Annotated in this window: 53 protein-coding genes; 22 read left to right on the top strand and 31 right to left on the bottom strand. The window is 70.9% G+C overall.

Features of this window, described 5'->3' with window-relative positions; translation table 11 throughout:
• A partial coding sequence (locus tag CHC05_RS41920) for a hypothetical protein (RefSeq protein WP_179266580.1) occupies window positions 1-330 on the top strand: 330 nt, incomplete at its 5' end.
• Here CHC05_RS41920 and fxlM read toward each other — a convergent pair.
• The 4 genes from fxlM to CHC05_RS38865 all read right to left on the bottom strand — a co-directional run bounded on the left by fxlM (window position 314) and on the right by CHC05_RS38865 (window position 6,965).
• On the bottom strand, window positions 314-2,428 hold the full coding sequence (fxlM, locus tag CHC05_RS38880) for a methyltransferase, FxLD system (protein ID WP_089255672.1): 2,115 nt from the start codon (window positions 2,426-2,428) through the stop codon (window positions 314-316). The genes CHC05_RS41920 and fxlM overlap by 17 nt on opposite strands.
• 9 nt (window positions 2,429-2,437) lie before the next feature.
• Window positions 2,438-3,706, bottom strand: coding sequence for a lanthionine synthetase C family protein (locus CHC05_RS38875; RefSeq protein WP_089255671.1), 1,269 nt, complete (start codon window positions 3,704-3,706; stop codon window positions 2,438-2,440).
• Window positions 3,703-6,741: a lantibiotic dehydratase gene (locus CHC05_RS38870; RefSeq protein ID WP_089255670.1), complete on the bottom strand. Its 3,039-nt coding sequence runs from the start codon at window positions 6,739-6,741 to the stop codon at window positions 3,703-3,705. The genes CHC05_RS38875 and CHC05_RS38870 overlap by 4 nt, the downstream gene beginning before the upstream one ends.
• Before the next feature lie 89 nt (window positions 6,742-6,830).
• On the bottom strand, window positions 6,831-6,965 hold the full coding sequence (locus tag CHC05_RS38865; RefSeq protein ID WP_089255669.1) for an FxLD family lanthipeptide: 135 nt from the start codon (window positions 6,963-6,965) through the stop codon (window positions 6,831-6,833).
• Between the two features lie 587 nt (window positions 6,966-7,552).
• Here CHC05_RS38865 and CHC05_RS38860 point away from each other — a divergent pair.
• Together CHC05_RS38860 and CHC05_RS38855 are read left to right on the top strand one after the other, a co-directional pair.
• Complete coding sequence (locus CHC05_RS38860; protein WP_089255668.1) at window positions 7,553-8,599, top strand: helix-turn-helix domain-containing protein; 1,047 nt, start codon at window positions 7,553-7,555, stop codon at window positions 8,597-8,599.
• A complete protein-coding gene (locus CHC05_RS38855) occupies window positions 8,596-8,928 on the top strand; it encodes a PPC domain-containing DNA-binding protein (RefSeq protein ID WP_089255667.1) in 333 nt (110 codons plus the stop codon). Before CHC05_RS38860 ends, CHC05_RS38855 begins: the two co-directional genes overlap by 4 nt.
• Window positions 8,929-9,142: 214 nt before the next feature.
• Here CHC05_RS38855 and CHC05_RS38850 read toward each other — a convergent pair whose 3' ends face one another.
• Window positions 9,143-9,682: a hypothetical protein gene (locus CHC05_RS38850; RefSeq protein WP_089255666.1), complete on the bottom strand. Its 540-nt coding sequence runs from the start codon at window positions 9,680-9,682 to the stop codon at window positions 9,143-9,145.
• A gap of 136 nt (window positions 9,683-9,818) precedes the next feature.
• Here CHC05_RS38850 and CHC05_RS38845 point away from each other — a divergent pair, with 136 nt between their 5' ends.
• Window positions 9,819-10,358, top strand: a complete 540-nt coding sequence (locus tag CHC05_RS38845) for a TetR/AcrR family transcriptional regulator (RefSeq protein ID WP_176984862.1) — start codon at window positions 9,819-9,821, stop codon at window positions 10,356-10,358.
• 2 nt (window positions 10,359-10,360) lie between these two features.
• Entirely contained in the window at window positions 10,361-12,538 is a 2,178-nt protein-coding gene (locus CHC05_RS38840; protein ID WP_089255664.1) for an MMPL family transporter, read from the top strand.
• 13 nt (window positions 12,539-12,551) lie between these two features.
• Here the strand turns inward: CHC05_RS38840 and CHC05_RS38835 are convergent, their stop codons facing one another.
• Window positions 12,552-12,821, bottom strand: coding sequence for a DUF1905 domain-containing protein (locus CHC05_RS38835; RefSeq protein WP_089255663.1), 270 nt, complete (start codon window positions 12,819-12,821; stop codon window positions 12,552-12,554).
• Entirely contained in the window at window positions 12,818-13,426 is a 609-nt protein-coding gene (locus CHC05_RS38830; protein ID WP_218824818.1) for a TetR/AcrR family transcriptional regulator, read from the bottom strand. The genes CHC05_RS38835 and CHC05_RS38830 overlap by 4 nt, the downstream gene beginning before the upstream one ends.
• 317 nt (window positions 13,427-13,743) lie before the next feature.
• Here CHC05_RS38830 and CHC05_RS38825 point away from each other — a divergent pair, with 317 nt between their 5' ends.
• Window positions 13,744-18,051: a discoidin domain-containing protein gene (locus CHC05_RS38825; RefSeq protein WP_089255661.1), complete on the top strand. Its 4,308-nt coding sequence runs from the start codon at window positions 13,744-13,746 to the stop codon at window positions 18,049-18,051.
• Between the two features lie 102 nt (window positions 18,052-18,153).
• On the opposite strand, the gene CHC05_RS38820 is transcribed toward CHC05_RS38825, so the two are convergent.
• From CHC05_RS38820 to CHC05_RS38810, 3 genes are all read right to left on the bottom strand, one after another.
• Entirely contained in the window at window positions 18,154-18,888 is a 735-nt protein-coding gene (locus CHC05_RS38820) for a nuclease-related domain-containing protein (protein ID WP_089255660.1), read from the bottom strand.
• 102 nt (window positions 18,889-18,990) lie between these two features.
• Window positions 18,991-19,677 carry a DUF305 domain-containing protein gene (locus CHC05_RS38815; protein WP_089255659.1) on the bottom strand — a complete coding sequence of 229 codons (687 nt, stop codon included), beginning with the start codon at window positions 19,675-19,677 and terminating at the stop codon, window positions 18,991-18,993.
• A gap of 199 nt (window positions 19,678-19,876) precedes the next feature.
• Window positions 19,877-21,862: an LVIVD repeat-containing protein gene (locus tag CHC05_RS38810; RefSeq protein WP_089255658.1), complete on the bottom strand. Its 1,986-nt coding sequence runs from the start codon at window positions 21,860-21,862 to the stop codon at window positions 19,877-19,879.
• Between the two features lie 261 nt (window positions 21,863-22,123).
• Between CHC05_RS38810 and CHC05_RS38805 the strand changes: the two genes are divergently transcribed.
• Complete coding sequence (locus tag CHC05_RS38805; protein WP_089255657.1) at window positions 22,124-22,678, top strand: Lrp/AsnC family transcriptional regulator; 555 nt, start codon at window positions 22,124-22,126, stop codon at window positions 22,676-22,678.
• On the opposite strand, the gene CHC05_RS38800 is transcribed toward CHC05_RS38805, so the two are convergent.
• From CHC05_RS38800 to CHC05_RS38780, 5 genes are all read right to left on the bottom strand, one after another.
• Window positions 22,675-23,460: an SDR family oxidoreductase gene (locus CHC05_RS38800; protein ID WP_089255656.1), complete on the bottom strand. Its 786-nt coding sequence runs from the start codon at window positions 23,458-23,460 to the stop codon at window positions 22,675-22,677. The two genes, CHC05_RS38805 and CHC05_RS38800, sit on opposite strands and share 4 nt — an antisense overlap.
• A complete protein-coding gene (locus CHC05_RS38795) occupies window positions 23,457-23,870 on the bottom strand; it encodes a cupin domain-containing protein (protein WP_089255655.1) in 414 nt (137 codons plus the stop codon). The genes CHC05_RS38800 and CHC05_RS38795 overlap by 4 nt, the downstream gene beginning before the upstream one ends.
• Window positions 23,867-25,048, bottom strand: coding sequence for an aminotransferase-like domain-containing protein (locus CHC05_RS38790; RefSeq protein ID WP_089255654.1), 1,182 nt, complete (start codon window positions 25,046-25,048; stop codon window positions 23,867-23,869). Before CHC05_RS38790 ends, CHC05_RS38795 begins: the two co-directional genes overlap by 4 nt.
• Window positions 25,049-25,151: 103 nt before the next feature.
• A complete protein-coding gene (locus tag CHC05_RS38785; protein WP_089255653.1) occupies window positions 25,152-25,988 on the bottom strand; it encodes an alpha/beta hydrolase in 837 nt (278 codons plus the stop codon).
• A gap of 39 nt (window positions 25,989-26,027) precedes the next feature.
• Window positions 26,028-26,357 carry a YciI family protein gene (locus CHC05_RS38780; protein WP_245871449.1) on the bottom strand — a complete coding sequence of 110 codons (330 nt, stop codon included), beginning with the start codon at window positions 26,355-26,357 and terminating at the stop codon, window positions 26,028-26,030.
• 98 nt (window positions 26,358-26,455) lie between these two features.
• Here CHC05_RS38780 and CHC05_RS38775 point away from each other — a divergent pair, with 98 nt between their 5' ends.
• Window positions 26,456-27,328, top strand: a complete 873-nt coding sequence (locus CHC05_RS38775; protein WP_089255651.1) for an LLM class F420-dependent oxidoreductase — start codon at window positions 26,456-26,458, stop codon at window positions 27,326-27,328.
• Here CHC05_RS38775 and CHC05_RS38770 read toward each other — a convergent pair.
• Window positions 27,325-28,362, bottom strand: coding sequence for a TRM11 family SAM-dependent methyltransferase (locus CHC05_RS38770; protein WP_245871447.1), 1,038 nt, complete (start codon window positions 28,360-28,362; stop codon window positions 27,325-27,327). The two genes, CHC05_RS38775 and CHC05_RS38770, sit on opposite strands and share 4 nt — an antisense overlap.
• A gap of 86 nt (window positions 28,363-28,448) precedes the next feature.
• Here CHC05_RS38770 and CHC05_RS38765 point away from each other — a divergent pair, with 86 nt between their 5' ends.
• Genes CHC05_RS38765 through CHC05_RS38755 form a run of 3 tightly spaced genes read left to right on the top strand, consistent with a single transcriptional unit; the run spans window position 28,449 to window position 31,089 of the window.
• Window positions 28,449-29,183, top strand: coding sequence for a class I SAM-dependent methyltransferase (locus tag CHC05_RS38765; RefSeq protein WP_144022977.1), 735 nt, complete (start codon window positions 28,449-28,451; stop codon window positions 29,181-29,183).
• Window positions 29,184-29,208: 25 nt separating this feature from the next.
• Entirely contained in the window at window positions 29,209-29,910 is a 702-nt protein-coding gene (locus CHC05_RS38760) for a permease prefix domain 1-containing protein (RefSeq protein WP_089255649.1), read from the top strand.
• A gap of 12 nt (window positions 29,911-29,922) precedes the next feature.
• Window positions 29,923-31,089, top strand: a complete 1,167-nt coding sequence (locus CHC05_RS38755) for a CaiB/BaiF CoA transferase family protein (protein ID WP_089255648.1) — start codon at window positions 29,923-29,925, stop codon at window positions 31,087-31,089.
• Here the strand turns inward: CHC05_RS38755 and aroQ are convergent.
• The 6 genes from aroQ to CHC05_RS38725 all read right to left on the bottom strand — a co-directional run bounded on the left by aroQ (window position 31,079) and on the right by CHC05_RS38725 (window position 36,137).
• The gene (gene aroQ, locus CHC05_RS38750; protein WP_089255674.1) at window positions 31,079-31,528 is read right to left on the bottom strand and encodes a type II 3-dehydroquinate dehydratase; all 450 of its coding nucleotides are present in this window, start codon (window positions 31,526-31,528) and stop codon (window positions 31,079-31,081) included. The genes CHC05_RS38755 and aroQ overlap by 11 nt on opposite strands.
• Window positions 31,528-33,057 carry a glucose-6-phosphate dehydrogenase gene (zwf, locus tag CHC05_RS38745; RefSeq protein ID WP_089255647.1) on the bottom strand — a complete coding sequence of 510 codons (1,530 nt, stop codon included), beginning with the start codon at window positions 33,055-33,057 and terminating at the stop codon, window positions 31,528-31,530. The genes aroQ and zwf overlap by 1 nt, the downstream gene beginning before the upstream one ends.
• A 172-nt stretch (window positions 33,058-33,229) precedes the next feature.
• A complete protein-coding gene (locus CHC05_RS38740) occupies window positions 33,230-33,691 on the bottom strand; it encodes an aminoacyl-tRNA deacylase (RefSeq protein WP_089255646.1) in 462 nt (153 codons plus the stop codon).
• 10 nt (window positions 33,692-33,701) lie between these two features.
• Window positions 33,702-34,454, bottom strand: a complete 753-nt coding sequence (locus CHC05_RS38735; RefSeq protein ID WP_089255645.1) for a MerR family transcriptional regulator — start codon at window positions 34,452-34,454, stop codon at window positions 33,702-33,704.
• A gap of 6 nt (window positions 34,455-34,460) precedes the next feature.
• Window positions 34,461-35,354, bottom strand: coding sequence for a DMT family transporter (locus CHC05_RS38730; protein WP_089255644.1), 894 nt, complete (start codon window positions 35,352-35,354; stop codon window positions 34,461-34,463).
• Between the two features lie 9 nt (window positions 35,355-35,363).
• Complete coding sequence (locus CHC05_RS38725; protein ID WP_089255643.1) at window positions 35,364-36,137, bottom strand: GNAT family N-acetyltransferase; 774 nt, start codon at window positions 36,135-36,137, stop codon at window positions 35,364-35,366.
• Window positions 36,138-36,196: 59 nt separating this feature from the next.
• Here CHC05_RS38725 and CHC05_RS38720 point away from each other — a divergent pair, with 59 nt between their 5' ends.
• Window positions 36,197-36,691: a septum formation family protein gene (locus tag CHC05_RS38720; RefSeq protein WP_089255642.1), complete on the top strand. Its 495-nt coding sequence runs from the start codon at window positions 36,197-36,199 to the stop codon at window positions 36,689-36,691.
• Here CHC05_RS38720 and CHC05_RS38715 read toward each other — a convergent pair.
• Both CHC05_RS38715 and CHC05_RS38710 read right to left on the bottom strand, forming a co-directional pair.
• The gene (locus CHC05_RS38715; RefSeq protein WP_089255641.1) at window positions 36,681-37,325 is read right to left on the bottom strand and encodes a hypothetical protein; all 645 of its coding nucleotides are present in this window, start codon (window positions 37,323-37,325) and stop codon (window positions 36,681-36,683) included. The genes CHC05_RS38720 and CHC05_RS38715 overlap by 11 nt on opposite strands.
• The gene (locus CHC05_RS38710; protein ID WP_089255640.1) at window positions 37,322-38,728 is read right to left on the bottom strand and encodes a selenium-binding protein SBP56-related protein; all 1,407 of its coding nucleotides are present in this window, start codon (window positions 38,726-38,728) and stop codon (window positions 37,322-37,324) included. The genes CHC05_RS38715 and CHC05_RS38710 overlap by 4 nt, the downstream gene beginning before the upstream one ends.
• Window positions 38,729-38,799: 71 nt before the next feature.
• Here CHC05_RS38710 and CHC05_RS38705 point away from each other — a divergent pair, with 71 nt between their 5' ends.
• From CHC05_RS38705 to CHC05_RS38695, 3 genes are all read left to right on the top strand, one after another.
• The gene (locus tag CHC05_RS38705) at window positions 38,800-40,044 is read left to right on the top strand and encodes an FAD/NAD(P)-binding protein (RefSeq protein ID WP_089255639.1); all 1,245 of its coding nucleotides are present in this window, start codon (window positions 38,800-38,802) and stop codon (window positions 40,042-40,044) included.
• A 34-nt stretch (window positions 40,045-40,078) separates the two neighbouring features.
• Window positions 40,079-40,618 carry a peptidoglycan-binding domain-containing protein gene (locus CHC05_RS38700; protein WP_089255638.1) on the top strand — a complete coding sequence of 180 codons (540 nt, stop codon included), beginning with the start codon at window positions 40,079-40,081 and terminating at the stop codon, window positions 40,616-40,618.
• Between the two features lie 157 nt (window positions 40,619-40,775).
• Window positions 40,776-41,234: a putative sulfate exporter family transporter gene (locus tag CHC05_RS38695; RefSeq protein ID WP_089255637.1), complete on the top strand. Its 459-nt coding sequence runs from the start codon at window positions 40,776-40,778 to the stop codon at window positions 41,232-41,234.
• Window positions 41,235-41,238: 4 nt separating this feature from the next.
• Here CHC05_RS38695 and CHC05_RS38690 read toward each other — a convergent pair whose 3' ends face one another.
• The 6 genes from CHC05_RS38690 to CHC05_RS38665 all read right to left on the bottom strand — a co-directional run bounded on the left by CHC05_RS38690 (window position 41,239) and on the right by CHC05_RS38665 (window position 45,889).
• Window positions 41,239-42,183: a hypothetical protein gene (locus tag CHC05_RS38690; RefSeq protein WP_089255636.1), complete on the bottom strand. Its 945-nt coding sequence runs from the start codon at window positions 42,181-42,183 to the stop codon at window positions 41,239-41,241.
• Window positions 42,176-42,691: a SigE family RNA polymerase sigma factor gene (locus CHC05_RS38685; RefSeq protein ID WP_089255635.1), complete on the bottom strand. Its 516-nt coding sequence runs from the start codon at window positions 42,689-42,691 to the stop codon at window positions 42,176-42,178. Before CHC05_RS38685 ends, CHC05_RS38690 begins: the two co-directional genes overlap by 8 nt.
• 66 nt (window positions 42,692-42,757) lie before the next feature.
• Window positions 42,758-43,171 carry an RrF2 family transcriptional regulator gene (locus CHC05_RS38680; protein WP_089255634.1) on the bottom strand — a complete coding sequence of 138 codons (414 nt, stop codon included), beginning with the start codon at window positions 43,169-43,171 and terminating at the stop codon, window positions 42,758-42,760.
• Between the two features lie 6 nt (window positions 43,172-43,177).
• Entirely contained in the window at window positions 43,178-44,041 is an 864-nt protein-coding gene (locus CHC05_RS38675) for an ABC transporter permease (protein ID WP_089255633.1), read from the bottom strand.
• Window positions 44,031-44,825, bottom strand: coding sequence for an ABC transporter ATP-binding protein (locus tag CHC05_RS38670; RefSeq protein ID WP_089255632.1), 795 nt, complete (start codon window positions 44,823-44,825; stop codon window positions 44,031-44,033). Before CHC05_RS38670 ends, CHC05_RS38675 begins: the two co-directional genes overlap by 11 nt.
• Window positions 44,822-45,889, bottom strand: a complete 1,068-nt coding sequence (locus CHC05_RS38665) for an ABC transporter substrate-binding protein (protein ID WP_089255631.1) — start codon at window positions 45,887-45,889, stop codon at window positions 44,822-44,824. Before CHC05_RS38665 ends, CHC05_RS38670 begins: the two co-directional genes overlap by 4 nt.
• Window positions 45,890-46,308: 419 nt before the next feature.
• On the opposite strand from CHC05_RS38665, the gene CHC05_RS38660 reads away from it, so the two are divergent.
• The 5 genes from CHC05_RS38660 (at window position 46,309) to CHC05_RS38640 (ending at window position 52,393) form a co-directional block, all read left to right on the top strand.
• Entirely contained in the window at window positions 46,309-48,297 is a 1,989-nt protein-coding gene (locus CHC05_RS38660) for a DUF1800 domain-containing protein (RefSeq protein WP_089255630.1), read from the top strand.
• Between the two features lie 17 nt (window positions 48,298-48,314).
• Window positions 48,315-49,682 carry a DUF1501 domain-containing protein gene (locus tag CHC05_RS38655; RefSeq protein WP_245871445.1) on the top strand — a complete coding sequence of 456 codons (1,368 nt, stop codon included), beginning with the start codon at window positions 48,315-48,317 and terminating at the stop codon, window positions 49,680-49,682.
• A 79-nt stretch (window positions 49,683-49,761) separates the two neighbouring features.
• A complete protein-coding gene (locus CHC05_RS38650; protein WP_089255628.1) occupies window positions 49,762-51,102 on the top strand; it encodes a ferredoxin reductase family protein in 1,341 nt (446 codons plus the stop codon).
• A gap of 9 nt (window positions 51,103-51,111) precedes the next feature.
• Entirely contained in the window at window positions 51,112-51,663 is a 552-nt protein-coding gene (locus tag CHC05_RS38645) for an FMN-binding protein (RefSeq protein ID WP_089255627.1), read from the top strand.
• Between the two features lie 19 nt (window positions 51,664-51,682).
• Window positions 51,683-52,393, top strand: coding sequence for an FAD:protein FMN transferase (locus tag CHC05_RS38640; RefSeq protein ID WP_089255673.1), 711 nt, complete (start codon window positions 51,683-51,685; stop codon window positions 52,391-52,393).
• Window positions 52,394-52,737: 344 nt separating this feature from the next.
• Here CHC05_RS38640 and CHC05_RS38635 read toward each other — a convergent pair whose 3' ends face one another.
• Entirely contained in the window at window positions 52,738-53,400 is a 663-nt protein-coding gene (locus CHC05_RS38635; protein ID WP_089255626.1) for a bifunctional DNA primase/polymerase, read from the bottom strand.
• A 245-nt stretch (window positions 53,401-53,645) separates the two neighbouring features.
• Here CHC05_RS38635 and CHC05_RS38630 point away from each other — a divergent pair, with 245 nt between their 5' ends.
• Window positions 53,646-54,875, top strand: coding sequence for a helix-turn-helix domain-containing protein (locus CHC05_RS38630; RefSeq protein WP_089255625.1), 1,230 nt, complete (start codon window positions 53,646-53,648; stop codon window positions 54,873-54,875).
• Window positions 54,876-54,882: 7 nt separating this feature from the next.
• Entirely contained in the window at window positions 54,883-55,458 is a 576-nt protein-coding gene (locus CHC05_RS38625; protein ID WP_089255624.1) for a flavoprotein, read from the top strand.
• The last annotated feature ends 386 nt before the right edge of the window (window positions 55,459-55,844 follow it).

Raw genomic sequence — 55,844 nt, 5'->3', positions numbered from 1 at the left:
CCGAACGGGGTACCGCTGCGCCCGGCCGCCGAGCCGGGCGAGGATCGCAACGACGGCCTGGACGTCGCTCTCACCGGCACCGTCACCGAGCTGCGCACGGCCATCGGGTCGGGCGAGGATCGCAACCAGGTCATCGACGCCACGAACAACGAATCGCTGCGCCCGGCCATCGCGTCAGGCGAGGATCGCAACATCCAATGGGCGAACGTCGTTGGCAGCCAGGCTGTTGGCCGCGCCCAGCCATCGAGCCAGGCGAAAACTACGCCACTTCGCGGGTGCTCAGCGGCCCAAGCGCTCGCTCCCGGGCATCGAGTCAGAAGACGACCGTGAGTGTGGTGTCCGGACGGCTGATGGTGTGCCGTCGGGTGCCAGTGTGGGCGGTTTGGGTGGGTGCCATCGCGGTTCGATGGGCGGTGATAGTGGGCTGGTCGGGTCGCCCTTGTGCGTCCCATCGCTCGAGCAGTTCGGTCAGGTAGGCGGCGAGTGGCTCGGCGTCGGGTCCGTGGGCGATTACGCCGAGTTCGTGGTGGTCGTTGTTCGTGGTGTTGAAGGCTGGGTAAGCGATGGTGCCCCCCTGATATAGAGCGGCACCGGCCCACCTGTAGGCGGGGGTGACCAGGCCGCTGGATCGGGCGTTGTCACTCACGCCGAGGCGGCCGAATGCTGTGGTGGTGTGGACGAGTAGCCACAAGTCGAGGTGGTGGATGGAGTCGGCGTCCGTGACGGTGATGCCGGACCAGCGCTTGTGTGGCGGATGCGTGAGCGCCTGGCCGAGGGCTTCGCGATCGGGTTTGTCGGCGGCGTCGAGTTTGAGGACTACCTCGGTGTCGAGCCGAACGTGATGATCAGCGTGCTCGGTGGTGCCGCGCATGGGGACGAATCCGCAGACCAGCGGTGATGTAGCGCTGAAGAGTTGGTCGGTGCCCTTGCGGTCGAAGGCGATGCAGCGGGTCAGTCCGCTTTCGTGCAGGCGCAGGGGTACGACGATGCGGCCGCTGGGTGTGAGCTGGTTCCACCATTCGGCGCTGATGTCCCAGGCTCCGGCGGTGACGATGATCCGGTCGTAGGGCGCGTGTTCCGGGTGGCCGAGGGCGCCGTCTCCGCACACCACCTCGACGGTGGAGTAGCCGGCACGGTCCAGGCCTGCGGCGGCCCCGTCGGCGAGGTCCTGGTCGAGTTCGATGGTGACGACCGTGCCGTTCGGGCCGGTCAGGTGGGCGAGGAGGGCGGCGTTGATGCCGGTGGCGGCGCCGATTTCGAGGATGCGGTCACCGGGGCGTGGGGCGAGTTGTTCGAGCATGTCCGCGACGAGGCTGGGGCTCGACGCAGATGACAGCGCCGCTCCCGTGGCGTCTCGCTTGGTCACGATCTGGCGCCGGGTGTAGACGGTTTCCAGCTCGACCCCAGGGAGGAACTGCTCGCGAGGCACGGTGCGGAATGCGTCTTCGACGGCCGGCAAGCCGAGGTGGCCGGCTTGTTTGAGTGTCGTGATCAGGCGTTCGCGGAGCTCAGCGGGAGCGGACGCTTCCGGGGTTGTGTTGACCGTTTTCATCGCTTCTACCCTACTGTCGGTGCTCGCCAGGTCGTCGATGGCGCGGCGCTCTGCTGCCGGGTGGCGTTGCTCGAAGATGACGTTCGCGGCCGCTGCGGCGAGCAGACCGGTATGAGCAGCGTTGATACCGAGTCGGTTGTGCAGAAACAGCGTGTGCTGGGTGAGGACACCGCGCAGATCGCGGGTCAGGGCGCTGTGGCGGTCAAGGTGCGCCAGCTCGTGGCCCGCGTGCTGGTACGCGTTCGGCCAGTCAGGGTTTGTGCTCAGCGGGCTATGGGGTGCGTGGTCGGTGGCGGTGATCAGTCGCTTGACGGCGGCAATGAGGCGGAGTGACGGCTGGGCTGCCTTCGGCGGTCGACGGTGTATGGCGACGTGGTGCCAGACGTCGCCCTGTTCGTAGAAGTCGAGTCCGGCGGCGCGCATGAGGCCGGTGGCGAGCAGGATGCTGAGTTCGCGGCGGTGGCTGCCGCCGGCGGTCGCGAGGTGGTGGAGCAGGTGGCGGCTGTCGGCGTGGAAGAGGGTGTGGGCGACGGTCATGGCCTCGGTGCCGCCGAAGGCGTGGATCTCGGGCCGGTAGAGGGGTTCGGCGACGCGACAGATGCGTTCGTCGTTCATGATCGCGGCCAGGACGGCATAGATGGTTCCGAGCCGATCGCCGGGTAGCAATCGCAGCCGCCACGTGTTGTTTTTGCGGATGAACCAGTACGCGACGACGGCGCCGGTGTCTTCGGCCGCTGACAGGGTCGGGGCCAGTCGTGTCGTCCCGTAGTGCTCGGCGGTCTGCCAGTCGGCGAAGGTGAGGTTGATCTGACGCCACCGGCTGGTCGGCTGCGGGTCAGGTGGTTGCTCGATGTCGGGCTCGTGGTCGGTGTCCACGGCGGTCTCCTAGTTGATCAGTAGGCTGGTGGCCCAGCGGATGTCGGTGCCGGTGCCGGTGGCGATGGTGTGGAGGGTGAGGGCCGCTCCCGCGTTTCCTTCGATGAGGCCGGATCGCGCCGGGGCGGTGGTGTCGGCGTGCTGGATCAGCCGCCGCACGATCAGTGGCAGGGCGCTGGCGAGGCCGGTGGAGCGGGCGTCGGCGGCGGCGTACCAGGTCGTGGCCGCGATCCCTGCCCAGCCGTGGCACAGCGACGGATCGATGACGCGGCCGGTTTGCTCGGGGTCGTTCAGAGAGTGGATGAGGGCGTCCTCTGCCGCCCGTTGCCGGTGGTGGTCGTCGAGGGCGATCGCGGCGAGCTGCTGGGCGCGGGCCAGGCCCGGGGTCCCGTAGCACCAGGAGGGTCGGTTCGGTCCGGGCGCGGCTGGTTGTCCGGCGTGAAGTTCAGCGGCGGTGAGCTTCTCTGGCCACCATGGTCCAGTCGGGCCGACCTGCCGCCAGGTGTCCAGCCAGGTACAGATGCGGCCGATCGCGTCGAGGTGTCCAGGGACGGTGATGTTCTGGCGCGCTGTGAGGGCCAGCAACGCCAGAGGGCCGGCGATGCCGTGTGCCATCCCGAGGTTGGCGTGCCCGCCGGGCACAGCGGCTTCGCGGTCGGCTGGGTCGGTGGTCCACCAGCCGGGGGCGGCTGCGCCAGTTTCGTCGGCGGCAGCGACGGGTTCGGCGAGTCTCACAAGGTAGGTCAGCACCTGGCGCAAGAGGTGTCCGTCGCGGTTGCGGCGCAGCAGGTGGGCACCCAGCCCGGTCAGCCCGCGTACGAGGTCGAACTCCGCCAGCGACGGCCGTGCCTGTTGCTCGAGACGAACCGCGGCGTCCTTGAGCCGGCGCTGCACCAGGTCGGCGACGGCGTGGTCAAGGATGTCGAGAGTGCGCGGGTGGGCGTGCGGCATGGCGATCGTCAAAGCGTGGGCGACGGCGGGGACACCAAACCAGAGCCCGGCTCCGCCGGTGTTGTTCAGCTGGTCGGCCGTGGCTTGTCGCAGCCACTGGTGGACCGGCTTCCATTCTCCGAGGCCCGTCTGTGCGCGTACGCCGTGCAGAATGGCGACCCCGGCGGCCCCTTTGGACAGTGATTGGGCATACCAGCGACTACTTCGTGGGCCGTAGTCATCCGGCCTGAAGTCCGGTACGGGCGGCTGGGCCAACTCGTCCGCGATGCGGGCGGCCAGGCTGCCGGCCGCACGATCGAGTGCGGGATCAGATAGCGCGTTGGTCATCCGAACGCCGCCTCAGCTGCGCGGCGTGAGCGCGATGCAGCCAACGCGACCTGGCGCGCGAGCCGGTGGGTCGACTGCTCGGCGGGGCCGGTCGGGCCGAAAACACGGATGTGGTGCAGGTGGAGCAGCGAGGCGAGCACCGAGTCCGCGGAAACAGCCCCGCCGGAGGCGGCGAGCGCGTCCGCGTAGCGGGCGGCCGCCGCGGCCCGTTCCTGCCACGCTTGGCGGACTGGCGGTGGCACGGCGCCTCGATGGAGGTTGATGACCTGGCGCAGGACCGCTCTGTCCATGGGCGGCAGTCCTGGCTGCTCTCGTTCAGCGACCAGCCATTCGTAGCCGCTGTCGCAGCTCCCGAGCATCGCGGAGGCCAGGTCGACCATGCTGACGGCGGTCAGCGCCTGCCTGTCGACGCGGCGGTCGACCGTAGTGCTCAGCTGAGCCAGGGCCGCGCGGGAGTCGGCGGCGAACAACTCGTGGGCGGCCGTCAGCGCCGGCTCGTCGCCGTACCGTCCGGACTCCGGTTGATAGGTGTCCAGCGTGAGGTCTCCGACAAGCCCCTGCTGTCGAAGCACGGCGGCCCACCGACCGAGCTTGCGAGCGGTGTCACCGTAGTCGTCGGTGTGCAGGCGAAGCCGCAGATGCGGGACTGGATGTCGCAGACGCACGATCCACCACGATGGCGGCTCGACCCACTCGGCGAGCAGTGCCGGCACCCCTCGTATCAGCACCGTGTCCATCGTGGCGGGATCGCAGGCGAGTGACGCCGACACCAAGCCGCAAGATCCTGGCATGATCGGCTGGGCCGGCATAGGCGGCGGCCACGTCGACCGTGCGATCACTGCGGCTGGCGCTGGGACGGGCGCGGCGGTGGAGGCGACAGGCAGCACGATCTCGTGTGCCCGGCCGGACAGCCAGCCGAAGTCGTCCCGGCCTGCCGCCTCCGTGATCGTGACGGCTGCCGGGCTGTTGTGCAGGTGGGCGCGCAGGAGTGCCCGGTCCATCGCGTGATCCAGGTTGAGTCGAAGCCGCTGATCGCCGTGACCGACCTGAACCCACCCCGGCAGGCCGAGCCTGTGGCGTAGCGCATCGAACGCAGCCGACCATTCGGCGTCTGCGACCTTGACGTTTGGCAGGACGGCCGGATCGACGAGCCATCGCGCAGCGGCGAGCAGGACTCGTCCGTACCGCAACGCGGGCAGAAACGGCAAGCACGTCGCTGTTCCCCAGGCGAACGGGACGAGCCGCGCATCAGTGGCCCGTGGCAGCTCGACAAGAAGCCGGGCGATCAAGGGCATCGTGTGCACCGCGGCGGCATGAGCCACGGTGGGTTCGACCACCCGCCGGCGTGACATCGACACCAGAACGAGCCGATCGCAGCCGGCCGCGACCCCGAGATCGTCGAGGTCGATCGCGTTCACCGCCGGAGGGCGATATTCGCCGAGCGAGATCAGCCACGGGAGTACCTGCCTGGCACGCAGAACGTTCTGCGAGTGGAGGTTGTGCGGAGGAAAGCTCACCTGCGCTGGCATTGCTCCCTCGACGGCCACCGGCAGGGCGGCGAACTCCCGGCTCATCCTTTCCTGGTCCACCGAAGGCAGCAGATCAAGAAACCGCCCTGACGTCGCCAGCGCCGACCGGCCCATCCCGGTCACCGCGACGGTGTAACGCCCGGCTGAGAGGTCGCCTAACGAGACCGCCCGTATCTCGGCCGAGACATCAACGTGTGAGCTGACGCGGTGACCGAGGTGGTCGGAGCCGGCCAGTGCCAGCACGGCCGCGTCATCGAGTACGACCTCACGTACGCCGTCGATCGACGCCTGCTGTGCCAGCGCCAACAACCGCTCGTCTCGAGCCGACACCAATGGCACGGCCTGGTCGGTCGGTGAATGAAAGTGCGTCGGGAACCCCAGACCGGTGACGGGATCGACCACCTCCGCGAGGGGGACGACAGCGGCCGTCCCGTAGCGGTCGACGAACCGGGCGCGGTAGGCGCGCCACTGCGGCCGACCTGTCGGGTCCGGCGTCAACCGTCGCAGGATCTCTGTTGCCACCACGATGTCGGCGGCTACCTGTTCGGGAAGCGTGACGCGATCGGGGAGCCGCAGATCGACCGCAAGAGGTTGGTCAGCTCTTGCCAAGCCGCGCATCTGCGCGGCAAGGGCACGCAGCTCGGCCGGCCGCGCGGCCCCTGCCTCGCCATGCGCGGCGCGCGATCTCAGCAGGACTGGCCGCTGGCTGTTGCCGTCACCGGTCTGAAAGCTGTCGAGGTGGCCGAGGACATGACCGATGGGGTCCGTACAGGTCGACGGCGGTCGCAGTGCGGAGACCAACACGCCCTGGTCGACGAGATCGGAGACCAGCGTCTGCGCGGACTCATGGGGAGACTCGGGAAAGGCTGCGGCGATCGTGTCGACCAGCTCCGACCACAGCATCGGCGCTGCGGCCGAAGAAAGCGCAAACCGCACCGCTGGCGTGTACCTAATCGAGCAGGTCCCCTCTCCCCGCACCGACGCGTGCGGCCGTCGTTGCACGATGACGCGAGATCCCTGCACAACGGCCAGGTTGTTCGACTGAACTCGCAGGCGGCGGCGACCCTCCGGATCGGCCTCAAGTTGGTGAACCAGCGATGCGAGCCAGGCTGCGTCCGGGCGTACCCGCGTAGCCGCCACCCCCGCGGACGCGACTACCGCGGCCGTGCCGAAACGTACGGCAGATACGCCGGAGAACAGTCCGAACGGTGTCGCCCGACGCTGAGCTCGCACGACGTATCGGGCCAACGTCAACACGACCCGCCAGATGCGATCTGTGTCCTGCTCCGCGCCCGAGCAAACCGCCTCCACCCGGGCGGCGAACTGCGGGCTGGCGGTCCAGACGGCATCGGCCAGCCCGACCGTCGACCACGTCGCCCGAAGCCAGCTGAGGATCGCTGTGGCATCACCGCTTGGCGGCCAAGCGACCGGAAGAGAAGTTGGCCATCGATGAGCGGAGATGCGGATCGTCGCGGCATCGACCCTTCGAAATGCGGTGGCGCTCATAGTCGGGCACCTCCCTAATCGTCGGCGTTCGGGGCATGTGCCGGCCCGATCGGGTTCGGGTCGCCGAGCGGGCCGGCACGTAGGTGGGACTAGCAGTCGCTGCCCTTCACCGTGTCGCAGCCGTCGTCCGTGCTGGACAGCAACGCTGCCGTCGCAGGACCTTCCGTGACGATCTGCACGTCGAGCTCGAACGGGTCACTGACGTCGTCGAGGTAGTCGTTCATGCCTTCCCTCCAAAGGGGATTCCAGGTGACGGGCGGGTAGCCCCCGCAGCTACCGGCGCGATGACGATGTGCCGCGACCAAGACGCGAAACGAATCGAGCGAAGGGGTCTTGTCGGCGTCTGCCATAGGCACGAACTGGCTTGGATTCCTGCTATCACTCGAGACAGCCACACCTGATCCGCACGCGCACCTGCCCATCGCATGGCCAGCGTCCTGACGATTCGGGCCGGCATCCGAGCTCAACCACGACATTCGAACGACGCGGACGTGGCAGCGGGGCGTCCCTGGCTCCAGCTGCACCTGGCCGCAACAATGCGTGGTCCGCGACGCACTAGACAAACCGCCATTTCCGTCTCCCCGGGTCTGATGGCGCACGCGGGGCGTATCGACACGTCCCGGGCACTGGCCTACCGTGTGAGCTGGACAGACCACGAGACGGGGCCGTGGCGCCGCACGTCTCGATCAACTCACCCTGCGACGCTGCATAGCGCCCGCCCCGTGGTCCTACCTTCGAGGGTGACGTTTGCGTCACCCGCAGTCAGCAGCAACGTGTGCCGCAAGAAAGTTGCCGCAAGGGGACGGAAGGCATGGACAACGGCCAGCAGCTGAGGCACGCACGCCGGGCAGCGAATCTCACGCTTTCCCAGGTGGGGGCCATTGGTGAGGTGTCCGCGAGCCATCTGTCCCGGATCGAAAACGGCGAGCGTGCCGTCACACCGGCCACGGTCGCGCTCTACCAACGAGCGGTGAACGAGGCCCTGGGCGAGGGCGCATCGCCTACCTTTAGCGCCGTGAGGCGTAAAGACTTTCTGGCCCTCGCCGGCGCTACAGTGGCCGGCGCGGTCGCAGCCGGCCCGGCGACAGCCGTAGACGCGGACGAGTGCGCGGACTGGCTCGCCTGGGAGACCTGGACGGCCGGGCGCGACCTGCACGAGACGGAGATCCCGCCGGACCGGCGGCCGGGCGTATCACTGATCGTACGCCGCCGCAGGGTCGTGCGGACCGCGGACGGGCTCATTCGGTTCCCGCATCCCGGGCTCATCGACTTCCACATCGGGCGGCGCGTCTTCGCCGGCGTCGCCTCGGGATCTTCCGCCACCCTCGAAACGGCCCAGACAACCCACGCGACCGACCTCGTGATCCGCGAATTCGTCGAACACGACCCACGAGCCGTCGCCGCCCTCAACCGGTGGATGACCGACGGCGGTACCGATGTCCTTCGGGTCAACGCGGCCGGCATTCTGGCGAAGGTCGCGGCTCCTGAAATCGCAGACCGGGTAATCGCGGCCCTGCGGGTCGACTCCGCAGCGCGCACGCTCTACGTGACCGCCGTCGCAAGTCGAGTCCTGGCCATCCCTTGGGATGCCGCCGCGAAGCTCGCCGGTGGGACGGAAGCGCCGCCTCACGACTCGGCAGTCCGGCTTGCCGGCGAGTTACGCAATCCGCGTGACGCGGCCGCGCGGTGGTGCTCAGCGGTGCTGCTCCACCAGACCGGCGGAGCAGCCGCCGAACCCGTGAAGGCGGCGGTCGCGGACGCCCTCCGAGCAGAGGCGTCCCGCGAGAATCTCCGAACCATGGCCGCCCTCCTAGCAGGCTCCAACCCGATCACCACGACGAACGAGAGACGCCGATGATCCTGATAGAGGTCGGAGCCGGCCAAGAAGTCATCCGGACCCTGACGGACGAGCTCGCCAAGCAAGGCGTCCGCAACGGCGCCATCGTGTCAATGATCGGAGCCCTCGAGGGGTGCGCGATCTCCACCATGGCGGCAGACGACTACGCAAAGGACATCGTCACCGAGTACACCGAGCCCATGGAACTGACCGGAACCGGTGAGGTCCGCGACGGAGCCGTCCACATCCACGTCGTACTGGGCCGACAAGGCGACGAAGCGAGGGCCGGTCACCTCCACTGGGGCAACGTAAACAACTTCTTCGTCAACGCCTACGTCATACCCATGTAGGCCCAGCACCTGAGCGGATCCCGATGTACCGAGCCGGCGCAGCTAGATGGACTTTCATGGGCGATGAGCGGACGCGACTCACCTGAAGGTCCGGGGGTGAACGGATAGCTGTGCGCTGCCGGGCCTGAGCACCTACAACGCGCTGGGTCGGGCTTGGCGGAGATCGACGAGATTATGGGGAGCTGACCAGTCGGTCAGAAACTGGCGCGGACCGTCAGATGAACGGGTGTGGGGCGAAGCTGATGCCGCCGCGTTCGGCCATTCGAAGCACCCTGTTGCCGTAGCGCGGGGGTTTGCGCAGGTGCAGGGTGTAGCGCGACGCCTGGAAGCGTAGGTCCGCGTCGCGGCCCTCGAGATGCCAGCGGGGCTCGCCGTCGGGTGAGGCGGGCTCTCGGCGCAGGCTCTTTAGCTCCAGCGGCAGGCATACCGACCGTAGGTCGCCGGAGATGTTCCAGACGTTGCTGAAGGTCAGGGTTGCCGGGGCTACCCAGTAGCGGATGTCTCGCATCGGGCCTGGGTCGAAGCGGCTCACGATGTAGTCCAGGTCCAGGTGGAGTTCTAGGGCCGACGGGGCCTCTGGGTCTAGGTCGTTCTGTTCCTGGAACTCTTCAGGGGTTAGGTCGTCGGGTGGGCCCTCGTCGTCGGTGATGGCTAGCGCGTGGATTCGGCAGTAGTCCCACGGCGTTTCCGCCAGGTCGTCGGACGTCAACGTGGCCTTTTGGAGCCCGGACTCGGGGTGCGCGACCGCCGTCATCCAGTGATTATCGCCGCCCAGCGTGTTGACGGCGATAGATGTTGATCAGCGATGGGTGTCACTCACACGTGTGACCTGGGCCACCGAACTGACCGCTCGGTCAGGTTCTGACCGAGCGGTCAGGGAGAATGTGTGGGTGGTTCGCATCCGGACGCGTGACGAGATCTTGCGGGTCGCCGGGGAGCTGTTCACCCGGTACGGCTTCAAGGGCACCTCGCTGCATGACATCGCTGCTGAGGTGGGGTGTTCCAAGGCCACCCTGCTCTACCACTTCGCCCACAAGGACGCGATCCTGCTTGCCCTCGTCGAGCCCGCCAGGCAGTCGCTGATCGACCTTGTCGCTCGCCTCGCCGGCGTCGATGACAAAGGGGTCCGAGACGCTGCCATCGGGGGGTTCATCGACCTTGTTCTTCGTTATCGGCGCGAGGTTGCGCTCATCTACGACGTCACTCCGCAGTTTCTTCAGGAGCCTGCGTTCGTGCGCGTGCGTGAACTGACCGACGCGCTCGTGGCTGGGTTTGCCGGGCGTTCGGCCGATCCCAACGACCAGACCGCGGCCAAGGTTTTGCTGGCCGGCATCGCCGCTGTGGTCATCGACGACAAGCGCGACGAGGTGGAGCTGCGGCCCGCGCTCGTTGCCGTTGCTCGTCGCGCTCTTATCCCCGGGAAGGACTGACAATGGCTACCTTGCTCTATCGGCTCGGCCGCGCCTCGTACCGTCGCCGCAGGCTGGTTGTCCTGCTCTGGCTGGTTTTGCTTGTCGCGCTCGGGGGTGCGGCGCTTGCCTTCAAGGGGCCGACGTCCAGCAACTTCACCATGCCCGGGACCGAGTCGCAGCGGGCTATCGACTCGTTGCGGCAGGAGTTTCCGGAAGGGGCCGGGGCCGTCGGGCTCATCGTTGTCGCCGCGCCCGAGGGGCGCACGTTGACCGACGGGCCGCTTACCCAGGCCGTTCACGAGGTGGTGGAGGAGGCCAAGCAGCTGCCCGGCGTCGTCGGCGCGGTTGACCCCTTCCAGAGCAAGGCCATTTCCCAGGACACGCGGTACGCGCTGATCCAGGTCCAGTTCGCCGAACGCGCCGACGAGCTCACTGAGGCGCAGCGCACCGCGTACGAGGAGACCGGTGCCGCCGCCGTGAAGGCCGGGCTGCGGGTCGGGCACGCCGGCGAGGTGATGAACTCTCCGCCCGAGGTCGGTGGCACCGAGGCGATCGGCGTCGCCATCGCGCTCGTCGTGCTGTTGGTGACCTTCGGCTCGCTCGTGGCCGCCGGTATGACGATGCTCAACGCGCTCATCGGCGTCGCGGCGGGCATGGCCGGGCTGTACGCGCTCAGCAGCGTCGTCGAGCTCACCAGCGTGACCCCGGTCCTCGCGCTGATGCTCGGTCTCGCGGTCGGCATCGACTATTCGCTGTTCATCACGTCGAGGCACCGCCAGAACCTGGGTGAGGGCGTCGACCCAGAGGAGGCGGCGGCCCGTGCGGTCGGCACCGCCGGCTCGGCCGTCGTCTTCGCGGGCATCACCGTCGTCATCGCGCTGGCCGGTCTGGCCATCGTGGGGATCCCGTTCCTCAGCGCGATGGGTCTGGCCGCGGCCGGCACCGTGGCTGTCGCCGTGCTGGTCGCGATCACGCTGCTGCCCGCGTTGCTCGGGTTCGCCGGGCTCAAGATCCTGCCGCGGAAGCAGCGGGGCACGGCACCGCAGCAGCACAAAGAGGGCTTCGGCTTCCGGTGGGCGAGGCTGGTGCGGCGCGGCCGCATCCCGGTGATCCTGGTCGGCATCCTCGGCCTCGGCGCCCTGGCGCTGCCCGCCGCCGACATGCGGCTCGCGCTGCCGGACGCCGGCGCCGGCCCGGAGGGCACGCCCGCCCGCATCGCCGCCGACCTGGTCTCGGAGGGCTTCGGGCCCGGCTTCAACGGCCGGATCACGCTCGTCGTCTCCAGCGACTCGGCCGACACGACGGCCGCGGCGCTGGCCAAGGTCGGTCCGGCGCTGGATGGCACGCCCAACCTCGTCGCGGTCACCCCGCCCACGATGAGCGGCGACCAGCGGACCGCGCTGCTCGGCATCATCCCCAAGGAAGGGCCGACCGCCGAGACCACCGAGACGCTGGTGCACGACGTGCGGGCCAAGACGCACGGCCTCGGCGGCGCGGACGTCTCGGTGACCGGGCAGACGGCCGTGGGTGTCGACGTCTCGGAGAAGCTCGCCGACGCGCTTCCGATCTATCTGCTGATCGTCGTCGGGCTGTCGGTGCTGCTGCTGATGCTGGTCTTCCGGTCGATCCTGGTGCCGGTCAAGGCCGCGCTCGGTTTCCTGCTGACCGTCGGCGCCACGTTCGGCATCACCGTCTGGATCTTCCAGGAGGGGCATCTGGCCGACCTGCTCGGCATCGGTACGCCCGGGCCGCTGATCAGCTTCCTGCCGATCCTGCTGGTGGGCATCCTGTTCGGACTCGCGATGGACTACGAGGTCTTCCTCGTGTCCCGGATGCGCGAGGACCACGTGCACGGAGCCGACGCCCAGCACGCCACGATCTCGGGCATGGGTCACGGAGCAAGGGTGGTGACGGCTGCGGCCCTGATCATGATCAGCGTGTTCGCGGGGTTCGTGCTGATCGACGACCCGATCATCAAGTCGATCGGGTTCGCGTTGGCGCTCGGCGTCGCGATCGACGCGTTCGTCGTCCGGATGACCATCGTCCCGGCCGTGATGTCGCTGCTTGGTCGGGCCGCTTGGTGGCTGCCGCGCTGGCTCGACCGGGCGCTGCCCAACGTCGACATCGAGGGCGAGAAGCTCCGCGCGGAGCTCGTCGAGCCCGAGGTCCGCGAGCCGGTGGGGGCCGGTCACCGCTGACCCCGAGCGGAGGTCACCGGCGCGCTGTCAGGTGCACGGTGACCTCCGCTCCGGCTTCCTTGCCCACCGTCTTCTTCAGCGCCGCGCGCACCGGGAGCCAGTGTGGGCCCTGGCCCGACGGCATCAGGGTCGACTCGAACGGGTGGCCGTCGATCGTGCCGCTGACCTTGACCGGTTTGCGGGTGCCGAGGAGTTCGTGGGAGCCCGGCAGTTCGATGTAGGTCGGGAACGCGCCGTCCACCCGGATCGGGGCCGTGAAGGTGGCGTCGAGCTGGTCGGTCATGTGGATCCTCCAGAGGTCAGGCCTTCGATGACGGTGTCGACCACATAGGACGCCAGCGCGTCCAGCGTGGCCGGGTCCTGGCGGCGGAGCGGACCGCGGGTGGTCAGGTCGGCGAAGCCGTGCACCGTCGACCAGCACGCCCACTCGGCGTGCGCGCGCCGAGCAGCCGGCAGCCCGCCCGACGCCACCAGCCCGTCGAGCGCGTCGAGCAGGAGCTGGAACGGAGCGGGGAACGGGCCGTTCGTCCCGGGCGGGCCGTCGTCGCGGGTCAGGATGGCGAGCTCGAACCAGCCGCGTTCCGTACGCGCGAAGTGGATGTAGCCGAGACCGACCGCGCGTAGCCGGTCCAAGGGCGACGCCGACGGCGCGATCCGGGCGCGCATCGCGTCCGCCAGCAGGTCCTGCGCCTCCAGGGCGACCGCCAGCACCAACGCCTGGCGGTCGGCGAAGTGCCGGTACGCGGCGTTGGGGGAGACACCGACCGCGCGGGTCAGCTCGCGCATCCCCAAGGCCGCGGCGCCACCGGTGCGCGCCACCCGGAGGCCCTCCGCGATCAGCGCGGCCCGTAGGCCACCGTGGTGGTACGACACCCTGGAAGGGTCCACGACTCTGGTGTACGGTGTCAACATTGCTCGGGTGGACATCGTCCACACCAGAGCGGCCCGCGCGGACCGGGGCGACCGGGGAGGCCGGCGTCGCCGGTCAGGAACGCCCACACGGGGGCGGTCCGCGTGAGTGCCGCCCCGAGTCTTTCCCCAGGCGAAGCATCGATTGGCGTCCACGTGTTGACGGTTTCCGTAGCACGTCGGTAACCTGACGCCCAACTTGCCGCAAGATTGCGACAGAGTCATGAAAACTCTGTCGTGCACCTCTGGAATTTTCGCGCAGCGCATCCCCGTCCCCCTCTGCGAAAAGGACAGCGATGAGACGTACCCGGATTCTGGCCGTCGCCCTCGCGGCGGCCCTGGTCACCGTGGGTTGGCAGGTGCCGGCCTCCGCGGCCGGTGGTCCCAACCTCGCGCTCGGCAAGACCGCCTCGGCCAGCTCGACCAACGGCGGCTTCGGCGCCGGCAACGTCAACGACGGCAACGCGGGCAGCTACTGGGAGAGCTCCGGCGCGTTGCCGCAATGGGCCCAGATCGACCTCGGCGCCAGCACCAGCATCGACCAGGTGGTGCTCAAGCTGCCCGCCGGCTGGGGCGCCCGCAACCAGACCGTCACGCTCCAGGGCAGCACCAACGGCACGTCGTTCAGCACGCTGAGCGGCCCGACGAGCCAGGCCTTCAACCCGGGCAGCGGCAACACCGTGACGATCAACTTCACCGCGACCAGCACCCGGTACGTGCGTGCGAGCATCTCCGCCAACACCGGCTGGGGTGCGGCGCAGCTGTCCGAGCTGGAGGTCTACGGCGCCGGCACCGGCGGCACGGGCAACCTCGCGCAGGGCAAGGCGACCGCCGAGAGCGGGCACGCCGACGTCTACGGCTCCGGCAACGTCGTCGACGGCAACCAGGGCACCTACTGGGAGAGCACCAACAACTCGTTCCCCGAGTGGGTGCAGGTCGACCTCGGCTCCGCCCAGACCGTCAACCGGGTCGTGCTGAAGCTCCCGACCAGCGGCTGGGGCACCCGCACCCAGACGTTGAGCGTGCAGGGCAGCACCAACGGCACGTCGTTCACGGACCTGGCCGGCTCGCAGACCTACACGTTCAACCCGGCCGTGGCCGGCAACTCGGTGACCATCACGTTCAACCAGGCCACCACGCGGTACGTGCGGATCAACGTCACCGCCAACAGCGCGTGGCCGGCGGGGCAGCTCTCCGAGGTCGAGGTCTACGGCCCGGGCGGCACCACGCCGGACACCACCCCGCCGAGCGTGCCCGGCACGCTCTCGTACACGGTGTCAGGGACGACCATCACGCTGAGCTGGGGCGCGTCCACCGACACCGGCGGCAGCGGCCTGGCCGGCTACAACGTCTACCGCGACGGCACGCAGATCGCGACGGCCGGCACCGGGACGTCCTACCAGGACAGCCAGCCGGCGACGGCGACCGTGTCCTACTACGTGCGGGCGCGGGACAACGCCGGCAACCTGTCGGGCAACAGCAACACGGTCACCCGCACCGGCACCCAGCCCGGTGACACCACGCCGCCGAGCACGCCCGGCACGCTCAGCCACAGCACCAACGGGACCACGATCACGCTGAGCTGGGGCGCGTCCACCGACACCGGCGGCAGCGGCCTGGCCGGCTACAACGTCTACCGCAACGGCACGCAGATCGCGACCGCCGGCACCGCGACGTCCTACCAGGACACTCAGCCGGCGACGGCGACCGTGTCCTACTACGTGCGGGCCCGCGACGGCGCCGGCAACCTGTCCGGCAACAGCAACACCGTCACCCGCACCGGCACTCAGCCGCCGGGCTGCACCAACGTGGCCGCCGGCAAGACCATGAGCGCGACCGGCTCGACCTTCACCTTCACGCCGGAGAAGGCCAACGACGGTCAGCTCGGCACCTACTGGGAGGGCGGTGGCGGCTACCCGCAGGACCTGACCGTTGCCCTCGGCGCCAACCACGGCATCACCGGCGTCAACGTCAAGCTGAACCCGGACGGCGCGTGGGGCACCCGTACCCAGACGATCCAGGTCCTCGGTCGTGACCAGGCCGGCTCGACCTTCACCAGCCTGGTGGCGGCGACCGCGTACCAGTTCGTCCAGGGCAACAACGTCGTGGCGATCCCGGTCTCGGCGACGGCCGCGGACGTGCGGCTGCGGTTCACCTCCAACACCGGCGCCCCGGGCGGTCAGGTCGCGGAGCTCGAGGTCTGCGGCACCCCGGCACCCAACCCGGACCTGGTGGTCGACTCGGTGAGCTGGAGCCCGGCCTCCCCGAACGAGAGCAGCGCGATCACGCTGTCGGCGACCGTGCGCAACGCGGGCACCGCGGCGGCCGGCGCGACCACCGTCAACTTCAGCCTCGGCGGCCTGGTCGTCGGCTCGGCGAACGTCGGCGGGCTCGCGGCGGGTGCGTCCCAGACCGTCACCTTCAACGCGGGCACCCGCTCGCAGGGCAGCTACGCGGTGAGCGCGGTGGTCGACCCGACCAACACGGTCATCGAGCAGAACGACACCAACAACAGCGCCACGGCGTCGGCGCAGCTCGTCGTCGCCCAGGCGCCGGGGCCGGACCTGCAGGTCACGGGCATCACCAACAACCCGTCGAACCCGGCGGTCGGCGCGGCAGTCTCCTTCACCGTCAGTGTCAACAACCGCGGCACGACCGCCGCGGCCGCGTCCGTGACCCGCCTGACCGTTGGCTCGACGACGCTCAACACCAACACCGGCACGATCGCCGCCGGTGCCACCGCGACGGTGGCCGTCAGCGGCACCTGGACGGCGACCAGCGGCGGCGCGACCATCACGGCCACGGCCGACGCGACCAACGTGGTGGCGGAGACCAACGAGACCAACAACACCCGTACCCAGGCCATCGTGGTCGGTCGGGGTGCCGCCACCCCGTTCACGTCGTACGAGGCCGAGAACGGCCAGTACACCGGCACGCTGGTCGAGGCCGACGCGCTGCGGACGTTCGGGCACACCAACTTCGGCACCGAGTCGTCGGGCCGCAAGTCGGTGCGGTTGACCAGCCAGGGCCAGTACGTGCAGTTCACCTCGACCGTGCAGACGAACTCGATCGTGGTGCGCAACTCGATCCCGGACTCCGCGAGCGGTGGCGGCACCACGGCGACGATCAGCCTCTACGCCAACGACCAGTTCGTGCAGAAGCTGACCCTGTCGTCGCGCAACAGCTGGCTCTACGGCACGACCGACGACACCGAGAGTCTGTCGAACAGCCCGCAGGCCAACGCCCGCCGGCTCTTCGACGAGTCGCAGGCGCTGTTGCCGTCCTCGTACCCGGCGGGCACGCGGTTCAAGCTCCAGCGCGACGCCGGTGACGACGCCGCGTTCTACTACCTCGACCTGATCGACCTCGAGCAGGTCGCGCCGGCGCTGAGCCAGCCGGCGGGCTGCACCTCGATCACGTCGTACGGCGCGGTGCCGAACGACAACGTCGACGACTCGGGCGCGATCCAGCGCGCGGTCACCGACGACGAGAACGGCGTCATCTCCTGCGTGTGGATCCCGGCCGGGCAGTGGCGCCAGGAGCAGAAGATTCTCTCGCCGGACCCGACCCGCGGCACGTACAACCAGAAGGGCATCCGCAACGTCGTGATCCGCGGCGCCGGCATGTGGCACACGAAGCTCTACACGAACACCGAGCCGCAGAACGTGCAGGGCAACATCAACCACCCGCACGAGGGCAACGTCGGCTTCGACATCGACGACAACACGCAGATCTCCGACCTGGCCATCTTCGGCATGACCACCAACCGGGCCAACCGGGGCCACGGCATCAACGGCCGGCTGGGCAAGAACACGAGGATCAGCAACGTCTGGATCGAGCACCTCAACGTCGGTGCCTGGGTCGGCCGGGACTACTCGGACACGCCCGCCTACTGGAACCCGGGCGACGGGCTGCAGTTCTCCGGGATGCGGATCCGCGACACGTACGCCGACGGCATCAACTTCGCCAACAGCACCCGCAACTCGACGGTGTTCAACTCGTCGTTCCGCACCACGGGCGACGACTCGCTGGCCGTCTGGTCGAGCACCTACGTCAAGGACCAGGCGACCGACATCGGGCACGACAACCACTTCACCAACAACACGATCGCCTTGCCGTGGCGGGCGAACGGCATCGCGATCTACGGCGGCTACGGCAACACCATCGAGAACAACCTGGTGTACGACACGATGAACTACCCCGGGATCATGCTGGCGACCGACCACTCGCCGCAGCCGTTCAGCGGTACGACGCTGATCGCCAACAACGGCCTCTACCGGTGTGGCGGGGTGTTCTGGGGTGAGCAGCAGGAGTTCGGCGCGATCACGCTGTTCGCACCGGGCCAGCCCATCCCCGGCGTGGTCATCCGGGACTCGGAGATCGTCGACTCGACCTACGACGGCATCCAGTTCAAGACCGGCGGCGGCCGGGTCACGGCCACGATCAGCAACGTACGCATCGACAGGTCCAACAACGGCGCGGGCATCCTCGCGATGAGCGGCGCGCAGGGCAGCGCGACGCTGTCCAACGTGACGATCACCAACTCGGCGGACGGCGACATCGTCCGGCAGCCGGGCACCCAGTTCGTCATCACACAGCAGTAGAACGAAGGAGCACGGTGCTCCTCGGTGGTTCGGCCACCGGGGAGCACCGCCGTGTGTCGGCGCCGCTGGTGGAACAGGCGGCCGTGGCGCACGACGTCGGGGTCAGGCCCGGCGGTGGCGGCGGCGTTGGTGGAACAGATGGTCTCGGCGGACCAGGTCGGCGACCTCGCCGGCGGCCAGCGGCGCCGCGTAGCGGGCCAGCGCGTCGAGCAGGTGGTGCGGGTGGGTGCCGACGAGGCTGACCGTCGGGTCCTGGCAATGGCCCAGCCGGGCCTGTTCGTGGGTGAGCACGACGGCCGTGCGCACCGGGACGTCGTGCCGGTTGCGGCGCAGCCAGGCCGCCAGGTCGTCGGCGATGTCGTTGACGCGGCGCGGCAGGGCCCGCCCCGCCGGGTCGACCGCCCGCCCGGTCTCCACGCTGTGCCCGCGGGCGTCGAGCTTCTCCCACCACCACTGGTCGCCGACCGCGTGCAGGCGGATCCGGCGTCGCTCGACCTCCACCGCCCAGATGCCGTGCGGGCCGACCAGCACGTGGTCGGTGCCGCCCCGGCGGTTGCGGTAGCCGCGCAGCATCACCCACTCGTCGGGCAGCACGCCGAGGGCGGCGGTCAGGGGATCCTCGCCCAGCACGCCGGTCGTACGCCGCGGGGCCCGATCGTGGGTCAGCAGGACCTCCTGCCAGCTCACGCGGGCACGCAGGACCGGGTCGCGGGCCAGCGGTGCGTCGAGCCGTCGCCACCGCCGGACGCGGGCCCACAGCTGCCGCGCCGCCGTCGAGGTGCTGGCCAGCCAGGGCTCGCGCGGCGCGGTGTGGTCGGAGAGCATCTCGACCCGCATGGCCCCCGTGCCCCTTCCGCATCGAAGAATCGACCTACTCCTATCACGTTGAGTGCCTATATCGCTACCCAAAGCGACGAAGTGATGCGGAAGTGGGGCGTTTCAGCCGGCGCGCGCGGCCAGCATGTCGCGCATCCGGCGCACCTCGATGGACTGGTCCGCGTTGACCTCGCGGGCGACCCGGTCGGCCGCGGACTCGACGCCGCCGCCGTCGCGGTAGAGCTGCCCGACCATCGTGATCGCGCCCTCGTGGTGGCGGATCATCAGCTCGAGGAACAGCTTGTCGAAGGCGGGCCCGCTGGCCGCCGCGAGCGCCGACAGATCGGTGGCGTCGAGCATGCCCGGCATCAGGCCGCCGTGGCCGACGTGGTCCGCGTGCGGCTCGGGCAACGGCTCGCCGCGGTCGACCAGCCACTGCTGGAGCTGGGCGATCTCGTCCTTCTGCGACACCTCGATCCGCTTGGCGAGCTGCGGGATGTCCGTGCTCGGGCTGCGGCCGGCGACCAGCGCGGTCAGCTCCAGCGCCTGCAGGTGGTGCGTGACCATCTTGCGCATGAAGTCGGCGTCAGCCGGCGCGTGCGGCGGTGCCGACAAGCGCGTGAGCTCCTCGGGGGAGAGGGTGCGGGAGTCCTGACCGGGCGCGCCGGGCTGCACCACCCGGCCCGGCGAGGGCGGGGTGCGGGTAGCGCTGGACTCGTCGCGGTTGGCCGCGACCGAGATCCCGACAGCACCCGCGATCAGCGCGGCGGCGACCAGCGACACGACTACAGCACGGCGGTTGACCTGCATGGACCTTCGTCATCTCCGATGCGCATATGGAAGCAGAGCAAAGGCTGGAATGACAGGGCGCCCACCCCTGCGGGGGGAGCAGGGATGAGCGCCCTGAGTTGGCACGCGATCAGGTGGCCGGGCGGACCGGCCACCTTTACGCGCCACCGGCGTGGCGCCCGGTCAGCGGGGGGAGCTGAGGCGGGCGCCACATGCGGCGTCAGTCCAGCGCGGCGCACTGGCCGACGGCCAGTCCGCGCACCTTGTTCTTCGAGCCGACGTTGATCGGCGTCGGGTTGTTGCCGGTGCAGGACAGCACGCCGAACACGTCGTTGCCGGCGATGACCGACGCGATGCCCGGCGTGCGGGCGCCGCTGAACGACACCGCGCCCCGGATCGTCGAGTCGACGACCGCCAGGCTGCCGGTCGTGCCGCTGACCGCCATGGCGCCGTTGATCGTGCTGTCGTACAGGTGCACCGCGGACGCCGACGACGACGCCACGGCGCCGTTGATCGTCGAGTTGATCGCCAGCAGCGAGGCTCCCGGCCGCACCGTGATCGCACCCCGGACGGTGGCACCGTCGAGGCAGGTCACGCCGTCGGCCACCACGATGCCGTTGCGGTTGCCCGTGATCGTCGTGGTGCAGGTGCGGACGAGCTGGTCGAACCGCGCCCGCGTGTTCGCCAGGCTCGGCGTCCACGTGAACTTCTGCTGGTGCTGCGGGTTGGTCTGCGGCACCTGGACCTCGCGGGCGGCCGCGATCTCGGCGGCGGAGAGGAACTCGCTCGGCTTGAGCCCGAAGGTGTCGAAGCCGCGCGCGATCTCACTGCCGTAGACCTGGCCGTTGTGCCAGTAGGCCGACCAGAAGCCACCGAGGGACAGGGCGTTCGGGTTGACCGGGCCGCGGTCGAAGAAGGCGATCTCCTTCGGGTTGGCCGAGTCGGTGAAGTCCAGCACCGACAGGCCGCCCTGGTACCAGGCCTGGACCATGATGTCGCGGCCGGGCACGGGGAGCAGTGAGCCGTTGTGGGCCACGCAGTTCTCGACGACGGTCTGCGGCACCGGCAGCTTGTAGTAGCTGCGGAACTGCATCTTGCCGTCGACGATGTCGAAGATGGCGTTGGCGCCCCACGACGGCAGGTCGGTGTCGCGGCACCGGGCACCGGTGCCACCGCCCCACTCGTCCGTGAAGATGACCTTGGTGCCGTCGTTGTTGATCGTCGCCGAGTGCCAGTACGCGAAGTTCGGGTCGGCGACCTCGTCGAGCCGCTTCGGGTTGGCCGGGTCGGAGATGTCGATCAGGATGCCGTTGCCCTCACAGGCGCCGGCGGCCAGCCCGATCGCCGGGTACGACGTGATGTCGTGGCAGGCGTCGGTGACCGGCGACGGGCTCCAGTTGGTGCCCGACGGGTGGCGCGGGGTCTGCGGCGCGTTCTGCAGGCCGTCGACCGCCCCGGTCGTCTCGTCGGCGAACAGCCGCGGGTTGTTGACGACCGCCGCCTCCGAAGGTGCCGCGACCGGGACCTTGATGACGTCGATCCGCCAACGGGACGGGTCGACGCCGGACGCCGGGTTGTTGTTGCAGCCGGCCAGGCCGTCGGTGCGGACGCCGGCGGTGCCCGACACGTAGACGTACACGTTGTCGGTGTCGCCCGGCTTGGTCACCAGCGAGTGCGTGTGCGAACCGCGGCAGAGCTGGACCGCCGCCACCTGCTGCGGGTCGGTCACGTTGCTGATGTCGAAGACGCGGACGCCCTGGAACCGGGTGCCCACGGCGGGGTTCGTGCCACAGTCGACGCGGCCGCGGGTCTCCTCGACCGACATGAAGAGCAGGTTGCCGAAGACGGAGACGTCGCCCTGACCGCCGGGGCAGACCACGGTGGTCAGAATGGACGGTGCGGACGGGTTCGCCACGTCGAAGACGGTGAAGCCGTTGTAGCCGCCCATGAACGCGACGTTGCCCTTGAAGGCGAGGTCGGAGGCGACGTAGGAGAAGTTCGACGGGTTGGCCGGGTCGAACGATCCGGCCGGCTTGTCGACGTGCGCCAGGCGCTCGATGTTGCTGGCGGCCTCTTGCGCGTCGAGCCAGCCACCGGTGAGCCCGATCCGCGGATCCGGGTCTGCGGCGGCGGCACCCGGGGTGAACGCCAGGACGAGGAGCGCCGCCGCGGTAGCGGCGAAGCCCTTTCTGAGGGTGATGGCCATGCGGTGCCTCTCGGGGCAGGGGGACCGAAAGTGCGGTCGGGTAACGACCGCCTCGCACCGCACACGTTATATCGAACAGTGGACATCAGATAATGCCTTACGGCCAACTTTTCGTGGGCGGGTTCGCACGATCACTTGCCAAGTCACCGTCGTCCGGCGGCAGGCGTGAGCAGATGAGCCGCATAAGTCGGGCATGCGGGATTAGGGCCCGACCCCTTACGGTCAGTTTGGCCGGATAGCCCGCACCGTTATAGTTCCCGCGTGACGGAAGACGTGCCGAAAAAGCGCAGCCCGCTGGCGGCGATCGCAGATGTCGTGAGCACGCCGGTGGCGACCGCCGCACTCGACGCGATCGACCTCCGCCTACTCGAGTTGCTCGTCCAGGATGCCCGGACCAGCCAACGCGGGCTCGCCCGCGAACTGCAGATGTCGCCGCCCGCGGTCGGCGACCGGATCGCGCGGTTGGAACGGCTCGGCGTCATTCGCGGTTATCGCGCGGACATCGACTGGGCCGCCTTGGGCTTTCCGATGCAGGTTTTCCTGTCGGTTATCGCCGCCACCGACCAGGCGTCGATTATCCGCGCGCTGCACGCCATCCCGGAGGTCGAGGAAGTCAGCGTCGTCACCGGTTCGATCGACCTGCTGGCCAGACTCCGCGTACGCGACCAGGCGCACCTGCGCGCCATCCTGCTCGAGGGCATCTGGCAGATTCCCGGTGTCTCCCGCACCGAGACGTTGCTGAGCCTCGCGGAGACACCGCGCAAGGACTTCGTGCACGGCCTGATCGCGGAGCTCCGCGAAGAGCGTGCGGGCTAGGAGAACTTGCCCATCCCGCCCGCCACGTCGATCGAGGCGCCGGTGATGTAGCTCGCCCGGTCGCCGGCCAGGAACGCCACGAGGCCAGAGACCTCGTCGACCGTGCCGAACCGGCCCAGCGGCACCTCCTGCGCGGCGAGCTTGGCGAAGAACGCCTCCTCGCTGAGCTCCGGCGCCCGCCGGGCCCGGATGTTCGCCCACTGCGGCGTCACCACGAACCCGATGTTCACGCTGTTGACCAGGATGCCCTCCGGCCCGTACTGCTGGGCCAGCACCTTGGTCAGGTTGTGGCACGCGGCGCGGTTGACCGAGGTCGCGAAGAACGTGGGGTCGGGATAGCGGGCGTACACCGCGTTGACGTTGATGACCCGCGGCGCGGCGCTGCGACGCAGGTGGGGCAGTGCCGCCCGGGTGCACCGGATCTGCGAGAACAGCTTGACGTCGAGGTCGGCCTTCCAGTCCTCGTCGGTCAGGTCCTCGAAGCCGCCCGGGTGGGCGCCGCCGGCGTTGTTGACCAGCACGTCGATGCCACCGTGCTCGGCCGCTACCGCCGCGACCAGCGCTTCCACCGCGTCGGCGGAGGTCACGTCGCAGACGTGCCCGGACACCGGAGAGCCATCCACTTCGGACAGCGACTTGACGGCCGCGGCCACCTCGTCCGGCGTACGCGCGCAGATGGCAACCGAGGCGCCCTCGGCCAGGAGTTCGGCGGCGATGGCGTACCCGATGCCCTTGCTGCCCCCGGTGACCAGGGCGTGCCGGCCGGTCAGCCCGAGCTTCACGCGTCGCCCTTTTCCAGGGCCGCACGCGCCTGGTCGAGCAGCGTGGCCCGCGGCGGCGTGAAGAAGTCGACCTCCAGGCAGGGCGTGCCGGTGGTACGCGCGCCGTGCGGCACCCACGGCGGGATCACCGCGACGTCGCCGGGCTTGAGCACCCGGACGTCGCCGTCGACCTCGAACTCGATCTCGCCCTCGAGGACCAGCACGACCTGCTCCTCCTCGTGCGTGTGCAGCGGTGCCTCGGCGTGCGCCTCGAACTGCACGAAGTTGAGCAGGCTCCGCTCGCCCAGCACCGGCTGGAAGTTCAGCCCCGGCAGGATCTCGTGCGGGTCGATCTTCGTGCGGTCGACGAACCGGCCGGGCGTGGTCGGCGTGCCGCCGGTGCTGCCGAAGTGCGAGTCCGCGTTGGTCATGCGCCTGCTCCTAACAGAAGGCCGAGCCGCCGGGTACCTTCGGCGATCTCGTCGGGGGTGGTCGCGCTGAACGCCAGCCGCAACCTGTTGTGCGTGTCGCGGCGGGGGTGGAACGGGGCGCCGGGCACGTAGGCGATGCCGACCTCGCGGGCCCGGGGGAGCAGGGCAGCGGTGTCCAGGTCGGCCGGGCCGGTCAGCCACGTGAAGAAGCCGCCGCCCGGCTCGCTCCACGAGAACTCCGGACCCAGGTGCTTGGTCAGGCCGGCCGACATCGCGGCCCACCGCTCGGCGTAGGCCGCCCGGGCCCGGTCGAGCTGGGCGTCGAGCCGGCCGGCGCGCAGGAACGACTCGGCCAGCCACTGGCCGAAGCCGCCGGCGCACTGGTCGGAGTTCTGCTTGGCGCGCACCAGGTGCGGGATCAGCGTCGCCGACCCGGCCGCCCAGCCGAGCCGGACGCCCGGGAACAGGATCTTCGAGAACGTGCCGACCTGGACCACCACGTCGGGGGCCAGCGACCAGAGCGACGGGCGGTGCTCGCCGGTGAAACCGAGCTCCCGGTACGCGACGTCCTCCACCACCAGCAACCCGTGCCGCCGCGCCAGCGCGACGATCTCGTGCCGGCGCTGCGTCGACAGCCAGGCACCGGTCGGGTTCTGGAAGTCGGGAATCACGTACAGCAGCTTGGGCGCCGGACCCGTGGCCAGGGCCTCCTCGAGCGACGCCGGGTCGAGCCCGTCGCGGTCCGCCCGGACTGAGTCAACCTTTGCCTCGAAGCCGCTGAACGCGGTGATCGCGCCGAGGTAGGTGGGCGACTCGACCAGCACCCGGTCGCCTGGGTCGAGCAGCGTCCGGCAGATCAGCTGGAGCGCCTCGATGCCGCCGCTGGTCACCATCAACCCGTCCGGCGCGACGCCCTGCGACGAGGTGATCCACGAGGCGAGCGCGTCCCGGAACGAGGCGAGCCCTTCGGTGGGCGTGTACTGCAGCGCCACGGGGGCCGCCCCGCCGAGCTCTTTGTCGGCGACCTCGCGGACGAACTCGACCGGGAAGATCTCGTGCGCCGGAAAGCCGCCGGAGAAGGTGATCAGCCCCGGGGCGTTGACGAGCGAGAGGATCGCGCTCAACTCGTCGCCGCTGCCGGCCGCCCGGCGGGCGAGGCGCAGGTCAAGGTTGCTCACGGCGGCCTCCGATGAACCAAGCGTTCGGTCGGTGACCGTAACATCGGGTCATCCGGAAGACCAAGAGCCAATGCAGCCTTACATCAGCCGCGATAAAACGGGCCTACTGCGGCCGTAGCAGGGCGTCGAGCCGGGCCGCGAACTCCGGCACCCGCTGGCCGAAGCCGCCGTGGTCGCCGGGCATCGGGACCGTCGGTGCGGCCAGGCGCTCGCCGAGCGCGTACGCGGCCCGGAACGGCGGCTGGCCCACGGACGCCTCGCCCGCCGCCGGCACGATCCGGACCGGGCCGCCGCGCAGGGTCGCGTAGTCCGGGGTGTAGCGCGCGAAGGGCGGGACCTCGTACCCGATGAAGAAGGCGAAGTTCTTCTCTAAGCGGCCGAACATCTCGAGGGTCTCCGGATCGGGGGCCTCGGCGGGGCCGCCGCCCGGTGCCCGGTCGTCCTCCTCGGCCGGGCCCATGTCGAGGCCGCGGCCCAGCACGGCGTTGGCGGCCTCGGGCCCGTCTGCGGCGAACGTCTTCTCGACCTCGTCGATCACGGACCGGAAATGGTCGCGTTCCGGCAGCAGGTCGAACAGGGGCGGCTCGTGCGCGACCAGCGTGCGCACCCGGTCCGGATACCGGGCGGCCAGGTCGAGCCCGATGATCGCGCCGGAGCTGTTGCCGAACACGTGGGCCGGGCCGCCGCCGACCGCGTCGAGCAGCGCGGCCGCGTCGTCGGCGTGTTCCGGCAGCGACTGCGGCCCGGGCGGGCCGTCCAGCGGGCTGCGCGAGTTGCCGCGCCGGTCGTAGGTGACCACCGTGTAGCGGTCGCTCAGTGCACGGGCCAGCCCGGCGTAGCCGGCGGCGTCGTAGACACCGCCGCACACCAGCAGCAGGGTGGGTCCGGTGCCGCGCACCTCGTGGTGGAGCGTGGCACCGGGAACCTTCAGCGTCGTCATGCCGATACGTCGGAGCCGGCCCGGCCGCTTCGACACGGGTCAGCCCAGGATCTGCCGGACCTCCATCGCGCCCCACTCCGAATCGGGCCAGCGGGCCGCGATCTCGATCGCCCGCTCCTCGGTGGCGACGTCGACCGCGATGTAGCCCGCGAACTGCTCCTTGGCCTCGATGAACGGGCCGTCTGTGGTGACCGGGGAACCTTCGCGCAGGCGGACTGTCTTGGCCGCGCCGGCCAGGGCCTCGCCCCGGATCAGCTCGCCCGACGCGGTCAGCTCCGCCATGATCGTGTCGACCTCGCCGAACAGTCGGGTGCGCTCCTGCTCGGACAGCGCGTCGATGGCGGCCGGGTTGTTGTAGATCAGCAGCATGTACTTCACGGGCGCCAACGATAGACGCCAGGCCTCGCGGAGTGGTCCATAAGGGGGATAGCGTCGGTTTACCGACCCCCCAGGAGGATGATCCCCCAATGCTCGCTGGAGTCCATTTCATCAACTTCACCCTGCCCGGCGGAGCCGCCGCGATCGCCCCGACACTTACCGCCACGGCCCGGGCCGCCGAGGACGGAAGCTGCGCGACGTTCACGCTGATGGACCACTGGTTCCAGATGGAGCACGTCGCCGACGCGCGCGACCCGATGCTCGAGGGCTACACCGCGCTCGGCTTCCTCGCCGGCCGCACCAGCCGGATCAACCTCGGGCTGATGGTCACCGGCGTGACCTATCGCCACCCAGGCCTGCTGGCCAAGACGGTCAGCACGCTCGACGTGCTCTCCGGCGGACGCGCGACCTTGGGCCTCGGCGCCGCCTGGTACGAGCGCGAGCACCACGCGATGGGCGTGCCGTTCCCGCCGGTCAGCGAGCGGTTCGAGCGGCTCGAGGAGACCCTGCGGATCTGTCGCCAGATGTGGTCGCCGGAGGACGGGCCGTTCGAGGGCAAGCACTACCGGCTGGCCGAGACGATCTGCGAGCCGCAGCCCGTCTCCGAGCCGCGGCCACGGGTGCTGGTCGGCGGCATGGGCGAGAAGAAGACGCTGCGGCTGGTCGCCCAGTACGCCGACGCGTGCAACCTGTTCGCCGAGAACCACGACCAGGTGGCGCACAAGCTGCGCGTGCTGGCCGACCACTGCGCCGCGGTCGGCCGCGACCCGCTGGAGATCCAGAAGACGATCATCGGCCACGGTGACCCGATCAACGCGCCGGACCAGTTCCTGTTCGACATGGAGGGGTACGCCAAGCTCGGCGTCGAGCTCGTCGAGATGGTGCCGCGCGGCAGCGACCCGGTGGGCTGGACGACGACGTTCTGCGAGAAGGTGGTGCCCCGCCTGGCCGAGATCGGCTAGTCGGGCTTCCTCGCGATCAAAATGTCCCGGCGGATGGCCTGGTCGACGCGGTGCACCAGCCGGCGGTGGGCGTCCGAGTCCACCACCCGCAGGCCCGCGTCTTCCAGCGCTTCCGCGGCGTCGGCGCGGTCGGCCACGTTCGTGTTCCAGGACAGGCCGAGCGCGCCGCCGGGGCGCAGCACCCCGGCCCAGACCGGCGCCGCGGCCCGCAGCAGGTCCAGCGGGTCGCGGGTCAGGCCGCGGTCGGCGGTGCGGCTGCCGTGCTGCACGCCGTAGGGCGCGTCCGCCACCACCAGGTCGACGGAGCGCGGCTTCCAGAACTCGAGCGTCCGGGTGGTGTCCGCGTTGATCATGTCGATCCGCTGTGTGTCGCCGGCCTTGTGCGCCTCTTTCGTGGCGGCCAGCGTGATCTGCAGCCGCCGGCCGACCACCTTCCCGTTGCGCCGCACCGGCCCGCTCTCGGTGCGGTGCTTGATCCGCTTCTCCTTGAGCCAGCGCTGGATGAAACCGCTGTACGCCTCGTAGTCCTTCTGGTCGCGGTCCACGCCGTACGCGTCGTAGCCGTACATCATCGCCTGGTGCAGTGTCGTGCCGCGGCCGGCGAGCGGGTCGAGCACCGTCAGCCGCCGGTCGAGCATCGCGCCGGCGAACGCCGAGCCCATCACGGTCGCGTTGAGCAGCAGCTTGGTGAACTGCTCGTTGGTCTTGCCGGCGTACTTCGGAATGGTGATGAGGTCGTCGTCGAACCGGTCGAGCCGGACCAGCGGCACCGGCCGCAGCAGCCCGCCGCCCTCGATCGCGAACAGCGCGTAGATGGACGACAGGTTGGCCAGGTACCGGATCGCGCGCTCGTCGAGCTCCCGCGACTCGAACGTCACGTACGGCACACCGGCGAGCTCGTCGGACGTGATGTCGCCGAGGTCACCGCCGAGCACCGCGTCGGCGAAGATCTCCAGCTCGGCGCCGGTCAGCCCGACGGAGGACTCGGCGTAGACCCGGTTGGCGGACGGCAGGATCAGCATCGCGTATCGCATGGTGCGCTGATTTTAGGCAGTGCCGAATGGCTCAGCTGTCGGATGCCGGGGTGCGCGCCGGGCGGTCGGGATGATAGGTACGACGGGTGACAGAAGTGCCAGAGCGGCTCCGCCGCACCGGCTCGCGCGACCGGCTACGGCTCGGTTACCCCGACGAGCTCGTCGCCGACGTCCTGGCGTACGCCCGCCTGGACGGTCAGCCGGCACTGGAGGTGGGTGCCGGCAGCGGTCGGGCGACGATGAAGTTCGTCGCCCGCGGCATCAAGATCACTGCCGTCGAGCCGAACGCGCGCCTCGCGGCCGTCCTCACCCGGCGCGTGGCGGGTGCGCCGGTCACGGTGGCCGTCAGCACCTTCGAGGACTACGTGCCGGACCGCCGGTTCGGGCTGCTGTTCAGCGCGCAGGCCTGGCACCGGGTCGATCCCGCGGTGCGGTGGCGCAAGGCGGCCGAGGCGGTCACCCCGGGCGGCGTGGTCGCGCTCTTCTGGAACCGCGAGCGTCCCGCCGACCGGGCGGTCAACGACGAGATCAGGGCCGCGCACCAGGTGTACGCGCCGCGGATCCCGTTCGACCGGGAGATGCTGCCGGACCCGCCGCCGTGGCCCGGCATCCACGGCCTGGCCCACCGCGACTCGCACGTCTACCGCTGGCAGGTCACGATGCCCACGGTGGACTTCGTCGCCACGCTCGCCACCCGGTCGGCCTACACGACGCTGGAGCCCGAGACCCGCTCGACGCTGTTCGCCGACATCCTCCGGCGGCTCGACAACGAGGTCCGGGTCGCCGTCGACACGGAGCTCTACCAAGCACGTACCCGTTGACCGGCCCGGCCGGCACAATGGACACGTGACCGCGATCGACAGCTACGTCCGCGAGCTCGACCGCCGGCTGCACGGTCCGCGCCGGCGCAAGGCCGACCTGATCGTCGAGGTACGTGACGGGCTGCGCGACGCGGCCGACGCGGTGCTGGCCGACTCGCCGGAGGTCGGCCCGGCCGAGGCCGAGCGCCAGGCCGTCGAGGAGTTCGGGCCGGTGCCGGCGTTGGCGCCGGAGTTCCAGACCGAGTTGGCCGTCGCGCAGGCCTGGCGCACCGCCTGGGTGTTCGCGATCGCGCTGCCGCTGGTGATGGCCGTGACCACGCTGATGTGGCGGGGCGGCGGCACCAGCATCGAGCCCGGCCCGGCCTACCTCGACGTGGCGCGGGCCACCGACCTGTTCCTGGTCGCCGCGAGCGTCAGCTTCGCGGTCGCGCTGCTGGCGCTGCGCCTGCTGGCCCGGCGCGCCACGTCGCCGGTCGCGTTGGTGCGGGCCGTCGGCGGCGCCGCGCTGGTCACCGTGCTGGCGATGATGGGCAGCGGCGTCTTCCTCACGATGGGCGCACCCGGCGCGGGCACCTCGCTGTGGGGCGCGCTGGTCGGCGGTCTGCCCACCCTGCCGGGCTATGGCCTGCTGCTCTATCTGGGCGTGCGCTGCCTGCGACTGACCCGCCCACGTAGGCCTGGGGCCGGACGCCCGTCCCGACGCCCGGCCCCAGTCCCTTCAGCTTAAGGCCAACCGCACATGTCCAGTGGTCCGCTATCCGGCCTGAGTGTCGTCGAACTCGCCGGCATCGGTCCGGCGCCGTACGCCGCCATGCTGCTCGCCGACATGGGCGCCGACGTGGTCCGGGTCGACCGGCCCGACGGGCCCGCCCCCGAGTACCCGCCCAACCCGGTGCTCGACCGGGGTCGCCGGTCGATCGCGCTCGACCTGAAGGCGCCCGAGGGTGTCGAGCTGTTCATGCGCCTGGTCGCCCGGGCCGACGTGCTGGTGGAGAGCTACCGGCCGGGTGTCGCCGAGCGGCTCGGCATCGGTCCGGTGCCGTGTCTCGCGGTGCGGCCCGGGCTGGTCTACGCCCGGATGAGCGGGTGGGGGCAAACGGGGCCCTTGGCCGACGCCGCCGGGCACGACATCAACTACATCAGCCTGACGGGCGCGCTGGCCGCGCTCGGCCGGGCCGGTGGGCCACCGCAGCCGCCGATGAACCTGGTCGGCGACTTCGGTGGCGGCGCGCTCTTCCTGGTCTACGGGATCATGTGCGCCCTGTGGGCCGGCGGCGGCCGGGTGGTCGACGCCAACGTGCACGACGGCACCACCTCGCTGCTCGCGATGGTGCAGGGGTTCCGCGCGGCCGGGCTCTGGTCCGACCGGCGGGGCACCAACCTGATCGACACCGGCTGCCCGTACTACGACGTCTACCGCTGCGCCGACGGCGGGTACGTGGCGGTCGGCGCGATCGAGCGCCGGTTCTTCGTCAACCTGCTGACCGGGCTCGGGCTGGCGGACGACGCCGACCTGGTGGCCGCGCACCGCGACCCGTCGCGGTGGCCGGCGCTCCGTTCCACGCTGACGACCGCATTCGCCGGGGCGACCCGCGACGAGTGGGCGGAGCGGTTCGCCGGCCGCGACGCGTGCGTGACACCGGTGCTGGAGCTGGCCGAGGCCGCGACAGCACCCCAGGCCGCGGCCCGCGACCTCTACGCGCCCGTGGCCGGACACAACGGCGCGGTACAGGTGACACCGACGCCGCGCTTCACCACCGACCCGGGAGTGGACCCGACCGCACCGCCGCTGCCGAGACCGGCGCCGCAGCCGGGGGAGCACACCGCGGAGATCCTCGCCGAGCTGGGCGTGTCCGAGGACGAGACGGTGGACCTGTTCGGCGCCGGTGTCGTGGCTAGCGGCTGAGCTGGTGCAGCCCCTGCAGGGCCAGCACGTAGCCGTGCACGCCGAAGCCGACCACGATGCCGCGGGCCACCGGTGAGACGAACGAGCGGTGCCGGAACTCCTCGCGGGCGTGCACGTTCGAGATGTGCACCTCGATCACCGGCAGGCTGGCGCCCTCGATCGCGTCGTGCAGGGCGATCGAGGTGTGCGTGTAGGCGCCCGCGTTGAGCACCGCGCCGATGCACTCGCCGGCCGCCACCCGGGCGCCCGCCTCCTGCACCCAGTCGACGAGCTGGCCCTCGTGGTTGGACTGGAGGAACTCGAGCTCCAGCCCGAGCTTGCCGGCCTCCTGGCGGCACAGCTCCTCGACGTCGGCGAGCGTGGTGCTGCCGTAGACCTCGGGACGCCGGGTGCCCAGCAGGTTGAGGTTGGGCCCGTTGATCACGTAGACCGAGGTCATCAGCGGCCGCCGGGGTTGTGCCACGAGCGGCCGTCGCGGGCCAGGAGCTGGTCGGCCTCGTCGGGACCCCAGGACGCGGCCTCGTACAACGGGATCCGGCCCTTGCTGTTGGCCCAGTGCTCGATGATCGGATCGACGATCCGCCAGCTCTGCAGCACCTCGTCGGAGCGGATGAACAGCGTCGGGTCGCCGATCAGCGCGTCGAGCAGCAGCCGCTCGTAGGCCTCCGGCGACTCCTCGCGGAACGTCGACTCGTAGGAGAACTCCATGGTCGCCGTGCGCACGCGGAACGAGTGGCCCGGCACCTTCGCGCCGAAGCGCAGCGTGATGCCCTCGTCGGGCTGGATGCGCAGGATCAGCGCGTCGGGCTGCAGCCCGGTCACCTGGGCGGCGCTGATCGGCAGGTGCGGCGGGCGGGTGAACTGGAGGACCACCTCGGTGACGCGGCGTGGCAGTCGCTTGCCGGTGCGCACGTAGAACGGCACGCCGGCCCAGCGCCAGTTGTCGACGTTCAGGCGCATCGCGGCGTACGTCTCGGTGCGGGACAGCGGGTCGACGCCCTGCTCGTCGCGGTAGCCGGGCATGAGGTCGCCGCTCGTGCCGCCGCGCGTGTACTGCCCGCGCACCGCGATCTGGTCGATGTCGCCGTCGGCCGGGTGCCGGATCGACTGGAGCAGCTTGACCTTCTCGTTGCGCAACGCCTCGGGCGCGAACGACGCCGGCGGCTCCATCAGCGCCAGCGCGAGCACCTGGAGCACGTGGTTCTGCACGATGTCGCGCATCGCGCCGGCGTGCTCGTAGAACCCGCCGCGGGTGCCGACGCCCAGCGTCTCGGCCACCGTGATCTGCACCTGGTCGATCCACGTGCGGTTCCAGATGGGCTGGAAGATCGTGTTGGCGAAGCGCAGCGCCATCACGTTCTGCACGGTGTCCTTGCCGAGGTAGTGGTCGATCCGGAAGACCTGGTCCTCCTCGAACCCGGCGTGGATGCGGCGGTCGAGGTCGCGGGCGCTGGCCTCGTCGTGGCCGTACGGCTTCTCGATCACGAGGCGGGCGGAGCCGCCCGGCGCGCCGGGCTGGTTGAGCCCCGCGGCGGCCAGGTTCTCGATGATCGGCACGAACGCCTGCGGCGGCGTGGCCAGGTAGAACAGCCGGTTGCCGGCGGTGCCGGTGTCGCGGTCGAAGCCGTCGAGCAGCTCGCGCAGGTGCGCGTACGTCTGCGGGTCGTCGTAGGCGCCGCTGACGTAGCGCATGGTCTCGACCAGGCCCGGCGCCTCGGCGGCGGGGCCGGCGGGGAAGCGCTGGCGGAACTCGTCGTCGGACAGGTGGCTGCGGGCCACGCCGACCAGCCGGAACTCGTCGGGCAGGCGTTTGTATTGCGCGAGCCTGGCCAGCGCCGGCATCAGCTTGCGCTCGGTCAGGTCGCCGGACGCACCGAAGATCACCACGACGCCGGGCGGGGCCTTGCGGTCGTCGCCGCCGTCCCCGTTGATCCGGATCTCGTTGGCCGGGCCAAGGTCGCCGTTCATGCGTACCCCTCGTGTCGCGCGGTCGTCGGGCATCGCCGCCGTTGGCGCCCCGCAGAACGCTACCGGCCCTCGCGCCCCAATCGGAGCGGCGCGCGCCGATGTGGGACGGACGCCTCTTACGACCGTATCGCTTCCGCCGGAACTCGCCGGAAACGGCGGGTTATCGCCCGGTTTACTCCGGGTCGGAGACGTCGGCGACCGTCGCGCCGAGCGCGCGGACGGCGGTGTCGGCATCGACGGCCACCGCGACACCGTGCTCGCCGGCCCCCAGCGTGATCTCCCGACCGGCCATCCGCTCGTCGGCGACCACCGGCCACGGCACCAGCGACCCGAACGGGGTGATGGTGCCGCGCTCGTAGCCGGTCGCGTCGAACGCGGTCGCCGCGTCGGGCATGGACAGCCGGCTGACCCCGAGCAGCGTGCGCAGCTTGGGCCAGGAGATCACCCGGTCGCCGGGCACCAGCACGAACAGGTAGTCGCCCTCGCCGCGCCGGACCACGATCGTCTTCACGACGTCCGGGATCTCCACGCCACGGGCGGCGGCGGCCTCGGCGAGGCTGCGCACCGGGCCGTGGTTGACGACCCGGTGCGCCACTCCGGCATTTTCGAGCGCTTCGACCGCGCGACCACTCATGTGGCCAAGGTTATGACCTTGCCACCGCGTTGGCGTGGATCGCCTCGTTGAGGAACTGGGCCATTCCCGGCTTCAGCTTCTCGTAGAACGCCGTGAACCGGGGATCCGCGACGTACATGTCGGCCAGCCCCGTGTGGAGCTCGTACGAGCACTCGTAGAACCACTGGCTGATCTGCTGCCGGTGCTCCTCGGCGAGGTCCATCGCCGCCTGGCCCTCGGCCGGCTGCCCGCTGTCCATCACCGCGGCCAACCGGCGGCCCCAGTCCTCGCTCTCGGTGCGGAACCGCAGCCAGTCGTCCTTGCTGTAGCGGCTCGTCCGCCGGTGCGACTCGGCGTACGCGTCCGTGCCACCCCACCGTTCCTCGGCCTCGTCGGCGTAGCGCTCCGGCTCGAAGTCGCCGAACACCTCGAAGCGCTCCTCCGGGGTCAGGTTCACACCCACCTTCTGTGCCTCCATCGCGAACTCGATGGCGGTCGCCATCTCCGTCAGTTTCGTGATCCGCTCCAGTAGCAGCCGGTGCTGGCGGCGGAAGTGCTCCCGCGGGTCGGCCGTGTCCAGCAGCACCGCGATCTCGTCGAGGCCGAAGCCCAGCTCGCGGTAGAACCGGATCTGTTGCAGCCGCTCCAGGTCGGCGTCGGTGTAGACGCGGTAGCCCGCCGAGGTCCGCTCGCCGGGCACCAGCAGCCCGATGTCGTCGTAGTGGTGCAGCGTGCGCACCGTGACACCGGCCAACGCCGCCACCCGACTCACCGCGTAACCCATCCGGGCTCACCCCCTCTCGACTCCCCACGAAACACCCTGCCGTCGCGTGAGGGTCAAGTTTCTCGCCCGGGTCGCCGCGACCCCGGCCAGGCAGAGCAGGCCGCCGCCGAGCGCGAGCGCCGCCGGCACCTCGCCGAGCAGGGCCCAGGCCATGATCACCACCAGCGGGGGTACGAGGTACGTGGTGGCACCGAGCTTGCCGGCGCCGGTGTGGGCCAGCGCGTACGCCCACGTGGTGAACGCCAGCGCGGTCGGCCCGGCCCCCAGGTAGACGAGCCAGCCGATGGTCGCGGGTGTGGTCGCGTCGGCGACGAGCTCGCCGGCGAACGGCAGGCAGGCGACGGCGCCGACCACCGTGGCGAGGAAGGTGACGGCGAGCGGGTCGGAGCCGGCCAGCAGCGGCTTCTGCGCGACCACCCCGACCGCGTAGCCGACCGCGGCGACCAGGCAGAGCACGACGCCCCACGGGTCGGCCCGGGTGTCGCCGGCGGCCGCTACGCCGATCAGGACGGTGCCCGCGAACGCGATGCCCAGCCCGAGCAGCAGCGTGCGCGGGAAGCCCTCCCGGAGGAACAGCCCGGCCAGGACGGCGATCAGCACCGGCCCCAGGTTGACCACCATCGCGGCGGTGCCGGCGTCGACCCGGCGCTCGGCGGCGTTCAGGGCCACGTTGTAGACGCCGAGCCAGGCGACACCGCAGACCAGCAGGCGCGGCCAGGCGCTTCTGGCCGGCCAGCGCGGTCGGCGGACCGCGACCAGCGCACCGAGCAGGACGGCGGCGACCAGCAGCCGGCCGAGCGCGAGCGCGCCGGGCCGCACGTCGGCGCCGAGGTGCCGGATGGCGACGAACGCCGAGGCCCAGAGGAGGACGGTGGTGGAGATGGCGGCAGCGATTTTCACGCCGTCACGCTAGGCGCGGGACCTTTCGGCCCCGGCCGAAACGTAGGCGGCCTCCTCGTACCCGCCGATGATCCGGAAACCGATCCGCGTGTACGCGGCGACGGCGGGTGCGTTGTCGGCCTTGACGTTGAGGGTGACGACGTCGGTCGTCTCGCGCAGCCGGTGGCAGAGCGCGGCGGTGACCCGCTGGGCGAGCCCCTGGCCACGGTGGGCCGGATCGGTGGTGACGTTGCCGATCGCGCTGACCCGGTAGACCGGCGACCAGACGTGCACGCCGGCCACCGCGACGAGCCGGCCCGCGCGGCGCAGGCCGACGTACTGGCCGGTCTCCAGCATCCGGCGGTCGAACCAGTTGCCGGGGTACGCCGCCGCGTAGAGGTCCTCGAGCTCGCCGAGGTCGGCGGGGCCCAACGGCTCGCCCTCCGCGGGACCCACGGGCGCGCCGGCCAGGGCCATCTTGTGGTGCGGGCCGCCGTCGTGCGTCCGGGTGTACGCCGGGGCCAGCGCGACACCGGCGCCGGGGGAGAGGTGGGCGTAGACCGTGCGGGGCAGCAGCGGGACGAGCCGGGTCAGCAGGTCGCGCAGCGGCTCGTCCGCGCCGAACGCGAGCAGGGTCGGCGTCGGCTGCCCGTGGTAGATCAGGGCCACCGTCTCGCCGTGCGCGTACCAGGTCGTGAACGGCCAGAAGAAGTCGTCGAGATCGCCGAGCTGGTACGCGTGCAGAGCAGGGTCCTTGCGGAGCAACGCGGCAAGCTCGGCACGGTCGTGGACACTGCGCAACATGGCCGCGATCGTGTCACAGGACTCGCCCGTGGCCTGCTCACGGTGCTAGTTTCCCGCGCGTGACGTCGGCAGAGGCACCCTCGAGACAGCCGGCGCGGGGCCTGCTCGTGTTCGGCGTGCTGTTCGCGGTCGTCATCGTCGTGGCGGCGGTGGTCGGCGCCGCGGTCGCCCTGCGCGGTGCGGACGCGTCCTCGTCCGGCGGCGAGGTGTCGGCGGGCAAGCTGGCGGTCGGCCACTGCGTCGACGGGCTGCGGGAGAGCGACGACGTCGCCGCGCTGCCGGTGTTGCCGTGCGAGCAGCCGCACGAGGGCGAGGTGTTCGCGATCGTCGAGCTGCCGGCCGGGCCGTACCCGGGTGTCGACAAGCTGGGCCTGCAGGCGCAGCAGGAGTGCCTCGCCCAGTTCGAGGACTACGCGCCGTCGTCGGTCGCCGACGACAAGGTCGAGCTGTTCTACCTGCACCCGACCGAGCTCTCCTGGACGGCCGGCGACCGCGGGGTCACCTGCGTGGCCACCGACCCGACGACCAAGCGCACGGGCTCGCTCAAAGGGTGAGGGCGACCGCCGCCGCGCCGGAGCCGATCAGGGCGACCGCCCAGACGAGGTCGAGGTTGACCCAGGCCCGGCGCAGCACCTCGAGCCCGAGCACCCGGTAGACCAGCAGGCCGATCACGCCGGCCACGGTCACCATCGCGACGGTGTGGACGGTGGTCGCCGCGAGGCCCTGCCAGAGCAGGGCGCTCGGGTCCGACGGCGCGTGCAGGGCGTGGTCCTGGTGCACGCCGGGCGGCGGGTTGGCCACCAGCACCGGCACCAGCATCAGCCCGGCGCCGTGCACCGACGACATCAGGAACGACCACCCGGTGAGCTGCCAGGGCGTCAGGCGCATGCCGGCCCAGGCGAAGTGGCGGCGGGACAGCGCGCGCCACAGTCCGAAGCCGACCATGACGAGGCCGCCGGCGATGGCGACCACCCGGGTCGCCAGCACCGACCGCAGACCCTCGACGAGCGCGGCGACGGCGAACACCGACAGCGCGTGCCCGGCCGCGATCGGCACCAGCGAGCGGAGCACCGCCAGCGCCGACCGTTCCTGCAGCCCGATGGCGACGGCGAACAGCCACCCCATGCCGGGGTTGAGGCCGTGGAACGCGCCGAGCCCGGCGAGGGTAAGGATCTCCAGCCAACTCACGGGAAGCAGTATGAGTCCGAGGAGGCGTCACCGCCCTGCAGTCTTGTCTGGTGAACGCGGCGCCCGCGGAACTCGTCGCCGTGCGGGAAGAAGCGGGGATCGGGGGACAGGCCGCCGTTGTCGAGGTCGACGTCGAGCCGGGCCGCCCAGGCGCCGACACCGTCGGGATAGAACTGGTCGTCCCACGCGCCGTAGAGGGAGTTCGTGATGTAGACCCGGCGGCCGTCGCGGGACACCTCGACCATCTGCGGGCCGCCGGCCAGGGCCAGGTCGGGTGCGGCCGGGTGGGCGGCCCGCGTGACGATGCCGCCGAGCCGCACCTCGCCGGTCAGCCGGGGAGCGAACGGGTCGGACACGTCGTATTGCAGGAGCTTGCCGATGCCCCACGCGGAGACGTAGAGGTAGCGGTCGTCGACCGACAGGTCGATGTCGGTGACCAGCGGCGGCACGGCGCCGAACGGCTGGAGGATCGGCGGCAGGTCGGCCGCGTCCGCCGGCTCGGCGGGAATCTCGATCACCTTGCGGATAGCGAAGTCGCCGGACTCGGCCCGGTGCCAGAGCCAGACCGACGCCGACAGGTCCTCGACGCTGGCCACGACGCCGACGAAGCCGTATTCCTTGGTGGGGTCGTGCGCGGGCCGCAGTTCGAGCGCCATCTGGTGCTGGTCGCCGAGATCCAGCGTCTGCAGGTGGCGGCGCTTGCGCAGGTCGAAGAAGTGGATCGAGTGCCCGTATTTCCGGCCGAGCAGCAACTCGCCGACCAACCCGTCCTCGATCATCGACGGCGTGCCCCACTCGCTGGTCACCACCACGTCGCGGGTCAGGTGCCACCAGAAGTCGTAGCCGAAGTATTGCGGCCCGCGGTCGATCTCCCAGGCGCCGAGCACGTCGAACGAGTCGTGGTCGAGCAGCGCGATGCCGCCGGGCCCGTCCGCGCCGTCGGCGCCGCCCAGGTTGGAGACGTAGATCCCCTCCGGACCACAGTGCACGGTGTGCGGCCGGGAGTAGCCCGCCTTGGCCAGCTCCGCGGGCTCGATGGTACGGACGATCTTCGGCGCCTTCGGGTTGTCCTTGGTGTCGAGCACGTAGATCCGCGACGAGCGCAGCCCCGGCACGATCAGGTAGCGACGCTCGACGTGCGGGTGCGGCGACGACGGGCAGAGCGCGCTGCTGCACGCGTTCCAGCCGAAGTGATGGAGCTCGTCGCCGCGGTGCGGCAGGTCGGTCCAGCCGACCACGCGGCCGTAGCTGTCGGAGGTCTCGTCGACGTCGAGCACGGCGATCGCGTCGGGCTGCTCGGCGGCCCGGTCGAACGCGGCGACGTAGGCCAGCTTCTCGGCGGGCGCGGACACCGCCTGGCGCGGGGAGGGATAGAAGGTCGGGTCCGGCTTCCACAACGGCATCGCGGCACTCCTTTGCCTGATTCCGACGGTAACCTACAATACCTATAGGATTTAAGGGGCGGCGGTGGCGCATGGAAACCCTGATCATCGGTGGTGGCCCCGCCGGGGCACTGGCCGCGTTGGCCGTCGCTCGACACAGTGGACGCGCGGTGACCGTCGTCGACCCGGCTCCTAAAGTGGGACCGGGCTCAGCGTATGCCACCCGCGAGCCGCGGCATCTGCTCAATTCACGGGCCGGGACGATGTCGGTCGATCCGGACGACCCGGGCGACTTCGCCGCGTGGGCCCGATGTCGCCCGGACGAGTTCCTGCCCCGCGGGATCTACGGCGCTTATCTCGCCGAGCGGATCGGCGCGGTGCCGCACCTCGCGCGGCGCGCGCTGCGGGTCCGGGCCGCTCCGGGCGGCTGGGCGGTCGAGCTCAGCGACGGCACGACCGTGTCGGCTTCCGACGTCGTCCTGGCGGTCGGTCCGCCGCCACCGGTCTTCCCGGCCGCGGCGTCGGTCGCGGTCCGGCGGGCGCCCGGGTACGTCGCGGTGCCCTGGTCGCCGGGCGCGCTGGACGGCCTCGCGGCGACCGACCGGGTGCTGCTGCTCGGCACCGGCCTGACCGCCGTCGACGCGGTGCTGACGCTGCTCGCCCGCGGTCACCGGGGCCAGATCGTCGCCGTCTCCCGGCACGGCCTGCTGCCCAAGGCGCACACCGAACTGCCGGCACGGCCCGCCCGCGTCGACGTGGGCGGGCTGCGCGAGCTGCTGCGGGCGCTGCGGGGCAGCCCGGACTGGCGGGCCAGTGTGGACGCGCTGCGACCGCAGGTCGACCAGGTCTGGTCCGGGCTCAGCCTCGATGAGCAACAGCGGTTCCTGCGCCACCTGGCACGCTACTGGGAGGTGCACCGGCATCGCTGCGCGCCGGAGGTGGCGGCCGCAGTTGAGGGAGCCCGCACGGACGGCGCCTTGGAGGTGCTCGCGGCCCGGGTGACGTCGATCCGCACCGCGCCGCGCGGTTTCGCGGTGACCATGCCGGGGCCGCGGACCTTCGACGCGGTCGTCAACTGCACCGGGCCCGGTCACCCGGCGGGCATCCCGCTGGTGCGCTCGCTGGTCGCCGACGGGCTGGCCCGCGCGGACCCGCTCGCGCTGGGCATCGACGTCGACGACACCGGCCGCCCGATCGGCCGGGACGGCCGGCCGACCGAGGGCCTGCACGTGCTCGGCAGCCTGCGCCGCGGCCGCTGGTGGGAGACCACGGCGATTCCCGAGATCCGCGCACAGGCGTACGCCGTCGCATCGAGGCATCTAAAGATCTCTGTATAGTGCGAGCACTTTGCCGTACGGAGAAAGGGTTCAGATGAGATTGCTCCATCGCCGGGCGTTGGTCGCGGGTGCGAGTGTGGTCGCGCTGCTGGCGGCCGGCCTGATGGCTCCCGCTCCGGCGCACGCGTCGGCCGCGCAGGGTGTCATCTCGGGCTCGGGTGCGGTGACCGACGACTTCGCCGACGAGGCGACGTTGAGCCGCACCGGCCCGTTCCGGAACAGCACTGCGGTCGCGCTGTGGCAGACCGTCCTCACGGCCGAGGGGTTCCTCGAGCAGAGCGACATCGACTGCCAGTTCGGTCCGGCGACCGAGGCGGCGACCAAGAGCTTCCAGCGCCGGTACGGGCTGTCGGCGGACGGCATCGTCGGGCCGAACACGTGGGCGAAGGCCGACAACTACCTGGTCAACGACGGCCAGACCCCGGGCTTCCTGCGCGTCGGCTACAACTCGCCCAACCAGGTCCAGGTGCTCGGCTTCCGCCGCCTGGGCAACGGCTACTACGAAACCTTCCTGGACGGCGGCGGCCTGGTCTGGGCGGTCGCGTACAACACCCAGGCATCCCCGTACTGCTGAGGGATTGCCCGCGCGGATAGCAGGCCGAGCGGAAGGTCGACTGGGCGTGGGTGGGCGCCGGCCTCGTGCTGGTGCTCGCCCTCGCCTGGCTCACCCGAGTACCCCGTCTACGCGATCGTGATCGGCCTGCTCGGCAACGCGGTGCTGACCGCGACCGGTGTCCGCGACCGGCACGCTGGCCGGCGAGGACGCGCTGAAGATCGCCACGATCGTGAAGGTCACCCAGAACGCGCTGATCGGCATCGTGGCGGTCGCGCTGACGGCGTGGTTCGCGTTCAAGGTGGAGCGCACGGCCGACTCCGCGCGGCCCGGGGCGGGTGAGCTCTGGCGGCGGTTCCCGAAGTTCGTGCTCGGCTTCGTCGCCGCGTCGGTGCTCGGCACCTGGTTCGCCAACTCGGTCAGCGCGGCGGACAACAGCGCGGCCCAGGCTGTCGCGACCAACTTCCGCACCTGGTTCCTGATCCTGGCGTTCGTCAGCATCGGCCTGGAGTTCCGGCTCACCGCGCTGCGCGAGGCGGGCTGGCGGCCGATCGCGGTGTTCGCCAGCGCGACCGTGGTCAACATCGGCCTCGCCCTCGCCCTGGCCGCGCTGCTGTTCGCCGACTTCACCGTCTGACCGGTCAGTCGTTCGTGATGCTCGCCGGCCAGGTGCTGATGCGCTCCACCCGGTCGGTCACCGTGAGGGCGGCGAGCACCGCGTCGGCATCGGCCACCTCGTAACCCTGGTAGGCCTTGCCGATCCGGACGCTGACCTCCAGGTGCGGCACGCCGCGCAACGCCACCTCGTCGTGCCCGGGATAGAGGAACGCGGGTCGCCCACCGACCGTGTGGTTTCCGCTGTCGTCGGTGCGGCCGCGCGAGTACTGCGCCTGCACCTCCATCCGCGCGCCGTCGGTGCCGCGCAGGATGACACCGCCCTGCGCGTAGGTGCCATCGACGAACCCGACGTAGGCGGTCACCGGCGTGCTGCCCGCCGGCCGGCTGCCGAGCTGGAACGGCAGCACGACCCGCTGCGCGCGATCCAGGTCGACGGCGGCCAGGGCCCTCGTCGCGCGGGCGTCGTCGGCGCCCTGGACGCGCAGCCAGAGCCCGGGCACCGGCTGGGACCGCAGGACGACGCCGACGCCGTCGGCCCGCTGTGCGCCCTCGACGGCGGCCCGCTCGCGCCCGATGGTGACGGAGACCAGGCCGCCGTCGACCTCGGCCTCGAGCTGCTCGTAGCCCTCCGTGCTGGTCCAGGTGTGGAAGCGGGCGGCGGCCTCGATCGCGGGTGCGGCGAAGTGCACGACGCGCGGATCGGTGCCGACCGAGGCCGGATCGGCCGCGGCGCCGGGCGCGCCCGCGGCGGGCAGGACGACGGCACCGCCGCCGCGCTCCAGCAGCGCGACCGTGGCGCCGGCGCCGACCACCAGCGCGAGTGCCGCCGCGCCCCAGACCAGAGCACGGTGCCGGCGTCGCTTGACCCGGCCGCGGGCGAGCGCTCCGGAGACCAGGCTGACGCGGTCGACCTCACCGGCCGCCTGCCGGTCGAGGGTGGTCCTGATCAGCTCGTCCAGCTCAGACATCGGCCCTCACTTCGGCGGTGTCACCCACGAGGGCGGCCCGCAGTGTCTGGGTGGCGCGCAGCGCGTGGGTGCGCACCGTCGACGCCGAGCAGCCCAGGATCGTCGCGATGGTCGCGTCGTCGAGGTCCTCGTAGTAACGCAGCGCCAGCACCGCGCGTTGCTGGCGGGGGAGCTCCCGCAGCAGCCGCCACAGGGTGTCCCATTCGGCGACCGCGGTGCCGACGTCGTGGACCGCTCCGCGCCGGTCGACGGCGTCGGCGATCGTCTCGTGCGGGGTCGGCCGCTCGTGGTTCGCGCTCCTGCGCCACCACGAGGCGTTCGCGTTGACCAGCATGCGCCGCAGGTAGACCTCGGGCCGTTCCATCCGGCTGATCGACCGCCACCGCACGAACGCCTGGCCCAACACCTCCTGCACCAGGTCGTCGGCCCGGTCGCGGTCGCCCGTCAGCAGCCGGGCGAGCCGCACAAGCGCGGGACCCCGCACACCGACGTACTCCTCGAACGTCATCCACAACCTCCTGACCGGACAGACGCTCTCAGCGGCGCCCCGCGTCCACAAGCGGTCAGGCGACTTCTACACGCGTTTCGCCGTGGCCGGCGGGAGCAGGTCGGCGAGGGTGGTCCGCTCGACGATGTCGGCGATCCGGTCGTGCACCGCCAGCCAGACCTCGCGCAGCCCGGCGGCGGTCGGGGGATAGGCCGCGCTCTCGGTCGGCAGCCCGCGCACGGTGGTCAGGGCGCCGTTCACCGCCCGCACCACGTCGCCGATCGTGATCTCGGCGGCGGGGCGGGTCAGCGTGTAGCCGCCCTCGCCGCCGCGCTGGCCGTGCAGCAGCCCGGCCCGGCGCAGGTCGCCGAGGATCCCCTGCAGGAACGCCGGCGGCATCTGCTGCGACCGGGCCAGCGCCGCCGCGGTGACCCGGCCGGGCGCGTCCGCGACCGCGAGCATCGCCCGCAGCGCGTAGTCGGTGCGTGCCGAGACCTGCATCCCGGCTCAGCCCCGGTCCAGCAGGCCCCAGCGCCGGCGGATCGCCCGGTCGGCCTTGGTGAACAGCAGGTCGACGAGGAGGCCGAGCACGAGGATCACGATCATCACGCTGATCACCCGCGGGGCGTCGGACAGCTCGCGCGCGTAGGTGAGCTGCACGCCGATCGAGGTCGACTTGGCGATGACCACGAGCAGCTCGCCGGCCATCAGGCTGCGCCAGGCGAACGCCCAGCCCTGCTTGAGCCCGGCCACGATCGCCGGCAGCGCGGCCGGCGCGATCACGTAGCGGTAGAGGTTGAGCCCCCGGGCGCCCAGGTTGCGGCCGGCGCGCAGCAGCAGCGGCGGCACGTAGTCCACACCGTGGATCACGCCGTTGGCGATCGACGGCGCGGCGCCGAGCACGACGACGAAGAAGATCGCCTGCTCGCTGAGCTGGAAGAGCAGGATGGCCAGCGGGAACCAGGCGATCGACGGCATGGTCTGCAGCGCGGTGATCATCGAGCCGAGCGCGGCCCGGAGCACCTTGACCCGGGCCACCGCGAGGCCGAGCAGCAGGCCGACCGCGACCGCCGCGCCGAAGCCGATCGCTGCCCGCTGGCCGGTGGTCAGCAGGCCGTCCCACAGGGCACCGCTGGTCGCGTACGCCCGCAGGTCCTTCGCGACGGTGACCGGGCCGGGCAGTGCGTACTCCGGCTTCCAGCCGCTCCAGACCACGACCTGCCAGGCGAGCAGGGCCAGCGCCAGCGCGGTGAGCTTGGGCCAGGTCGCCGCCCAGATCCGGGACCCGCGGCCGGGCACCTTCTGCTGGCTGGCGATCTCCAGGGCGTCGAGGCCGGAGATCGTGTCCGCGGCGAGTTGGTCAGTGGCCATGGCGTCCCACCTCCGCGCGGAGCCGGTCGGTGACGTCGGCGGCCACCGCGGCCACCTCGGGGGAGTCGATCCGGCGCGGGCGGCTCACGTCGACCCGCGTCTCGTAGATCACCCGGCCGGGCCGGCTGGAGAGCAGCACGATACGGTCGGCGAGCCGGGCCGCCTCGCGTACGTTGTGCGTCACGAACAGCACGGTCAACGGGGTTCCGGCGGCGTTGCGGCCGGTCCACAGCCGTTCGAGCTCGTCGTGCAGGCTGTCGCGGGTCATCGCGTCCAGCGCGCCGAACGGCTCGTCCATCAGCAGCACCGGCGTGTCGAGCGCGAGCGTGCGGGCCAGCGCCACCCGCTGCCGCATGCCGCCCGAGAGCTCGTGCGGCCGGCGCCGGGCGAAGTCGCCCAGGTGCACGGTGTCGAGCAGCTCGGCGACCCGGGCCTTGCGGTCGGCGGCGGGCAGCCCGCGCAGCTTGAGCGGCACCTCGACGTTGGCGCCGACGGTCAGCCAGGGGAACAGCGCCGGTTCCTGGAACATCAGGCCGGGCCGCGCGTCGTCGCCGACCTGGATCCCGCCGCCGCTGACGGTGTCCAGCCCCGCGACCAGGTTGAGCAGGGTGCTCTTGCCGCACCCGGAGGCGCCGACGAGACAGACGAACTCGCCGGGCGCGACGTCGAGGGAAACCCGGTCCAGCGCGACGACGGCGTCCGCGCCCCGTCCGTACACCTTGGTCACGGCCGAGAGCGCGACCGCGGCGGACGCGCTCCCGGGGGTGGTGGTCGTGGTGCTCACGGGAGCGGGACCTCGGTCTCGCCCTGCTCCTTGAGCGCCTTGTTGAGGAAGCTCAGGTCGTACAGCCCGTTCAGGTCGACCGGCTGGGTGAGACCGACGGCCACCGCGTGGTCGAGGCCGGTCTTGAGTGACGACGCGATCGGGTCGTCCAGGAACTGCAGCGTCGGCCAGGCCTGCTTGATCAGCTTGAGGTCGAGCGGCTTGCCGGTGATCTTGCCGATGTGGTCGGAGATGGCCTGCTGCGCCTGGTTCGGCTGCTTGTTGACGAAGTCGTTGGCGGCCACCTGACCGTTCACCAGGTTCTGCACGACGTCGGGGTGGGCCTTCAGGAACTTCGTGCTGACGATCAGGTTGGTGATGACGAACTTGCCGCCCGGCCACAGGTCGCGCTCGTCGACCAGCACCTTGCCGCCGGCGTTGACGAGCTGCGAGACGAACGGCTCCGGCACCCAGGCGCCGTCGATCGCGCCGCTGCGGAACGTCTCGAGCGTCTGTGAGTTGGCCTGCGGCACGATGCTGACGTCGCCGCCGCCCTCCTTGGTCGTGGTCAGGCCCTTCTCCTTGAGCCAGTAGCGGATCGCCACGTCCTGGGTGTTGCCGAGCTGCGGCGTCGCGATCTTCTTGCCGCGCAGGCCCTCGACCGAGGTGATGTCGGGCTTGACCACCAGCGCGACGCCGCCGGACGCGGCGCCGGAGACCACCCGGACCGCCTCGCCCTCCGACTTCGAGTGCGCGTTGACGGTCGGGTTCGGACCGATGTACGTGGCGTCGAGCGCGCCGGAGAAGACGGCCTCGATCGCCTCGGGGCCGGCGTTGAAGGTCTTGGGCTCCAGCGTCACGTTCGGGCCGAGCTTCTCGGCGAAGATGCCCTTCTCGACACCGACGATCGCCGGTGCGTGGGTGATGTTCGGGAAGTAGCCGAGCCGCAGCGTCACCGGCTTGCCGGCGGCGCTGCCGCCGCTCTCGTCGTCGCCACCGCACGCGGCGGCGGTCCCGAGCGTCGCGGCGGCCACGATCGCGACGGTGGCCAGGTTGCCGATCCTGCGCAGGGGGAGACTTCTCATCGCCCGTCCAATCCATAGCTTTCCTACTTGATTGATAGGAAGAGTGGGTTAGGCGGGTCGGCCGCGTCAAGGTGATGTCCACCATCTGGGAGACGGGGATCGACGGCGGAGAGTTACTTGCCGGTGGACATTATTTGGGCTTAGCCGGTCCTTAAGTTTTCCTGTGCCGGTTGATTAGGGCCGCTGCCAGGCATGTTGTCCGGCCGGGCACGGTGGGTGACTCCGGCAGACATCGAAGCAGCGTGCTGCGCTGACCGCGGGGTCCGGCGGCGTCGGGGCCGCCTTAAGTCACCGGTCCGTGGGCCGCGAAACAGCCCTTGAGCAGGCCATCCGGGTGCCTTAGCTTCCGTGACGACCCTTCGACACCCAACCGCCGCCGCGGACGACCGTGGCGCACTCGCGAGAAGCGGGAACCGCACATGGCCAACCGGAACACGCCGCCTGACCGGCCGGGCGACGACGGCCGTTGGGACGGCCGGCCGCTCCCCACCACGGACCGGTACCGGTCGCGGCCCGCCATCACGCAGCAGCGTGGCCCGCGCTGGGTGGGGCCGGACGGCGGTGTCGACATCGACTCGGTCGCCGGTCTGCCGGAGATCTACGAGGACGACGAGGACGACGATTCCGGTCCCGACAAGGGCCGGCGGCGGGCGCTGCTCGCCCTCGGCGGCGCCGTCGCGCTGGCCGGTGGCGGTGCCGCGCTGAGCTTCACGTCGCAGGGCCGGGACCTGCTGAACAAGGTGCTCGGCGACGGTGGCGTGGACACCACGGCCGAGCAGCTCAACAACGCGATCTCGAACTCGCCGGCCCAGCAGCAGCCGAGCCAGGTGCGCACCTACACCGAGCAGAACGAGTCCTACATGGGCTCGCGGGCCGGCAACGAGCTCCGCAAGAACGCTCCGGCGACCGGGCGCGCGTACTCCTCGCCGAGCCAGGCCGCGGCCAACACGAAGGTGACCGTCAAGACGGTGCTGGCCAAGGACCCGATCCGGCACCTGGCCAGCCGGGCGACGTTCGGGCCCACGCCCAAGGTGCTGAGCGACATCCGGCGGCTCGGCATCGACGGGTGGCTCCGGGCCCAGCTCGCGCCCGAGAAGATCGCGCCGACCCCGGGCGAGCTCAAGCTCGCCGACCTGAGCACGCTGACCATGTCGATCCCGCAGCTCCGGGCCAACCGGGAGGCGCTCAACCAGAAGGGCAGCCAGGCCGACCAGGAGGTCGTCGACGCCGCGGTGGGTCGGATGATCTTCTCGGAGCGGCAGCTCTTCGAGGTGATGGTCGACTTCTGGAACGACTTCCTGCACGTCGGGCCGTTCTTCGACGGGTCCGACATGGTGCGCTCGAGCTTCGACCGGGACGTGATCCGCAAGCACGCGCTCGGCAACTACCCGGAGATGCTGGTCGCCGCCAACCGCCACCCGGCGCTGCTGATCTATCTCAACCAGAACCAGTCCACGAAGGACAACGTCAACGAGAACCTGGCCCGGGAGAACCTGGAGCTGTACTCGGTCGGCGTCGACGGCGGCTACACGGAGAAGGACGTCAAGCAGGCCGCGCTGCTGCAGACCGGCCGCGGCGTCCGCGAGGACCAGTACGTGTACCAGCCCGAGCGGCACCACGTCGGGCCGGTCAAGATCATGGGCTTCAGCCACCCGAACGCGACCGCCGAGGGCGGCGAGGCGGCCAGCGACCAGTACTTCCGCTTCCTCGGCCTGCACCCGTCGACCGCGCGCTACGTCGCCATGAACCTGGCCACCCGGTTCGTCTCCGACGCGCCGCCGAAGTCGCTGGTCGACCGGCTGGCCAAGACCTACCTGGCGCACAGCGGCGCGATCAAGCCCGTGCTGATGACCATGTTCAGCTCGTCGGAGTTCTGGGCCGCGGTCGGCCAAAAGGTGCGCCGGCCGATGGAGTACCTGGTGGCCACGTACCGGACGCTGGGTGTCTCGCCCGTCCCGAGCCCGGGCTTCCAGCAGGGCAACAAGAACCGCACCCCGTTCGCGGAGGGGCTGCGGCAGATCCGCAACAAGATGGACGAGCTCGGCCAGTTCCCGACCGGCCAGGCGACGCCCAACGGCTATCCCGATGTCTTCGTCGCCTGGACCTCGGCCGGCACGATGATCAACGGCTGGAACGAGGCGCTGGACATCGTCAACGGCAACCGCCGGATGTTCTCGTACCTGAAGCCGGAGCGGTTCGCCGGCGCCACCCCGCCGGACACCGCCGGCGCCTACGTCGACGCGCTGTCCAAGCGACTGGTGCACCAGAAGCTCAGCGCCAAGGAGAAGGCGGCGATCCTCGGCATCGCCGGCGTCACCGCCACCACCAAGGTCGACGCGTCGTTCAACGGCGCGCTGACGTCCGTCGTGCGGGCGCTGCTCGCATCCCCGCAGCACCACCTCCGGTGATTCCCTTGGAGAGCAGCGTGTCCACTTTCCCCATCCACCCCGACTGCCCCGACCTGGCGCGGCTCGCGGACAACCGGTTCGACGCCGCGCTGCGCGCCGAGGCGATGGCCGTCGACGCCGAGTCCGCGGCCGAGCGCACGCGGCTGCAGGACCTCAACGAGCTCGAGGAGGCCCAGCAGGACGGCCGCGGGGTGACCCGGCGGACGTTCGTGACGGGCGCGGCGGCGACCGCCACGGCGCTCGCGACGACCCAGTTCATCTCGACCCGGGCGTCGTTCGCGGCGACCAAGACCGGCACGCTGATCCACGTCTTCCTCTACGGCGGGCTCGACGGCCTGGCGATGATCGCGCCGGCCGACGACCCGGTGCTGGCCAAGGTCCGCCCGGACCAGCTCATCGCTGAGCGGGGCGGCATCGCGCTGCAGCGCGGTTTCCGGCTCAGCGGCTCGTTCGCGCCGCTGAAGAAATACCTGGACGCCGGCCAGCTCGGCTTCGTGCCGGCGGTGACCGACCCCCGCCTGTCGCTGAGCCACTTCCAGGCCGCCGACGCCTGCAACCTCGGCGGCCTGCCGGGGGAGACCGGCGGCCGCGGTTGGCTGGACAGCCTGGTCGACGCGCTCGGCCCCGGCACCGCGTTCCGCAGCGTCGGCATCGGCAGCACGCTGCCGCGCTCGCTCGTCGGCAACAACGGCGCGATCGCGATGAACAGCGTCGGGTCCTTCAACCTCAACGGCGACCAGCGGTTCAAGGACGCCACCGCCAAGGCGATCAAGACGCTGTTCACCGGCATCAACCACCCGGTGCAGGAGTCGGTGCAGGAGGGCCTCGCGGCGCTGTCCCTGGCGCAGAAGCTGGCCGCGGACGGCTACGAGCCGCGGGCGGGCGTGGAATACCAGGGCATCGGCAACGCCTTCCGGCAGCTCGCCCAGCTCATCAAGGGCGGCGCCAACGTCCGCGTGGCCACCATCGGCATGGGTGGCTGGGACACCCACGAGAACCAGGGCACCCAGGGCGGCTACGTCTTCAACCACATGGGCGAGCTGGCCAGCGCGATGGCCGCGTTCTTCGACGACCTGGGCCCGGCGGCGGCCGACGTGACCGTGATGGTGTCCAGCGAGTTCGGCCGCCGGGTCAGCCAGAACGGCAGCGGCACCGACCACGGGCACGGCGGCGTGATCTGCGTGCTGTCCGGCAAGAAGCTGGCCGGCAACCTGCTCGGCCGGTGGGACGGTCTGGAGAAGCTGGACGGAGGCAACGTTCCGGAGTACAACAACATGTTCAACGTCTACGGTGCCGTCGCGCAGGGCCGCTTCGGTCTGACCAACGCCGAGGTGGACAAGATCTTCCCCCGACAGAAGTACGCCCCGGTGAAGCTCTTTGCGTGACTACCCTTCGGGCGCCGTAGTAGCGGGCCGCCGTCGGACCGGGGACCCCCCGCCCCGGTCCGACGGTCGTCCCGCGACCGTGCCCGACAACGTTCCCGCGCGGCGTGGTGCCACCGGCCGCCGCGTGCTGGTGCTGTTCTTCTGGGCGGGCCTCGTGCTCGCCGTTTTGCCGTGGTGGCTGGACACCCCGGCCGGCTCGCTGTCGGACACCGGCGCCGTGACGCTGGCCGCCGGCCGGATCGTCGGCCTGGTGGCCGGCTACGTGATGCTCGTCCAGGTGCTGCTGATGAGCCGGCTGCGCCTGCTCGACCGGCTGGCCGGCGAGGAGCTGATGACCCGCTGGCACCGGGACATCGGCGGTGCGCTGATCGTCGCGGTGCTCGCCCACATGGCCCTGATCCTGGTCGGCTACGGCGCGCTCGACGGGTTCAACCCGCTGGTCGAGGCCCGGGTGCTGATCACGGACGTGCCGGACATGCTGACCGCGTTCCTGTCCGCCGCCATCCTCACCGCCGTCGGGCTGTTCTCCATCCGGGCTGTCCGCAACGCCATGCCGTACGAGCTGTGGCGCTGGCTGCACATGTCCACGTACCTGGTGCTCTACCTGTCCTTCGGGCACCAGTTCTCGCTGGGCAACCAGCTTTTCAAGCCCGGCCTTGTACGCACCGGCTGGCTGGCCGCGTACGTCGGTGTCGTGGTCGTCCTCGCGTACGGCCGGGTGATCGCGCCCTTGTTCTTCAACCTGCGGTACGGCCTGCGGGTGGCCGACGTGGTGCCCGAAGGACCCGACACCGTCTCCATCTACCTGACCGGCCGCCGGCTCGACCGCCTCAAGCTCCTGGGTGGACAGTGGTTCCGCTTCCGGTTCATGGCGCGCGGGCTCTGGTGGCAGTCGCACCCGTTCTCCGTCTCCGCAGCCAAGAACGGCCGGTGGCTGCGGCTGACCGTCAAGGTGGTCGGCGCCTACACGCGCGAGCTGCGCGAGCTGAGCTCCGGCGCCCGGGTCTGGGCGATCGGCCCGCGCGGCTCGTTCACCGCCGCGCAGCGCACCGCGCACCGCTCGCTGCTGATCGCCGGCGGCATCGGCATCACCCCGATCCGGGCGATGCTGGAGGAGCTGCCGCCGGGTGCGACGCTGATCTACCGGGCCAGCACGCCGGCCGACGTGGTGCTGCAGCGGGAGATCGACTGGCTGGCCCGGGCCCGCGACGTCGACGTCTGGTACGTGATCGGCTCCCGCAAGGACCCCGGCCCGCGCCAGGTGATGAGCCCGACCGGCCTGCGCCGGCTGGTGCCCGACCTGGCTGCCCGGGACGTCTGGTTGTGCGGACCGCCGGGCTTCGTCGAGTCGGCGCACAAGGTCGTGCGGCGGTCCGGCGTGCCGCGCAAGAAGATCCACCTCGCCGCCTTCGAACTCTAGGAGCTACTCGTGCGCCGTGCCGTGCTGGCGGTCGCCGGTCTTGCCGCCGGCACCTCCCTGCTGGTCGTGGTCAAGGGCGGTGGCGGTGCCGCGCCCGACACGGTGGCGGCGGCCAACGCCGGGCCGACGCCGTCGTCGACCGCCGACCCGGATGCCTCGCCCGACCCGTCCGCGCCGGCCAGCAAGGCGCCGGACGCCAAGAAGACCACCGCCAAGCCGAAGTCGGGCAAGAACACCAACACGGCCGCCGCGCCGCCTCCGGTGGCGCCGAAGTCCAACAAAGTGGTCGGGCCGCGGGTGGAGAACCCGTACGGCGCCGTCCAGGTCGTCCTCGAGCTCGACGGCAACCGGATCGTCAACGTGCGCACGCTGGAGATGCCCGACGCGGAGGCGCGCTCCGACCAGCTCAGCGCGCAGGTCGAGCAGCAGCTGGGCGACGAGGCGGTGCGGGAGCAGGGCGCCGACCTCGACACGGTGTCGGGTGCGACGGAGACCAGCGAGGCCTACATGGAGTCGCTGCGGAAGGCCATCGACCGGATGAAGAAGGGCGAGCGTGACTGAGTTCCGCGTCCGGGAGTGCATGGGCACGGTGATCAGCGTCGAGCTCGCGTCCGGCGGTTCGCCCGCGCTGCTCGACGAGGTGTTCGCCTGGTTCGACGAGGTCGACGCGCGGTTCAGCACGTTCAAGCCCGACAGCGAGGTGTGCCGGTTCGACCGGGGCGAGCTCGCGCTGCCGGACGCCTCCGCCGACCTGCGCACGGTGCTCGACCGCTGCGCCGACCTGTGGCGGGAGACGGACGGCTACTTCGACGGGTACGCCGGCGGCCGGCTGGACCCCTCGGGCTTCGTGAAGGGCTGGTCCGTGCAGGTCGCGTCGGACCGGTTGCTCGCCGCGGGCGCGGTCGACCACTGTGTCAACGCCGGTGGTGACGTGCGGGTGCGCGGCCAGTCGCCGGCCGGGCGGCCGTGGCGGGTCGGCATCCGGCATCCGTGGAACGCCTCCGCGTCGTGCCACGTGGTCTCCGGGACGGACCTGGCCATCGCCACGTCCGGCGTCTACGAGCGGGGCCACCACGTCGTCGACCCGCACACCGGACGCCCGGCGGTCGGCCTGCGATCGGTCACTGTGGTCGGTCCGGACCTGGGCACCGCCGACGCGTACGCCACCGCCGCGCTCGCGATGGGCCCGGCCGGGGTGCGCTGGCTGGGCGGGATCGCCGGTTATGCCTGTGTTGTCGTCACCGACGAGGGACGCAAGCTCAGTTCTTCCGCCCTATCGTCGGTAGGTTAAGACGACTACCATGGTAACTCGTGTACGGTCAGCGCCTGATTGGACGGTGGGTGCCCGCGGGTCGTGACCCGTTCGGGCGGGATCCGCTCGGCCGCGACCCGGACGGCCGTGTGCCGGCCCACCGTTGCCATCGACTTCCGCCGTTCAGGGGGTCGACCTCGGCGGACACCACCGTTACCTTGTCACCTAGCATGTACGCCCCTCCCCGCCGCGCCCCCATGTGGGCCGCCACCTGCATCAACGACCGGTCGGCAGACCGGACGTGCGGGTTCGCGCGTCCTGTTGACGGGATCATCGCCGGTCTCGCCGACGGGATCCGCGATTCGCGGATCCCGGGAACTCCGTCAAGCCGCGCGGCGCGCGGTCGACAGTTGGCGGGGCAGGTGTGGCATCGGGCCGAGTCGCGTGAACAACGAGTCCACGATCATCCGCTGCACGGCGTACGAGTCGGGCAGGCTCCAGGCGACCTCTTCGGGAGCGATCACCCAGCGCACGGCGCCCTCGGGCAGCCGGGTCGGCGGGGCGGGGATCCACGAGCCGTGGCCGTGTCGCACGACGTCGAGCGAGGTCTCGAGCTCCGGCCGCAGCGGGTCACCCGGACGCACCAGGAACATCCAGCGGCCGAGTGGGGTGGCGGCGACGGGCCCGCGCACCTGGAGGCGCCCGGGGCCGAGCACGCCGGCGTGCAGCCGGGCCGCGGCCAGCACCCGGCCGCCCAGCGTGTTGGGCACCTCGAGCACGTCGAAGGCCCGGCCGGTGGCCAGCAGCACCGCGTGGGCCCGCTGGCTCCACCACTGCTCCACCTTGGACGGATCGGCGCTGGCCCGGCGCTCCCAGCCCTCGACCGCCGGGTGGCAGCTCGACGTCGGGCAGCCCGGCCGCTCGCACGCGAACCGGCCGCCGTCGAGCCACGCGCCGGGCACCACGTCCCAGTGATGATCGGCGTATCGCACGGCCGATCGGCGCAGTGCGACTCGGGCGAATGGTGGTCGGATATTCCACCGCATGGTCAGAAACTCCCTACGTGTGGGGTCGGTTCGCCTTAGCAGGCGACCGGCGCCGTATCTCGGATCAACACGCGGTCGTTGCGTTTGACAGATAGCTGAATGCAACTTGCAATCGAAAACTACGAGTGCAGCTGTGACGGGGAACGCACTCGATGTGCGATCGGCACAAACGGGTGATATCCGCATCACCGCCCAGCAAGCCCCGAATCAGACAGCCCCTGAACGAGCGAGGGGGGAGGACGGACATGGATGAGCTTCCCATCGGCCGCCGCGTCGCTTATTGGCGCGCACGCCGCCGCATGTCACAGCAGGTTTTCGCCGACCGGCTGGGCAAGTCGAAGAGCTGGGTCGACAAGGTCGAGCGAGGTGTCCGCCGGCTAGACAAGTTCTCGGTGGTCTACGAGATCGCCGACGTCCTGCAGCTGGACGTGCAGCTCCTGCTGGGCAAGGACCCGGAGCGGCGGCCCGACGCGATCAACTGCATCGACCAGGTCGAGGTCGAGGAGATCCGCGCGGCGCTCGAGCGCTACGACTCGATCAGCGCGTTCTTCGACACGACGCCCAACCCGCAGCCGCTGACCGAGATGAAGAAGGCGGTCAGCCACGCCTGGCTGACCTTCCAGCACGCGAAGTACGGCGTGCTCGCCCGGGCCCTGCCCAAGTTGCTGCGCGACGCCCAGGCGGCCGACACGGCCTACGCGGGCAGCGACACCGCGCACGACGCGGCGAACCTGCTCGGGCAGGTCTACCAGATCGCCTCGTCGTCCCTGCGCAAGCTGGGGGAGCACGAGCTGGCTTGGCTCGCCGCCGACCGCTCGATCGCGGTGTCCCAACGCGCCGGCGACCCGTTGCTCGCCGGGATCGCCACCGTGCGGGTGGGCAACGCGCTGCTCGCGCTCGGCCGCGCCCGCCCGGCCCTCGAGGTCAACGTCAACATCGCCAACCGGCTCGCGCCCGGTGGCGGCAACGAGAGCACCCCGGCCCGGCTCTCGGTGTACGGCATGCTGCTGCTCCAGGGCGCCATGGCGTCCGCCCGGATCGGCGACGGTGCCACCGTGCGCGACCTGCTCAACGGGGCCGAGGAGGCCGCCGCCGAGGTCGGCGCCGACCACAACCACTACTGGACCTGCTTCGGCCCGACCAACGTCAAGCTGCACCGGGCGGCCGCCGCCGTAGAGCTCGGCGAGGGCCGCGCAGCGGTCGAGGTCCACGAGAACATCGACCCGGCGGGGTTCAACAGCCTGCTGCCCGAGCGCCGGGCCCACCACATGCTCGACATCGCCCGGGGCTTCGCACAGATGGGTGACGTCGAGAAGGCCAGCGAGATGCTGCTCGAAGGCGACCGGCTCGCCCCGTCGGAGATCCGCTGCCGCCCGATCGCCCACGAGGTCATGTCCGACGTCCTGCGCCGCACCCGGGGCACGCCACCGCCGGCGGTCGCCGAACTGGCGGAGCATATGGGCGTCGGAGTTTAGTGGTGGTATGAGAGGGGTCCTCTACGCGATCTGCTGCGGCTCGCCCGTCTCCCGCGGCGTCGGCCGGCTGGTCGACCTCGCGAAACAGCGCGGTTGGGACGTCTGCGTCGTCACCACGCCCGACGGCCGCAAGTTCGTCGACGTCGCGGCCCTGGCCGGGCTGACCGGCCACCCGGTGCGGTCGTTCTACAAGAACCCCGGCGACCCCGACGTGCTACCCGCGGCCGACGCCATCGTGGTGGCGCCGGCCACGGTCAACACGGTCAACAAGTGGGCGGTCGGCATCGCCGACACGCTCGCGCTCGGCCTGGTCGTCGAAGGCCAGGGCAAGGGCCTCCCGATCGTGGCGATGCCGTTCACGAACGTGGCGATGGGCGCCCACCCAGCATTCCGCGAGTCGATGGACCGCCTCCGCGGCTGGGGCATCACAGTCCTCTTCGGCGACGAGGTCCTACCCCTACACCCCCCGGGCACCGGCGGAGACTTAGTCGACGTCTTCCCCTGGCACCTGGCCCTGGACGCGCTGGACACCCGCCTGAGCGGCGACCACAACGCGAAGCCGGGATCTTTACGGTTCTCCTGAGCGACCCGGCGCGGACGCCGAAGCGGAGCGCAGCGGAGCGGACTCTGGCGGGAGTGTCCTGTGTCAACCCTCGGGTTGTTGATCTTGGTGGAGGAGGGTTTGGAGGGCGCGGTGTCGGTTCGGGTCGTAGGGGGTGTTGGTGGTCCACATTTCCAGATCACGGCGAGCCAGGCGCGGGCGAGGATTCTGACGGCGTGGGGGTGGCGGTGGCCGCGGGCGCGGGCGCGGGCGTGGTTGTAGAGGTGCGCGGCCCAGGGGTTGGTGTGGCGGGAGTCGGCGGCGAAGTCGCAGACCGCGCCGCGGAGTTGTTTGTCGACCGCCCAGCGGAACGTGACCACGCGGACCTGTCCTGATTGGCGGGTCGATGGGGTGACGCCGGCCAGGCC

Origin of the sequence: Asanoa hainanensis (genome assembly GCF_900188485.1) — a bacterium.
Lineage (GTDB): Bacteria > Actinomycetota > Actinomycetes > Mycobacteriales > Micromonosporaceae > Asanoa > Asanoa hainanensis.
The sequence above is the reverse complement of the archived record's forward strand: the minus strand, read 5'-3'. Positions and strand labels throughout refer to the sequence as shown.

Excerpts from the sequence above, each read along its gene's own strand:
- CHC05_RS38775 (WP_089255651.1), top strand. The coding sequence starts at position 26,456 with ATGCTCGCTGGAGTCCATTTCATCAACTTCACCCTGCCCGGCGGAGCC.
- CHC05_RS38860 (WP_089255668.1), top strand. The coding sequence starts at position 7,553 with ATGGACAACGGCCAGCAGCTGAGGCACGCACGCCGGGCAGCGAATCTC.
- CHC05_RS38740 (WP_089255646.1), bottom strand. The coding sequence starts at position 33,691 with ATGAGTGGTCGCGCGGTCGAAGCGCTCGAAAATGCCGGAGTGGCGCAC.
- CHC05_RS38625 (WP_089255624.1), top strand. The coding sequence starts at position 54,883 with ATGAGAGGGGTCCTCTACGCGATCTGCTGCGGCTCGCCCGTCTCCCGC.
- CHC05_RS38770 (WP_245871447.1), bottom strand. The coding sequence starts at position 28,362 with ATGCGATACGCGATGCTGATCCTGCCGTCCGCCAACCGGGTCTACGCC.
- CHC05_RS38850 (WP_089255666.1), bottom strand. The coding sequence starts at position 9,682 with ATGACGGCGGTCGCGCACCCCGAGTCCGGGCTCCAAAAGGCCACGTTG.
- CHC05_RS38680 (WP_089255634.1), bottom strand. The coding sequence starts at position 43,171 with ATGCAGGTCTCGGCACGCACCGACTACGCGCTGCGGGCGATGCTCGCG.
- CHC05_RS38780 (WP_245871449.1), bottom strand. The coding sequence starts at position 26,357 with ATGCTGCTGATCTACAACAACCCGGCCGCCATCGACGCGCTGTCCGAG.
- CHC05_RS38785 (WP_089255653.1), bottom strand. The coding sequence starts at position 25,988 with ATGACGACGCTGAAGGTTCCCGGTGCCACGCTCCACCACGAGGTGCGC.
- CHC05_RS38820 (WP_089255660.1), bottom strand. The coding sequence starts at position 18,888 with ATGCGGGTCGAGATGCTCTCCGACCACACCGCGCCGCGCGAGCCCTGG.
- CHC05_RS38685 (WP_089255635.1), bottom strand. The coding sequence starts at position 42,691 with ATGACGTTCGAGGAGTACGTCGGTGTGCGGGGTCCCGCGCTTGTGCGG.
- CHC05_RS38840 (WP_089255664.1), top strand. The coding sequence starts at position 10,361 with ATGGCTACCTTGCTCTATCGGCTCGGCCGCGCCTCGTACCGTCGCCGC.
- CHC05_RS38675 (WP_089255633.1), bottom strand. The coding sequence starts at position 44,041 with ATGGCCACTGACCAACTCGCCGCGGACACGATCTCCGGCCTCGACGCC.
- CHC05_RS38875 (WP_089255671.1), bottom strand. The coding sequence starts at position 3,706 with ATGACCAACGCGCTATCTGATCCCGCACTCGATCGTGCGGCCGGCAGC.
- CHC05_RS38710 (WP_089255640.1), bottom strand. The coding sequence starts at position 38,728 with ATGCCGTTGTGGAAGCCGGACCCGACCTTCTATCCCTCCCCGCGCCAG.
- CHC05_RS38855 (WP_089255667.1), top strand. The coding sequence starts at position 8,596 with ATGATCCTGATAGAGGTCGGAGCCGGCCAAGAAGTCATCCGGACCCTG.
- CHC05_RS38865 (WP_089255669.1), bottom strand. The coding sequence starts at position 6,965 with ATGAACGACTACCTCGACGACGTCAGTGACCCGTTCGAGCTCGACGTG.
- CHC05_RS38700 (WP_089255638.1), top strand. The coding sequence starts at position 40,079 with ATGAGATTGCTCCATCGCCGGGCGTTGGTCGCGGGTGCGAGTGTGGTC.
- CHC05_RS38870 (WP_089255670.1), bottom strand. The coding sequence starts at position 6,741 with ATGAGCGCCACCGCATTTCGAAGGGTCGATGCCGCGACGATCCGCATC.
- CHC05_RS38660 (WP_089255630.1), top strand. The coding sequence starts at position 46,309 with ATGGCCAACCGGAACACGCCGCCTGACCGGCCGGGCGACGACGGCCGT.
- CHC05_RS38640 (WP_089255673.1), top strand. The coding sequence starts at position 51,683 with ATGGGCACGGTGATCAGCGTCGAGCTCGCGTCCGGCGGTTCGCCCGCG.
- CHC05_RS38795 (WP_089255655.1), bottom strand. The coding sequence starts at position 23,870 with ATGACCAACGCGGACTCGCACTTCGGCAGCACCGGCGGCACGCCGACC.
- CHC05_RS38635 (WP_089255626.1), bottom strand. The coding sequence starts at position 53,400 with ATGCGGTGGAATATCCGACCACCATTCGCCCGAGTCGCACTGCGCCGA.
- CHC05_RS38815 (WP_089255659.1), bottom strand. The coding sequence starts at position 19,677 with ATGCAGGTCAACCGCCGTGCTGTAGTCGTGTCGCTGGTCGCCGCCGCG.
- CHC05_RS38825 (WP_089255661.1), top strand. The coding sequence starts at position 13,744 with ATGAGACGTACCCGGATTCTGGCCGTCGCCCTCGCGGCGGCCCTGGTC.
- CHC05_RS38835 (WP_089255663.1), bottom strand. The coding sequence starts at position 12,821 with ATGACCGACCAGCTCGACGCCACCTTCACGGCCCCGATCCGGGTGGAC.
- zwf (WP_089255647.1), bottom strand. The coding sequence starts at position 33,057 with ATGAACGGCGACCTTGGCCCGGCCAACGAGATCCGGATCAACGGGGAC.
- CHC05_RS38735 (WP_089255645.1), bottom strand. The coding sequence starts at position 34,454 with ATGGGTTACGCGGTGAGTCGGGTGGCGGCGTTGGCCGGTGTCACGGTG.
- CHC05_RS38665 (WP_089255631.1), bottom strand. The coding sequence starts at position 45,889 with ATGAGAAGTCTCCCCCTGCGCAGGATCGGCAACCTGGCCACCGTCGCG.
- CHC05_RS38630 (WP_089255625.1), top strand. The coding sequence starts at position 53,646 with ATGGATGAGCTTCCCATCGGCCGCCGCGTCGCTTATTGGCGCGCACGC.
- CHC05_RS38690 (WP_089255636.1), bottom strand. The coding sequence starts at position 42,183 with ATGTCTGAGCTGGACGAGCTGATCAGGACCACCCTCGACCGGCAGGCG.
- CHC05_RS38810 (WP_089255658.1), bottom strand. The coding sequence starts at position 21,862 with ATGGCCATCACCCTCAGAAAGGGCTTCGCCGCTACCGCGGCGGCGCTC.
- CHC05_RS38725 (WP_089255643.1), bottom strand. The coding sequence starts at position 36,137 with ATGTTGCGCAGTGTCCACGACCGTGCCGAGCTTGCCGCGTTGCTCCGC.
- aroQ (WP_089255674.1), bottom strand. The coding sequence starts at position 31,528 with ATGACCTCGGTCTACGTGATCAACGGGCCCAACCTCAACCTGCTGGGC.
- CHC05_RS38755 (WP_089255648.1), top strand. The coding sequence starts at position 29,923 with ATGTCCAGTGGTCCGCTATCCGGCCTGAGTGTCGTCGAACTCGCCGGC.
- CHC05_RS38705 (WP_089255639.1), top strand. The coding sequence starts at position 38,800 with ATGGAAACCCTGATCATCGGTGGTGGCCCCGCCGGGGCACTGGCCGCG.